Raw genomic sequence first — 43,796 nt, forward strand, 5'->3', positions numbered from 1 at the left:
CGTCCCGCGCGGGCCGCCGGATCGGGCAGCAGGGCCAGCGGTGCGCGCTCCCGGTGGGCGCCGGTGTCGGCGTCCCCCGCCTGGACCCGTGCGCACCACTCGGTGTCGCTGCACGCGAAGGCGCCCTCGGTACCGGCGTTGACGAGGTAGACGTCGTCGCTGCCGCAGAACTTGCAGCGCCCGCCCGGCTCGTGCTCGACCTCGAAGGGCACATCGTCGAAGGTGAGGGGCCGCACCTCGGTGTGCGGGGGCACCGCGTAGAGGCGCTTCTCCCGGCCGGCGCCGAAGAGGTTGAGGTGCTCGGCCTCGTGGAGCCGGGGGACGTCCCAGCGCGGGATGGGGCTGGTCGCCATCACATAGCGGCCGCCGACCAGGACCGGGTAGCCGGTGCTCGCGGTGATCATGCCGTTGCGGACGATGTCCTCGTAGAGGCTGACCCACATCGCGGAGTAGTCGCCCTCGGCGTGCATCCGCGCGCATTCGGCCACCGACTTCTGCACACCACGCAGCGGCTCGGGCACCGGCACCTGGTAGACCAGCACATGCTGGGCGCCCAGGGCCTCCTCGGGGACGCGGTGCCGGGTCTGCACGACCGTGGCCTCCCGGGTGTCGGCGGACTCGCCGCACCCGGTGGTCCCCGCGATCATGCGGCGCAGATTGGTGGCGTTGACCCCGGCGTCATCGCCCTGGTCGATCACCTTCACCGTGTCCTCGGCGCCGATCACCCCCAGGGTGACCTGAAGTCCGCCCGAGCCCCAGCCGCGCGCCACCGGCATCTCCCGGGAACCGAACGGGACTTGGTAGCCGGGCACGCAGACCGCGGCGAGCGCGGCCCGGCGGATCTCCCGCTTGGCGTCCTCGTCGAGGATCCCGGCGGGCGGGCCGCCCGCGTCCGCCTCGGCGACGAGCGCGCCGATCCCGGACACCTGTGGTGTGTCGTACGTCGTGCTCATCGGCAGTCCTTTCCGGCGGGCTCGGCGGCTCGGGCGGGCGGGTCCTCTCCCGCCTCGGCGGCGGCCCGCATGGCTTGCTTGCGCTCGACCATCGAGCGGAAGGTGACGTAGTGGGGGAGCTTCAGGTGTTCCAGGAAGCCGCCCGAGTCGAGGCCGTCGATGGTGAGCAGCAGCAACTGCTCCAGCGGCCCGCTGCGGCCGAACCGGCGGTTGGCGATGTCCAGGTTGGCCATGGCGATCGCCTTGCGCTCGTTGTGCCCGAAGCACAGGCCGTAGCCGATGTCGAAGCGCGTACGGTCCTCGTCCGCGCCGTCCAGGTCCTCGATGGCCTCGGCCTCGGTGACCCGGAACTCGCCGACGGTGACGGGGTTTCCCGTGTGCGGGTGGCGGACCCGCAGCGGCAGCCGCCCGTGCCGCAGCTCGCCCAGGGTGATCTCGTGCACATCGCCGTCCGGCCCGAGGATCGAGCGGTACCACAGTGCCACCAGCGCACCGGACTCGGCGCGGGCCATGGCGGCCAGGACGGCGGACCGGTCGGCGGGCGGCCGGGCGGGCTTGCGGGTGATGTCGTGCGGCTCCGGATCGTCGGCGGCCCGCCCCTCGGCCAGCAGCTCCATCTTCCGCAGCAGGTCCATGAACCGGCGGGGGCTGCGCTGCTCCTCGGTGCGCTCCGCGGTGTCCGTGGCCTCCGCGGTGTCCGTGGCCTCCTCAGTGGCCGAGTCCTTCTGCGACGGCTTCGGCGGGCCGTCGGGCCGCTCCAGCAGGCGGCCGGTGTAGTCGGAGGCACGGCCGAGCAACTGCGGGCCGTCGGGCTCGCGGAACGCGGGCACGATGCGGCGTATCACGGTCATCTCGCCCGGGTCGACGGGTTCGCTGACCGCCAGCCGCGGCAGGGTGGACCGCTGCGCGCGCAGCAGGTGCGATGCCTCCAGGGTGTCCCCCTCGGCCTGCCGGAAGGCGTCGGCCGCGGTGGGCTCGTCGTACAGGCCGGCCTCGCCCATCACCCGGTCGACGGCCAGCCGGAACCGGGCGGTGATCTGCTCGGTGGACGACCATGGCGCGGGCGCGTGGTCCCGCTTGCGGCGGACCAGGTCCTCGGCGGCGAGAATCGCCTCGAGTCCTCCGCGTGCTCCCGAGTACCCCATCAGTCCTCCTCCTCGGCTACGGCATCGGCCACGGCACCGATCGCGGCACTGGTCGGCGCATCGGCCACGATCGTGACCGTCGTGCTGCGCGGCAGGCCCATGACGCGGCCGTCGGGCGTGGCGAGCAGCAGATCGGCGCCCGCGGGGAAACCGCCGACGGCCTCGGCGCGCGCCGTCACGAACCCCTCCGGCACACCCTGCGGGGCGATGTCCCGTTCACCCGGTACACCGGGCCCGGACAGCCGCCAGGTGGACGGTCCGCCCTCCAGCGCGGTCACCGGCAGGCACAGAACGGCGCCGTCCTCCGGCGCGTCGGCGGTGCCGCGGGCCAGCCGCAGGATCTCCTCCGCCGTGACGGGCCGTACGGCGGCGGCGAGCCGGGCCTTCTCCAGTGGCGCCGCGGGGGCGTTGGTGGCCACGCTCACCACGTCCAACCAGCGGTGCGAGCCATCCTCCTCCAGGACGCGGACACCGGTGCCGAGGTCCGCGAGCGCGAGGACCGGCAGCAGCGCGGACGGCACCGCGCCGGGGACGTCCGAGGGGAACCGGGCCACCGTGCCCGGCCGCGCCAGGGCGTCGAGCACGGTGCGGAAGACGCCCTGGGCCTGGGCCGGGCGCAGCTTGGCCGCGGTCACCAGCTCCGCGGTTCCGGAGGCGCCCGCGGCGGGCGTCCCGTCGGCGGGTGCCGGTTCTGTTTCCACGGCGGTCACGTCAGCTCCTCGAATGCGACGACGGTCGGGGCGAGCTCCGCCCACTCCTGGCTCTCCCGCCGCTCGCGGCGTCCCGCGACGCGCTCGCACAGCAGGTCGATCTCGGCGGCCCGGGGGCGGCCGGACTGCGCCTCGGCGTCCAGCACCGCGGCGGCCAGCGTGGCCGCGCGGTCGTCCCCAAGACGCATGGCCCAGCCGCGGTGGCCGGCGAGCTCCACCTCGGCCCGGCAGGCCAGGACGTCACCGAGCAGGAACCGCTGCTCCAGGACCGGCTCGCGGACCTGCGCGGTCACGCATCCGACCTCGGGCCCCACCAGCACCCGTACCTGTGCGCCGTCGGCGATGCAGGCATCGGCCAGTTCGATCAGTTCGGCCCTCTCGGCCTCGGCCAGCAGGGCACAGCGATGCTCCCTGCTCATGACGTATGTCACTGCTTCTCCTGGTTCTCCTGGTTCATTGGGGTGTGGCAACTCTCCGCGGTGTGGCAACTCTCTGCGGGCTGGCGACCTCGTCACCGGTGGCCGCCCGCTCGTCGAGTTCGACCACGACCCGGACGGCGTCGGCACGGGTCCAGGTACGGCTGCACATCAGGACGTTGCCGATCGCCTCGTCCCGGCTGACGCTCTCCACCAGCCAGGCGGGCTGGCTGCTCTCCATGCGCAGGACGCGCAGGACCTCCGCCGGGGGGACGTCGATACTGACCCGGCACCAGGCCCGCATCGGCCGCACCCGCACCGTCTGGCGGAGCACGAGATCGACGGAGTCGACCGCGTGCAGTGCCAGATCCAGATACGGCACCTCGTCCACCGGGATCCACTCATGGGCCCAGGAGGCGAGGAGGTCGTCGATGTAGAACTCGCGCACCACCTCGTGCACCGGCGACCCGACGGGCCGCTCGAACCTGTCCGCCAGTCCGGCGGGCAGGGGGATCGTGCGCACCGACTTGACCAGTGCACGAGGCGTGGCGCCCGCCGCCGCGATCGTGGTGGACCACGACGGCGGGACGCTGCGCGAGATGACGTAGTCGATGCGTCGGTTGACGAACGTGCCCGACCCCTGGATCCGGCGGACGACGAACCGTCGCTCCAATTCCTGAACGGCCGCCCGTGCGGCGGCCCGGCCCACGCCGAACCGCAGGGCGATCTCGGCCTCGCTGGCGACCCGTGTGCCACGGGCGCACTCGGCCAGCTCGGCGGACAACTGCTCCGCGATCTCCAGATACCTGGTCGCACTCACACCGGGAACTGTGATCGGCCCACTCGTCCGGACAACCTGCCGGATGGCCAACGAGTCAGGCCGGGAACGTGAACAAACGGTACAGTTGTTTCAGGATTCGAACCGGCCTTCTTCCTTGGAATCCAAGGTGTTCGGCGGGCTTGATGCTCGCCCAGATGTCCGGCGTGCTACCAGACGAGATTGATCACGAAACTCTCGAGCGCGCCATGCGCAGACCTTGGGGCAACAACCTCGTGCTCAAGCTGGACCAAGGCGGGTATGCGGGCTTCGGGGCACCTCAGGCGCGGATCCTTCCGTGTGGCCGCGGGCGCCCGGGTCACGGTCGGCCCTCCTCTCCGTCCCGGTGAGAGTTCGGAGTGGGGCGTTCTCCGGTTACCCCGCCGTCCAGGCGATACCGTCCCGGTGTCGTACCGAACTCCCTCTCGAAGGCGTGTGAGAGTGCGTACGGGCTGCCGTAGCCGACTCGGCCGGCGATGGTGGCCAGGGTGTCCGGGGTGTCTCGGAGCAGGGTGGCGGCAAGGATCACGCGCCACCACGTGAGGTACGTCATCGGAGGGCGGCCGACCAGGGTGGTGAACCGGCGCGCCAGGGTGGGACGGGAGACGCCCGCCTCGGCCGCCAGACGGTCATTGCTCCACGGCGCGGCCGGGTTGGAGTGCATCGCCCGCAGGGCGGCGGCCGTCACCGGGTCGCCCAGTGCGCCGGGCCAGGCTCCGCAGGTGGTCTCGGCCATCCAGGAGCGGATCATATAGACCAGGAGGAGGTCGAGCAGATTCGGCAGCGCGACGCAGGAGCCGGGCCGGCTCTCGTCCAGCTCACCGGCGAGCAGGTCTATCGCGGCACGGAGTTCGAGGTGGCCGCCCACTCGGCTGGGAAGGTGGACGACCTCGGGCAGCTCCGCCATGAGCGGGTGCATGCGGCTACAGTCGAGCCAGTACTTGCCACAGAGCATCTCCGTCTCGTCGTGATCAGCCCGGGCTCGCGACCCTTCCGCCACCAGCCATTGCTCGAACGGCACCCCCTTCTCCTCCGCGACCGCCGCATCGACGGGGGAGTCGGCGATCACATGGCCGGTGCCATGGGGCAGCAGCACCGCGTCACCCACACCGAGCGGTACCAGGGTGCCGCCGTCGGTCAGCAGCCAGCAGTTGCCCTTCAGAACGACGTAGAAGCCCGCACCGTCGTACGGGTCCAGCCGTGCGCACCAGCTCCCACTCGCCCGCACCCGATGGGACCAGGGGTGGCCGAGGTGCACGGCAGAGATCGCGTCGCTCACCACATCCATGCGCCGAGGATATCTCCCGTATGAGGCGTGAGATGGATGCGTATTTCCTTGAGTCGAATGCGCATTGAGAGGATCGCTCGGCCCTTTTAGGTTCGAGCACATGATGAACGAGAACGAGCGTGTGCAGAGCATCGTGCTGGGGGATGTCGAGGTCATCCGGGTCATTGAGTGGCACCGGCCGTTCCTGCCCACCTCCGGCATGTTCCCGGGAGCTGTCGCCGAGGTATGGAAGGACAACGAGGACTGGCTGGCACCGGATCACTGGGAGCCGGACAGCGACCGGACGGTGCTCGCGCTACAGACCTGGGTGCTGCGCAGCGGTGGGCGGACCGTCCTGGTGGACACGGGAGCGGGCAACGGGCGCGAGCGGCCGGGCATGGCGCCGTTTTTCCACCAGTCTCAAAGTGATTTTCCCGGCCTCCTGGCGAAGGCCGGTGTTCGCCCGCAGGATGTCGACGTCGTCGTCAACACCCACCTCCACGTCGATCACGTCGGCTGGAACACCGTTGACGCGGACGGGGAGTGGGTGCCGACGTTCCCCAACGCCCAGTACCTGATTCCGGCCGCCGACGACTCCCACTACGGTCCGGACCATGCGAAGGGGAACGGTCTGCGCGAGGTCGACCGGCTGACCTACGAAGACAGCATCGCGCCCATCCACCGGGCCGGACAGGCCGTGCTCTGGGATGGCCTCCACCGCATCGACGAACACCTCACCCTGGAGTCCGCGCCCGGCCACACTCCCGGTTCGTCCGTGCTGCGACTCGCCTCCGGGAGCGACCGGGCGGTTTTCGTCGGAGATCTGCTGCACAGCCCGGTGCAGATCCTCCAGCCCTGCTGCAACAGCGACGCCTGCCTGGCCCCGGAACAAGCGGTGGCCAGTCGCCGTCGGATTCTCGGGCGGGCGGCCGATGAACGAGAGTTGCTCGTCCCGGCACACTTCGGTGGTGCGGGCGCCCTGGAAGTCCGACGGAAGAGCGGCGGGTTCGCCCTCGGCCCATGGGCCACATTCAGCCCGAAGAAGTAGCGCGGGTCAGCTCTGTCAGCTCTGTCAGTTCTGTCAGTTCTGCGGGACGTCCTTGACGAACACGATGCCGTGCGTGCCGGCCAGATGGGCCGGGTCAAGTGGGGAGTAGCCGAACCAGGGGGACACGCGGGGCGCGGGCAGCGTGTCGCCGAGGGCGGTGGCCAGCCGCGGGGCGTCGATGACGCAGCGGTCCTCCGGGAGCGCGTACAGGAGCCCTTCGACGGTGTCCGGCGGCGGCGTGTCCACTCCCTGGTGCCGGATCGTGCCCAGGGCCGTGGCCACGAAGGCGTACTCATCGCCGAGTTGGGCACTCACCAGCGCACCGGCGCTCCACCACTCCAGCGGCATCCCGGCCATCCGCGTCGTGCTCTTCTCCCGCTGGAGATGGCCGTTGTGGGCGTGGACCAATGCCGGGCCCCGTTCCGCGAGGGTGCGGAGGTTGTGGGCCATCATCTGGTCCCGCAGCGCCACCAGCCAGGTCATACGGGCCGGTGAGGTGTCGGCCATCCAGTAGTGGTAGCGCAGCAGGCCGGTGGCGGTGCGCCCGTACAGCCGCGCCCGGTCCCAGCCGTCCCGAGGTGTCGCCGCGAGCAGGTGTGGTGTCTGCATGTCGAGCAGCGCCACCAGATCGTCGGCGAGCAGCCGCAACTCCCCGGCCCCGGCCGACTGCCCCACCGACTGGGTCGGGTCCATCATCGCGGCGGAGTTGGTCCACCGCTCGTCGGCGCCGAGCAGGCGGTCGAGGGTTTCCCCGGTACAGGGGAGCAGATCCGCGGTCACCCGGTCCGCGAGGTAGCCGTGGAGTGCGGTGAGGGCCTGCCGGGGGCTCGCGGCGCCGGTGATCTCCAGCGGACCGTCGAAACCGGCGAAGCGGAGCCGATCGGACGCGGGCCTGCCGTCGTTGTAGGCGCGCATCCAGCGCACGAGTTCGCGATTGGCCGCGGAGGTGCCCCAGCCGTGGCTGAATCCGTGCTCCATGACCTCGTCGAGCGTGCCGGTGCCCGAGGTGACGTAGTCGTCCACGACCAGGCCCATCAGGCAGTCGCTCTCGATCGCGATCGTCCGGTAGCCCTCCTGCTCGACGAGCTGCCGGAAGAGCTCGTTGCGCAGGTCGAGCAGAGTGTCCTCGCCGTGGGTGGGCTCGCCCAGGGCGAGCAGCCGCGGCCGAGCCGGAAGCAGCCTCATGACGGCGGCGGCCTCGACGACATGGGCGGTGTCCTTGATTTCGGTAGCCATGCCCTCAACGGTATCGTTGAACCTTCGCTTGAAACTTCTCCGCGATATTGGCAGAACCATGGGAAGAAACCTTCAAAACGGTAAACGGCTCAGGCCGGTTGATCTGGCGCGCGGGCACGGTCTGTCCACGCAGGCGATCAGGAACTACGAGGAGACCGGTATCCTCCCGGCCGCCGGTCGCACACCCCACGGCTACCGCACCTACACCTCGCTGCACGCGGCGGCCCTTCGCGCGTTCCTCGCCCTGGTGCCCGGCCACGGCCACCAGACGGCGACATCGATCATGCGGGCCGTGAACCAGGGCTCGGCCGATGAGGCGTTCCGGCTCATCGACGAGAGCCATGCCCAGCTTCTCGAGGATCGCCGGACCCTCCAGGCCGTGGAGAGCGCCCTGCGCGACCTGGAGCGCACCCCGGCGCCCGAACCCGGCGCGGAGTCCGAACCCGGCGCGGGGCCCGGGCCGGTCGCGGTGGCCGCACCCGGCGGCACATTCATCGGGCCGCTGGCGGAGCAGCTCGGCATCGGGCCCGCGACGCTGCGCAAATGGGAGCGCGCCGGGCTGGTGCGCCCGCGCCGCGACCCGCTGACCGGGTACCGCGTCTACGACGAGGCCGCTGTACGGGACGCCCGGCTGGCCCACCAGCTCAGGCGGGGCGGCTACCTGCTGGAGCGGATCGCCCCGCTGATCGCCCAGGTGCGGGCCGCCGGAGGGCTGGAGCCGCTTCAGGCCACCCTGCGCGACTGGCACGGTCGGCTGTCCGCCCGCGGGCGGGCGCTGCTGACCGGGGCCGCGGAGCTGGAGGCGTACCTGCGCGAGCGCGGAAGCGGACTCCTCAGCGCCATCCCCGACGACTGAAAGGTCACTGGTGAAGAACCATCAGCTTCGATCGTCTACGGCCGAGTGGTTGACGTCTCCTCGTCGTCCACGAGCGCGAGCAGCGGCCCCTGTTCGTTCTCGGGGACGTAGCCGGCGTAGTAGTCGAAGAGTGTGCGTCGCGAGATGCGTGCCGCCGCCTGGCCGTCCCGTAGCCGGATCGCCTCGAGCACTTCCTGGTGATGGTGGAGCGACTTCCGCATGAGCGCCGTGCTGTTGCCTGCGTGGGCGACCTTGTCCGAGATCAGCGAGAGGACAGCGCCCCGGACCACCTGATTGCAGACCTCGATGAGGGAGTTGCGGCTGGCCACGGCCACCGCCTCGTGGAACGCCATGTCCGCCTTGCTGAACTCCGCGTACCCCGCCTCGATCGCCTCCGACATGACGGCGATCGTCCGCTCCATGGCGGACAGCTCCTCCTCGGACCGCAGCCGAGCCGCCAGCAGGCTCGCCGACCCGTCGAGAATCATGCGGAACGAGATCAACTCCGCCATCGAGACGTTGTCGAACTGGACGAGCCGGGTCATCTCCTTGGTCAGACCGGCCGGTGAGAACGGCAGGATCTCCGGGCCGTTCGGATCACCCGGGCGGGAGCGGACCAGGCCACTGCTCTCCAGCACCCGCAGGGCCTCGCGCACGGTGGGCCGGCTCGCCCCGAACTGGGTCACCAACTCCCGCTCGCTGGGCAGCCGTTGACCGGGCTTCAGATCACCACGCACGATCGCCTGCTCGATCTGCTCGACGATGCGCTGGTAGAGCCGTACCGGTGAGACCTGCCGGAACTGTGCACCGTCACTCATGGCTGCTTCCCTTCGAGCGTGGTACATGTCGACTTCTCCCCGGGCTCACCGGGGACGCTGTCCGGCCAGTGCGGAACCGCCTCGGCGGGCCGGTTCTGTTCGTACCACGCCGCCGCCCTCAAGACGCCGAGATCGTCGAAGCGGCGGCCCGCGATCTGTACCCCGATGGGCCGACGGTCTACCGTAAAGCCGCAGTTGACGGTCGCCGCGGGCTGCCCCGACATGTTGTACGGCGCGGTGAAACCGATGTGGGCCATGGTTTTCGCGTCCCCCGTGAACGGCATCGGCTGCTCGGCCGGAAACGCCGCCACCGGAGCCACCGGCGAGAGCACCAGATCGTACGGGTCCGTCGCCGCCACGGTCCGCGCCTGAATGCTCATGATCTGCTGGTAGCACTGGAGCACCCTCGTGCCCGGTACGTCCGCGCCTTCCTGACACCACCGGATGATGTGGGGGTGCACGCGCAGCCCGGCCTCGGGCGTCAGCGCGCGGAAGTCGTTCCAGGACCGCACCCGCCAGAACAGATCCAGGTCGTCCAGGAGGTCCTGGCCCATAAACGGCTCCACGGGCTCCACGACGGCGCCCGCCGCCTGAAAGACCGCGGCGGCGCGGTTCACCGCGGCGAGGATCTCGGCGTCGCACGGCTCCCCGCAGCCGGCGTCCAGGTGCACCCCCACCCGCAGGCCGCGCACCTCGCCGGCCGGTGCCGACCAGTCGATGTCCTGCGGTGGCAGGCTGGTCCAGTCCCGGGGATCCGGCCGGCTCAGGACACGCATGAACAGGGCCGCGTCCGCCACGGTGCGCGTCAGCGGACCGGCGGCGCGCCCCAGGTACGGGGCGTCCAGCGGGATCCTCCCGTAGCTGGGCTTGAGCGTGGCGAGGCCCAGCCAGGTGCCCGGCAGCCGGATCGATCCCCCGATGTCGGTGCCCACGTGGAGTGGACCGTAGCCCGCGGCGGCCGCGGCCCCCGCACCGGAGCTGGAACCGCCCGTGGTCCAGGCGGCGTTCCAGGGGCTGCGCGAAATGCCGTGCCGGCTGGAGACCCCGGAGGAGAGCATGCCCCAGTCCGGCATCACGGTCGACCCGAGGACCACCCCGCCGGATTCGAGGACCCGCGCGGTGATGGGCGCGTCCGCCTCGGGGACGACCGGCTCGGTCCCCGCGTTGCCCGAGGGCATGGGGACACCCCTGCGGGCGACGTTCTCCTTCAGCGTCACGGGCACGCCGTCGATGGGCCCGAGCGGTTCCCCCGAGGCCCATCGGGCCTCACTGGCCTGGGCCGCCTTGCGGGACTGGTCCGGATCCCGCACCCAGAACGCGTTGAGCACACTCTCGCGCGCCTCGATGACCGACTGGACGGCGTCGTGGACCTGGACCGGCGACAACGTGCCGTCGGCGAATCGGGCCACCATCTCGACGGCCGGCATGGTGGCCGGGCCCTGTTCCGTGAGCACCCGCAGTCTCCTTCTCTCCCGGCTACCGCTGGGAGGTGCCTCCTGGCGGTAGCCGGGAAATTCGAACCCTTGACAAGAGCAATTTAAGTCGCCACGGTACCTGGCAAATGAGCTTACTGGTCAGGCCAGTCACAACGAAAGGCGGCGTTCATGACGCGGGACCCTGAGGTCGTGCGGCTTGTCGTCATACCGGGTGACGGGATCGGCCCTGAGGTCGTCGCGGCGACCGTGCCCACGCTCCGGACCGCGCTGGAGGCCGAAGGCCACCGGCCCGATGTGACCTCGTACGACTGGGGAGGCGAGCGGTACCTCCGGCAGGGCGCGGCGATGCCGGCCGATGCGGCCGACCTCGTCAGGAAGACGGACGCCGTGCTGTTCGGTGCCGTCGGACGTCCCGATGTGCCGGAGCACGAACACCTGGTGATCGTGCGCGAGAACACCGAGGGCGAGTACGTTGCGCGACGTCCGGCACCATACGGCCGACCTCGGCGGCAACGCCACCACGGCGGAGGTGACATCCGCCGTCCTGCACACGATGGAAAGCCAGGGATGGTGCGTATGAGATATACCAGGCGGCTGGTGCGGGGGACCGGGACCCTCGCGGCCACGTTCGCATGCCTGCTGCTGGCAGCCTGCTCGGCCGGGTCCACGGCATCCGGCGGCACCGGAAAGAACGCCCTGAACATCGGCCTCACCGCCGAGCCGGCCAACTTCGACTTCACCAAGACCGAAGGTGCCGCCATTTCGCAGGCACTGCTCTACAACGTCTACGAGAACCTGGTGAAGCTGGACCAGTCCGGGAAGATACGGCCGCAACTGGCCACCTCGTGGACCCTGTCCAAGGACCGCAAGACGTACACCTTCCACCTGGTGAAGAACGCCAGGTTCAGCAATGGCGCACCCTTCACGGCAAAGGACGCCGCGTTCTCCATCGAACGTGTCAGCTCCGACTGGACGATCGCGCAGAAGGCCCAGATGGACGTCGTCGACACGGCGCGGGCGGTGTCGCCCACCGAGCTGAAGGTCACCCTGAAACGGCCGAGCAACGACTGGCTGTACCGGATGACCACCCGCGTCGGCGCGATGTTCAGCCGGACCGGCGTGGACAAGCTGGCCACCGAACCGGTGGGCACCGGTCCGTATGCGGTGAGGAAGTGGAACCGCGGCGACTCGATCACGCTCGCCCGCCGTCATGACTACTGGGGGCGCGAGCCGCACTTCGCGTCGGTCACCCTCAAGTACTTCAAGGACCCGACGGCCATGAACAACGCGCTGCTCACGGGCACCATCAACGTGATCGGCACGATGCAGTCCCCGGATTCTCTGTACCGCTTCGCCAACAACCCGAAGTACAAGGTCATCGAGGGCACGACCAACGGCGAGGTGATCCTCTCCCTCAACAATGGCTCGGGCCCGCTGAAGCATCCGAAGGTCCGCCAGGCAGTCCGCTACGCCATCGACCACAAAGCCCTGATGGACACCTGCTGGGCGGGCCGCGGCAAGCTCATCGGCAGCATGGTCCCGCCGACCGACCCGTGGTACCAGAACCTCACGAACGAGTATCCGTACAACCGCGACAAGGCCAGGAAGCTCCTCGAGGAGTCCGGCCAGGCCGGTCGTACGCTGCGGCTGCGGCTTCCGACGCTGCCCTATGCCACCGCATGCGGCACCGTGGTCAAGAGCCAGCTCGAACAGGCCGGGTTCAAGGTCAAGCTCGACCAACTGGAGTTCCCCGCCGCCTGGTTGACCACCGTGTTCAAGAACGCCGACTACGACATGTCCATCATCAGCCATGTGGAACCCCGCGACATGCAGGCGGTGTTCGGGAGCAAGACCTCCTACACCCGCTACGACAGCCCTGAATTCCGCGCGCTGCTGAAGAAGGCGGACCAGGGCACCCAGCAGGAGCAGATCACCGCCATGCGGGCGGCTGCCCGGCTGCTGTCCAAGGACGCCGCGGCCGACTGGCTGTTCCTGCTCCCGAACCTGATGGTGGCGAACAAGGACATCACCGGTCTGCCGGTGAACACCGTCTCCGAGTCACTGGATCTCACCGGCCTGGGCCGGTCATGAAAGGCGGCCTCAACCCATGATCGTCCGTCTGGCGCAGCGGATCGCGATCCTCCTGGCCAGCCTTGCCGTGAGCTCCGTCCTGGTGTTCGCGTTCATGGCGGTCCTGCCGGGGGATCCGGCGCGCGTCGCACTCGGCACCAGCGCCTCGGACACCGCGGTGGCGCAACTGCGCGAGCAGTTCGGGCTCGACCGGCCGCTCGTGGAGCAGTATCTGAGCTGGATCCACGGACTGGTGACCTTCGACCCGGGCAACTCCTACATCTCACACACGCCGATCGGCCCGCAGATCTCCGACCGCCTCCAGGTCACCCTGTGGCTCGTCGGCACCGGGATGGTGATCGCCTGCATCGTGGCCATCCCCATGGGCATGGTCATGGCCGTGCGGCACCGCAAGCCGTCCGGGCTCATCCTCTCGGCCCTGTCCCAGATCGGCGTGGCCGTCCCGGCCTTCCTCGCGGGCATCCTCCTGATCACCGTGTTCGCGGTGGGGCTCGGGTGGCTGCCGGCGAACGGCTGGACACCCCCGGTGGAGGATCCGGTCCTGTTCCTCAAGCAGTTGGTGCTGCCCGCGCTGTCCCTCGGCGTGGTGCAGGGGGCAGTGCTCACCCGCTATGTCCGCAGCGCCGTGCTCGATGTCCTCAGGGAGGACTATCTGCGCACCGCTCGCGCCAAGGGACTCCGTCCGACGCAGGCGCTGCTGCGGCACGGCCTGCGGAACGCGGCGGTGCCCGTGGTCACCGTCCTGGCGCTGCAACTCGCCACGCTGCTGGTGGGCGCCGTCGTCATCGAACGGGTCTTCGTCATCCCCGGGCTCGGGAGCCTGCTGCTGGACAGCGTCTCCAACCGCGACCTCATCCTGGTGCAGGACGTGGTCATGATCATCGCAACGGCGGTGCTGCTCGTGAACTTCCTGGTGGACATCGTCTATCTGCTGATCGACCCGCGGCTGAGGGTGGGTGCGTCATGAGTGCTCCGAACACCGAAGCCGCCGTCGCGTCCGCGGCGCCCGAGGGCCGTCGGCGGCGCCGCCCGGTGCCGGGCAGCCTCCTGGTGGGCGGTCTCATCGTCGTGGCCGTACTCGGCATGGCGCTGCTGTCCTTCGTGTGGACCCCGCACGACCCGACCCTGGTGAACCCCGCGGCGCGGCTGGAGACACCGTCGTCGGAGTACTGGTTCGGCACGGACAAATTCGGCCGCGACGTGTTCAGCCAGATCATGATGGGCTCGCGCACCACACTCTTCGTCGGCTTCGTGGCGGTGGGCGTCGCCGCCCTGGTCGGAGTGGTACTGGGCATCGTCGCCGGAATGGCGCCCGGCTGGTTCGGCGAGCTGCTCATGCGCGGCAACGACCTGATTCTCGCCTTCCCGGCGCTCCTGCTGACCATCATGTTCTCCGCCGTGTACGGCGCCGGCACGCTGGTCGCGATGATCGCCATCGGCATCGCGTCCATCCCCCATTTCGCCCGGCTGATCCGCGGCGGCACGTTGCAGGTCATGCGGACCGAATACGTCATCGCCGCGCGCGCGGCGGGCCGCGGACCGTTCGCGATCGCCCTGCGGCATGTCCTGCCCAACGTCAGCGGTCTCGTCATCGTGCAGGCGTCGGTCGGATTCGCCATCGCCGTACTCGCCGAAGCCGCGCTGTCCTTCCTGGGCTTCGGAACCCCGCCCCCCACACCGTCCTGGGGCCGGATGCTTCAGGAGAGCCAGGAGATGCTGTCGATCGCCCCCCGGCTCGCCGTGTTCCCGGGCATCGCGATCGCGGTGGCGGTGCTCGGATTCAATCTGCTCGGTGACGGCCTGCGCGACCGCTTCGACCCCAAGATGGAGGACCGCCGATGACCCCGGCACCCGACACCGCACCGGCCTCCGCAGCGGGCTCCCCCGACTCTCCCGGCTCGCCCGATGACGTATTGACCGTGCGGAACCTGGACGTCGCGGTGGGCGGCCGCAAGCTGGTCGAAGACGTCGACTTCACCATCCGGGCGGGCGAACGGGTCGGGCTGATCGGTGAGTCGGGCTCGGGCAAGTCGCTGACCGCGCTGAGCGTCATGGGCCTGCTTCCCGAGGAGCTCCGGGCCACGGGTTCGGTGCGGCTCGCCGGAGTCGGCCACGACCTGGTGGGGGCCGACGAGGCGCGGATGTCCCGGGTGCGGGGCAAGGAGATCGCCATGGTCTTCCAGGAGCCCATGACCGCTCTGAACCCCACGATGAAGGTCGGGCGGCAGATCGCCGAGGTACTGCTGATCCACCGGACCAGGCCCGACCGCGCGTCCGCTCGCGCCGCCGCCGTGGAACTCCTCGCCCAAGTGGGACTTCCCGATCCCGCGGTCGCCGCCGACGCCTACCCGCACCAGTTCTCCGGCGGCCAGCGGCAGCGCGTGGTGCTGGCCATCGCCCTCGCGAACGACCCCGCGCTGCTGGTCTGCGACGAACCCACCACCGCACTCGACGTCACGGTGCAGGCGCGGGTGCTCGACCTGATCGTGCGGGGCGTCCAGGACCGCAGGTCGGCCATGCTCTTCATCACCCACGACCTGGCCGTGGTGGCCACCGCCTGCGAGCGGGTCATGGTCATGTACGGCGGGCGGGTGGTCGAGTCCGGCCCGGTCCGGGAGGTGTTCACCCGCCCCCGGCACCGCTACACCCAGGGCCTGATCGGCGCCTCCGACCTGACCGTGGTCGACGACCGCGGCCGGCTGGTCACCATCGGCGGGTCGGTGCCGCCCGCGGGAGAGTTCCCCGCGGGATGCGTCTTCAGGAACAGATGTGCCCAGGCGACCGAGGTGTGCGCCACCCGGCCGGAATGGGTCGCGACCGGGCCGGACTCCGGCTATGCCTGCTTCCACCCGGTGTCCGGGAGCGGCACACCCGGGACCGGCACCCCCACCAACCAGGAGGCCGGCCGTGGCTGAGCAGCCGACCAGCGCCCCCCTCGCCCCCGGGCCGCGGACCGGACCGGCGGATGCCATCAGCGTCCGCGACGTCACCCGCGACTACCGGCGGCCTCGTACCTCGCTGCGCCACCCCAGCCCGCCGGTGCACGCGCTGCGCGGTGTCAGCTTCGCCGTCCCCGCGGGGCAACGGTTCGGCATCGTGGGCGAGTCGGGGTGCGGCAAGTCGACCCTGCTGCGGATTCTGGCCGGGCTCGACCGCCCCACCAGCGGCAGCGTCGCGATCGACGGCCGGGACATCACCGGGCTCCGGGAGAGACAGCTCCGGTTCGTCCGCGAGCGGCTCCAGCTCGTGTTCCAGGACCCGATGAGTTCGCTGGACCCGCGCATGCGCGTCGGCGACATCGTGGCCGAACCACTCGTCGCGCAGGGGCACGGGAACCGCCGGGAGCGGGTGGCCGAGCTGCTCGAGGCCGTCGGCCTGCGAGCCGACGCGGCCGACCGGTATCCGCACCAGTTCTCCGGCGGCCAGCGGCAGCGCATCTCGATCGCACGGGCTCTGGCCCCCCGTCCGAAGATCATCGTGGCCGATGAGCCGGTGAGCGCACTGGATGTGTCCGTACGGGCCCAGGTCCTCAACCTCATCGCCGACCTCGTCGACGAGTTGAACCTCACGCTGGTCTTCGTCTCCCACGACCTGTCCGTGGTCCGCCATGTGTGCGACCGGGTCGCGGTCATGCACAACGGGCAGATCGTGGAGACCGGGGCCACCGAGCAGGTGTACGAGGACCCGCGGCATTCCTACACACGCAGGCTGATCTCCGCCGTTCCCACTCTGGGCAAGGCACTGTCCGGAGTGTCGGCGGCCGACCTCAACCGGGAGTACCAACCGTGACGACCCATGCCGAACCCGCCGGCGAAAGCCCCGTGGCGAAGGAGTTTCCCGAGGGTCTTCCCATCGGCGACACCTGGGTGGAGGCACCCGCCACCGAGGACGTCCGTTTCCCCTATGACGGGACGCTCGTCGCACGGGCGCCGGTCGGGGACACCGCTCTGGCCCGCCGCGCCCTCGACGCGGCCCTCGCGGTCCGCGAGCGCGTCGGCCGGCTCCCCTCGCATGTACGCCGGACGGCGCTGCTCGCGACGCACGAGGCGGTCGCCTCCCGGCGCGCGGACTTCGAGCGGCTCCTCGTCCTGGAGACCGGCAAGCCGCTGGTCGACTGCCGGGTCGAGGTGGACCGCACCCTGCTGACCCTGGTGACGGCGGCCGAGGAAGTGGCCCGGCTGCACGGGGAGACGGTGCCGCTGGACCTGCTGCCGTCGGGGGAGGGGCTGCTCGGCTTCTGGACCCGCAAGCCGATCGGCGTGGTGGTGGGCATCGCGGGCTTCAACTACCCGCTGCTGCTCGCCGCGCACAAGATCGCGCCGGCGCTGGCCGCCGGCTGCCCGATCATCGCCAAGCCCGCCCCGCAGACCCCGCTGGCCACTCTGTGGCTGGTGCACCTCCTCCGTGCGGCCCTGCACGCCGACGGCGCACCACAGGCCGCGGTGCAACTGGTGACCGGCGGCCCCGAGGTGGGCATCGCGCTGACCACCGACCGCCGGATCGGAGCGGTGTCCTTCACCGGTTCCGCCACCGTCGGCCACCAGATCGCCCGGGACGCGGCACCCACCAAGGTGCTCCTCGAACTCGGCTCCAACGCCGCCCTGGTGGTGGCCGCCGACGCCGACCTCGACGCCGCCGCCGACGCGGTGGTGCGCGGCGGGTACTACGCCTCGGGCCAGGCGTGCATCAGCGTGCAGCGGGTCATCGTGGTGGACTCCGTGCGGAAGGAGTTCGTGGCCCGCCTGACGGAGCGAGTGGCCCAGGTGACCGTCGGCGACCCCCGCGATCCGCGGACGCGCGTCTCGGCACTCATCGACAAGCGGTCGACCGAGCGGGTGCGCGCGTGGCTGGACGAGGCGGTGGAGGCGGGGGCGTCGCTGGTGGCCGGAGGATCGGTCACCGATGGTGTGATCGAGCCCGCCCTGCTGCTCGATGTGGACCGGGCCCTCGCGGTCTGGGACGAGGAAGTGTTCGGCCCCGTGGTCGCCGTACGGTCCGTCCCCGATCTGGAGACCGCCTTCGACCTGGTCAACGACTCGCGCTACGGATTGCACGCGAGCGTCTACACCAGCGCCCTGGACACCGCGTTCGCCGCTCTGGACCGCCTGGAGGTGGGCGGAGTGGTCGTCAATGAGGTTCCCGGTTTCCGTTCCGATGTCATGCCGTACGGCGGTGTGAAGGACTCCGGGGCCGGACGGGAGGGCCCGAGGTTCGCCATCGAAGAGCTCACCGTGACCCGTATGGCAGTGATCCGTCCGACGACGAAGAAGCCGTGAGGACCATGCAGGACAACGACCGCACCAATGGGGTGAACAGCTACTCCCGTCTGTTCCGGCTCGACGGCCGCAAGACGGTCGTGGTGGGTGCCGGCAGCGGTATCGGCCGCGAGAGCGCCCTGGCGCTCGCCGCGCACGGCGCCACCGTGGTGTGCGCCGACCGTGACCTGAAGGCGGCCGAGGAGACGGCGTCGCTGGGCCAGGAGATGTCGGCGTACGCCCTCGACGTGCTCGACGGCGAGGCGGTCGCGCGTGCCGCCGAGGAGCTCGGCGCCGTCGACGTCCTCGTCTTCACCGCCGCGACGAACGTGCGCAAGCACCTGCTCGACTACACGGCGGACGAGTTCGACCGGGTCGTGGGGCTCAATCTGCGCGCCTCCTTCGACCTGGTGCGGGCCTTCGGCCGCGGCATGGCCGAACGCGGCCGCGGGAGCATCATCGGCTTCAGCTCGATCCGTTCGGTGGCCGTCGAGCCGGGCCAGGGCGTGTACGCGGCCACGAAGGCCGGCCTCGTCCAGATGCTGCGCACCGCGGCGGCCGAGCTGGGCCCGTCGGGCGTGCGGGTCAACGCCGTCGCTCCGGGAGTCGTCGACACACCGCTGACCGCGCAGATCCGGTCCGTGCCGGAGTGGTCGGATGCCTACGCGTCCAAGAGCGCCCTGGGCCGCTGGTCCCGGCCCGACGAACTGGCGGGCGCCGTGGTCTATCTGGCGTCGGACGCGTCGTCCTTCGTGACGGGCAGCCAGCTCTTCGTGGACGGAGGCTGGACGGCGATCGATGGACGCTATACGCCGCCTAGCTGACCCGGCAAGGACACGAGGGCTCACCACCGTTCCTTCCGGCGGCGGGCCCTCGCGCGTGAGCGGGTCAGTCGACGCGCTCGAAGGGCTCCGTGCCCTCTTCGTCCGGCGCGACGTCGAAGACGACCCTCCCGAGCTTGCCGGTGAACGCGAACTCACCCTCGTGGCCGGGCGAGGAGGGCGACAGGATGTCCCGGCCGACGTCGAGGCCCTGCCATCCGAAGAAGTGCGGCAGGACCCGCGGCATGTCCGTCACACCGGCCGGCATTCCGGACATGTACAGACGGCCGACGCCCCGCACGTCACCGGTCTTGATGAAGTGGTAGACCTCGGGCGCCCGCAGATCGAGCAGTTCGAAGAGGGTCGGCATGATGTCGCTGACATGGTGGAACTGCTGCCGGTTCTCGTCGGTGCGCGACAGCCCGCGGGGCCAGTTCACGATGAGCGGACAGCGGACGCCACCCTCGTGGGTGTTCTGCTTGTAGCGCTTGAACGGTGTGTTGCCCGCCTGCGCCCAGCCCCAGGGGTAGTTGGCGTGCGCGCGCGTGGTGCCGATCTCGTCGATCCGCGCGAGCAGCTCGTCGAAGCCCTCGGAGAGGCCGTTCTGGAACGCGGTGGGGTTGAGGGACCCCTGCTGCCCGCCTTCCTGGCCGGCCCCGTTGTCCGCGAGCAGGATGGTGATGGTGTTCTCCATCTGCCCTATCCGCATCAGGAACTCCATGAACCGGCCGATGTGGTGGTCGGATTGGTCGAGCATCGCCGCGTAGGTCTCCTGCGAATTCGATCGCCCGGTCCACCAGGTCCTCACTGAGGTGATAGCCCTCTTCCGGGGTCTTCGGCGGAGCCACGGCGTGGTTGTCGTAGAACAGCGACGGGTGCGCCGTGCCGGCGCTCCGTCAGCGTGGCGGGGGCAGGTCCGCCGCGCAGCGGAACCCCATGTGCCCGGTGCTGCTGTCGGGTGTGTTGGAGGTGCGCGCGGCGACGCGGTAGCGGTTGCAGTACGAGGCATGGCACAGGTAGGACCCGCCGCGGATCACCTTCGCCTCACCGGTGGGAGGTCCGGCCGGGTCCCAGCGGGTCTCCGGGCGGTCGGCCGCGTGCCAGGTGGTGCTCCACCAGTCGGAGCACCATTCCCACACATTGCCCGATGTGTTGTACACGCCGAGGTTGTTGGGCCGGTAGGACTTGACCGGCGCGGTTCCCAGATACCCGTCCTCACCCGTGTTGACTTGCGGGAACTTCCCCTGCCAGATATTGCAGCGGTGCTGCCCCCGGGGCAGGAGCTCATCCCCCCACGGGAAGCGGGCGCGCTCCAGGCCGCCACGCGCCGCCACCTCCCACTCCGCCTCCGTGGGCAGGCGCTTGCCCGCCCATGCCGCGTAGGCGGAAGCGTCACGCCAGGAAACGTGGACGACGGGGTGGTTCGACAGATCGGTCCATGACGACCCCGGCCCGTAGGGCGCCCGCCAGCACGCCCCGCCCACCGCGAGCCACCAGGGCGCCTGTGCCACCGTGCCGTCGCGCACCAGGTGCCGGGCGTCGGGGTGGACGAGTGCGTAGAACACGAAGGACCAGCCGTAGCGCTCGGCATCGGTCCGGTAGCCGCTGCTGCGCACGAACGTCGCGAACTGTCTGTTGGTGACAGCGGTCGCGTCGATGAGGAACGGCGACAGCCGCACCGCCCGGACCGGGCCCTCACCGTCCTCGGGAAACGCGTCGGCGTCGTCGCCTCCCATCAGATACGTCCCCGCGGGGACGCGCAGCATGGCGCGCAGTCCCTGCGCCCGGTCCCGATCCGGGGCCTGAAGCCGCACGGCGGACGGCTCGGGGATCTCCCGGTCACCCTCTGATGCGGGGGCGCAACAGGCTCCTGACATCGCTCCTCCAACCGTGGCCGCTGCTACTCGCCCGACGCAAGGTCTCCTGAGATGACTGGTCTGGCCAGCTTCATATTCAGGCTAGTTGAAAGAGTCTGTTTCGGTCCGAATCCCGCTGTCAAGGGAGTCATGGAGCCGCGGGGACGGCACGTGGAGCGGTACGTTCGGCTACCCGTAGCGGAACGAACCCGCCAGAAAGGTGGATCGTCCGCGCCGCGTGTTCGCGGCCTGCTCCGCGCTCACCGCAGGGCCGTTGTCCGCGGGATGTGGTCGGTTTCGCGCTGGGCGGCGTACCAGCCCAGTGCGCGCACCATGGCCTTGTGCGGCGTGGGCGGGAGCAAGGGGGCGAGGGTGTCCCAGGTCTTGTCGACGAGTTCGCGGGCCTCGGCCATGCACGCGTCGAGGGCTCCGCTGCGCGTCAGCAGGTCGGACGCCCGGAGCGCACCGCTGTCGGAGCACTGCCGGAGGGCGTCGCGCAGGCGTTTGCGGTCGGCGGTGTCGAGGAGGCCGGTGGCGTGGGCCACGGGGTAGGTGACCTCGCCGTTGTGGAGGTCTTCGGCGGGGGAGCGGGTGGAGATGCCCTGCCGGTGTTCGTCGGGGGTGCACTGCCCGTACAGGTCGAAGACGTCGTCGGTGATCTGGTAGGCGATTCCGACGGCCTCGAAGTACTCGCAGATCGCTGCGAGTTGCCGCTCGTCGGCGCCGCCGAGGATCGCCGAGACCTCGGCGGTGCTGCGGACGAGCATGCCCGTCTTGAGCCGGTGGGCGGTGCGGATCTGGTCGAGGAGGGGGCGGGCGTCACCGGTTGCCACGGCTTGGTCGAACGCGGTGTGGTGCCCGGCGAGGTCGAGGGCCTGACCGGCGTGGGCGGCACGCAGATCCCGCAGATAGAGCCGGTAGATGCGCAGCATGGTGGCGGGGTCGGCCTGCGGGACGCGCTGAATGAGGGCGTCGAAGGTGTAGTAGCCGAGCGTGCCGGCGGTGATCGCGGGAGCGGTGCCGAAGATCTCGTGGACGCTCGGACGGCCGCGCCGGGTGGGCGAGTTGTCCTGGATGTCATCGATGACCAGCGCCGAGACATGGAGCAGCTCGGTGACCGCGGTCAGCGGCCGGTAGGGCTCGGGGTCGGCGCCGAGAAGGCAGAGGACGGCCGCGGCCACGTAGGGGCGCCAGGAGCGTCCGGGGTTGTCCAGCAGGTGCAGAAGGGGCGCGGCGACCGCCTGGTGGAGGCGGATCCGGGCGGCGCTGTCCAGGTCCGTTCCGCCGCTGGTGCCGGTGAGCAGACCCAGCGCGGTCTCGTCGGTGGCATCGGTGGAATACAGCGCGGCGGCTTCCGTGCGGGCGATGTCATGGGTGCGGCGCATGTAGTGCTCGATATCGCCGATGGTGTTGGTCGGGAGGGTCTGAAGAAATGCCGTCCCGGCCACCGACGTGTTTCCCATGACGCCGCGCACGGTGGCGGGGCTCTCCCAGAAGGCGCGTCCCACGATCAGGGTGCGGACCTCGCCCTCCGCCGCCGGAGCGATCACCTCGACATCCAGGCCGAGGTCGGGGACGCGCACGCGCACCGCGGTGGGGTAGGTGTTGAGGGTGGCCAGGGAGGTCCAGTGGCGGACGGGCTGCCAGTCCACGTCGTGGTAGCTGACGCCGCCGTCCGGGGCAACCGCCGTGGCGCGGGTGAATTCCAGCGTGGTGGCGCCCGTGGCGGGATCGGTGTTGCGCGCGTGGATGGAGCTGATCTCCCAGCCGTTGCCGAGCTGGATACCGGCCCACTCCCAGGTGTGGTCCGGTGTTCCCGGGGTCCGCTCGACGTCGTAGTAGGTGCTGCCCCAGTCCTGCTCGAACCAGGCGTGCCCCTCCACTTGTCCATGGGTGCCGTCCGCCCGACGCAGGGTCCCATGGGCGTGCAGCCGGGGCACGAAGTACGACGTCATCGCGTCCGCGTAGGTCGGAAGCCGCCCCGGATAGCGCCCCCGGGCGTCGAACTGCGGGACCGCCGCCTTGACGGGGGTGAGGAGAAGCTCGAAGCGTTCCCTGTCCTGGTAGGCCAGGCGGTATCCGCCCTCTTCCGTACGGCGCAGCGCGGCCACCTCCCCGAAGGACATGTCCAGCGTTTCGGCCGACCCCACCACCGGCTCGGGCAGCAGCCGGTCGGGCAGCAGCGGGCCCTCGGCAAGGGCCTCCGCCAGGGCCTCGCGGACCCGGTGATCCTGCGCGGTGTCGCCACGGAGCGCCTCGCGGACCGCACGGTGCATGGTGGGCGTGAGCCAGGCTCCGTGGGAGACCCCTGCCGGTCCCGAGCACGTGGACACCATGCCGTACCCGGGACCGGCCGCGCGGTCCCGCATATCGTGGTGTTTCAGGACGCTGACCATCCACGTGTACTCGTCGCCGCTCTCATCCCGCAGATGCCCGTTGAGATACCACCCTTCGGCACCGGCCGAAGGGTGCGGCAGGCCCATGGGCGCTGAACCGGCGGTGTGCTGCGGTACGGCCTGCGAAGGGCCCTGCGCCGGGGGATGGGACGCGGAGATGGTCATGCCGGAAACCTAGACGTCCGCAACCCCCTCACCGGGTGACGCCGTACCGGCCCCACCTCATCGGATGACAGCGCGGTCCGGATTTCGGGTCGTCACCGTGCCCTCGGCGCCGCCCGCTCGTTATAGCGGGACGCCAAGGGGAGGAGGCCCTCGATGGAGGTGACCGGCGTGTACCACGCCTACGGCCGGCGTGCGGTGCTGGGCGGGGACGGCCGATCGGTCCCGTGGTCTCCCACCTGGCCTCCGCCGCCGTGGCCGCCTACGCGACCATCCTCACCCGTACCTTCTGGGCACCCGAGCAGCCCACCCTGCTCGCCGCCGCCCTCTTTTGCGCCGGTATCACCTATGCCCGCCGCACTCAGCGCCCTCCTCGCCGTCCACTGCCATACCCGGAACACCCTCGGCAAGACCGGACGGCCGCGCTCGTGGCGGCCCGTCGAACTCGTCCAGTCCGCTGGGCCGCGCCCTCCCCGGGCGGGACTCGCTCGGATTCCACCCGGGGGAGGGGCTGCGTTCAGGCCCGAGGAACTGGGCTCAGGCCGTGCCCGAGGGACTGGGCTCAGGCCGTGGAGATGGCGGCGTTCATCTCCCACATGAGCACCTCGGCGCCGTCGGGGCCGCCGGTGACGCGCTGGCCCTCCGCGCCGGTGACACGGACCGCGTCGCCGGTGGCCAGTGCTCCCGCGCCCTCCAGCTCGGCGCTGCCGCGCGCGATGAAGAGGTGGACGAAGGGAGCGGTGACGATCTCCAGGGTCTCGGCGGGGCGGATGCGGGCCACGTGCAGGGCGGCATGCTTCTGCCGGATGCCGATCGCCCGCTGGTTGCCGTGCTCGGGCATACCGGAGGCGAGAGTGGCCCAGCCGCCGAGGGCGAGTTCGTCGTTGATGTCGAGCTGCTCGTAGCCGGGGCGGATACCGGACTCGTCGGGGATGGTCCACATCTGGATGAAGTGGACGGGGTCATCGTGTTCGGGCCGGCCGGTAAGGGTCCAGGAGTCGTTCTTCTCGCTGTGCAGGATGCCGGTACCGGCGCTCATCCGCTGGGCGAGGCCGGGGTAGATCACCCCGTTGTGACCCTCGGAGTCCTGGTGGACGAGGCCGCCGTCGAGGACCCAGGTGATGATCTCCATGTCCCGGTGGGGGTGGGTCTCGAAGCCGGTGCCGGGGGCGACGACATCGTCATTGGAGACCAGCAGCAGCCCGAAATGGGTGTTCTTGGGGTCCCAGTGGCGCGAGAAGGAGAAGGAGTGATGGGAGTCGAGCCAGCCGGCGCGGGTGTGGAAACGCTCGTTGGCGCGCCGGATGTCGAGCAGGGAGGCCATGGTGGTGGTGTCCTTTCTGTCCGTGCGGCCGGGGGTGTCGACCCGGTGATGTAGTTGAACGTTATACAACATCGCGAGCCGAATCATTCCCGTCACTCCCGGTCGGCCGCATCCACGGCATCCCGCATTGAGTCGTCCGCGTGCGTCCGGGGCGTCGTTGCGTCCGTTGCCCCGGGGTGGCGCCCGGTCTGCCACAGGATGGCGCCCGTATGCCCATGACGCGCTCCCCGGCCTGATGGGCCCCGGCGGACTGTCGCTCTGCTGGCCAGCCCGCCCGGACACGTAAGCTAGCGCTATTGTCTAGAAGTGGAATTTTAGTTGATGATGTGAGCGCGGGACGCGGGCCATGCCCCAGGGCGACGGTGTGCATGCGATCCGGGCGACGGGAACAACCTTCGAGAAAACGGACCTCACCCCCATGACCACCACCCCCTCCACCACTACCGGGACGCTCGCCGACCCCGACACCCCCTTCGCGGTCGTCGACGTGCACAAGGCGCTGCGCAACATCGACCGCCTCGCGGCCAGGGCCGACCACCTCGGCGTCGCCTTGCGGCCGCACGTCAAGACGGCCAAGAGCCTTGACGTTTCCGCCCTGATGCACGGCGGTGCGCCGCACCCCGTCACCGTCTCCACGCTCGCCGAAGCCGAGGCGTTCGCCGACGGCGGCTACACCGACATCACCTACGCCGTCGGCATCGCCCCCCATAAACTCCCCCGTGTGATCGCCCTGTTGCGCCGCGGTGTCACCCTCCGCGTCCTGCTGGACAGCACCGAGCAGGCCGACTTCGTCGCGGAAGCCTCCCGCCGGGAGGGCATCGGCATTCCCACCCAGATAGAGATCGACTGCGACGGCCATCGCGGCGGTCTCAAGGCCGACGCCCCCGCCCTCGTCGACATCGGTCGCACCCTGCACGACGCCGGATGCCTGGACGGTGTGCTGGCCCATGCGGGCGAGTCCTACTTCGCCTACTCCGCGGAGGAGCGGCGACTGGCGGCGAAGAACGAACGCGACACCGCCGTGGCCGCCGCCGAGAAGCTGCGCGCCGCCGGGCTGCCCGTGGCCACCGTCAGCGTCGGCTCGACGCCCACCGCACACGCCGCCGAGGATCTCACCGGCGTCACCGAGCTGCGCGCGGGCAACTACGTCTTCTTCGATCTGGTCATGGCCGGTCTCGGAGTGTGCCGGATCGACGACCTCGCGCTGTCGGTCGTCGTCACCGTCATCGGACATCGCCCCGAGTACGGCTGGATCGTCACCGACGGCGGCTGGATGGCGATGTCCCGCGACCGCGGCACCGCGACCCAGCCGCAGGACCAGGGGTACGGCCTGGTCACCGACCTGGACGGGCATCCGATCCCCGGTCTGGTGATGAGCGCCGCGAGCCAGGAACACGGCACCATCACCGCCCGCGACGGCGCCGCCCTGCCCGATCTGCCCGTCGGCACCCGCCTGCGTATCCTGCCCAACCACGCCTGCGCCACAGCCGCCCAACACCGCGGCTACCACGTCATCGACAGTGGCCGCACGGCGACGGACGCACCCGTCGTCCAGGCCGTCTGGGACCGCATCAGCGGCTGGTGACGAGTCGGCGACGGGTCGGCCGGGCGCGGCCGACACCCGCGCGCGGACGAAGGGATCAGCGACCGGCGAGGTCGGGGGAGCGGTGGCGGACGGGACTGACCGACTCCAGTGCCGCGCCCAGCCGCAGGACGGTCGCCTCGTCGAACCAGCGGGAGACGAGCTGGACACCGATCGGCAGTTGGTCGCCGGAGGCCCCGAACGGCAACGACAGCGCGGGCAGGCCGGTGAGATTGAACGGCACGGTGGCGCGCATGATGCCGCTCGCCGGTACCGTCCGGTCCCCGGCACGGAACGTCCGCTGCGCATGGGGCGGGGCCGGTACGGGGCACACGGGGCACAGCAGCGCGTCGTAGCGCTCGAAGTATCCGGCGAACAGCGAACTGAGCGCCTCAACTCGCTGTTGCGCGGCGATGTAGTCGTCCAGCGACACCTCCGGAGTGTCGATCGTGTGTTGCATGGAGATGTGCAGTTCCGACTCGCGGCCGGCGGCCACTCGCCGAAAGTACGGCCCCGTCTCCGCGGCGAACAGGATGGCGCTCAGCTCGGTCCCGTCCACCGTCTCCAGGGTTTCCAGGGGAGCGGGTTCGACGGTGCAGCCGGCTTCGCGCAGCGCATCGGCCGCGGCCGAGACCGTGGCCACCACCTCACCGTCCACGGGACCGAATCCGGGCTCGGCCATCCAGCCGACGCGCAGCCCTGCCAACTCCTTCGGAGGGTCGGTGGGGGGCGGTGAATGCCGCACCTCACCATCCGCGCCGTCGGGTCCGGACAGCAGGCGCAGCGAGGTCGCGATGTCCCGCACGCTGCGCGCCATCGGACCGACGTGCCAGTAGCGACGGGGAACATCCGGCCAGTGTCCGGTGATCGGAATTCTGCCCCGGGTTGCCTTCAGTGCGACGATCCCCGTGTCATGCGCCGGGCCACGCACCGAGATGGCGATATCGCTGCCCAGCCCGAGCGGTGACATCCCGGCGGCGATCGCGGCCGACTCACCGCCACTGGAACCGCCCGGTGTTCGTTCCACATCCCAGGGGTTGCGGCACCGGCCGATGAGCAGGTTGTCGGTTTCGGTCCAGTAGGAGAACTCGGGCAGGTTCGTCTTGGCCAGCGGAATGGCACCGGCCGCCCGAAGCCGCGCCACCGCGGTCGCGTCCGCCGCCGCGACATGGTCGCGGAAGAGCACGGAGCCACGCGTGGTCACGACGCCCTCGACGTCCAGCGCGTCCTTGACCGTGAACGGCACACCGTGGAAGGGCCCGAGCGGGGCACCGGCCGCGACCGAGTCATCAGCGGCGCGTGCCGCGGCGAGCGCCTGCTCGGTGAGCACCGTCATCATCGCGTTGAGCCGTGGGTTGACCTCGTCGATCCGGTCCAGATGCGCCCGCATCACCTCGACCGCCGACACCTGCCGTGTTCTGATCAGTTCGGCCAGCTCGGTCGCGTCCCGGTAAATGGACCTGTCGATACTCATCCAACCTCCATGTGCTGCTGGGGAAATCAATACTGCGTCTGGTCAGCTCATGCGCTTCTCGAACCGAGGGGTGGGCACGGCCGGATTCGACGCGGGTGTGACCGGCGGCTGACGGAACACCCTTGTGAGGACGCCGAGTTGGGCGTCGATCGCGGCGAGAGTCCGCATGGCCACGGCCGATGGCGCGGCGTATGGCGAGTGCGTGCGCCGCCACCTCCTCGCGCCGCCGGCCCAGGTTCGGGTCGTCGGCGAGCGCGTCCGGCGCGGAGGTGATGGCGGCGGTGAGATCACCAACAGGTCCGGCGCAGCGCCGCAGGGCCGTCATGGCACGCAGCGCCCCGAGCGCCCCGATGTGCCGCCGTCGCCGTGCGGACAGCGCGTGAGGGAGGGGCAGCGCGGCGAGGACCCGCAGCGGTGCGGTGGTGACCTCCAGTTGCTCGACGCGGTGGCGCAAGCGCGCCCGGGCCAGATGGACGGCCCGCCCGTCGCGCCAGTCGGCTTCCAGCAGCTCGATCAGGGCGGCCAGCGTGGTGGCGGTGCGGGCCCGCACCGCCGAGGAGGTGCGGATCGGCAGCACCAGCCAGGACGCCGTAACACCGATGGCCGCGCCGACCGCGATCGCCGCCAGCCGGGTGTGCAGCAAGTCCCCCGGGCTCCGCCCGAACCAGTCGTAGAGGAGCGACAGCACAGCCGTGACACAGCCCGCCCAGTACGCGTAGCTCAACTCCCGCAGCCAGGTGCCCACCGTCAGCACTGCGAAGATCAGCACCACCACGGTGTCCGACCGGGGCCCGAACGATCCGGCGACCGCCCCCGCCACCACCGTGCCGACCGATGCGCCGACCGTTCGCCACACCCCCTTCACCAGCACATCCGCGCGGCTTCGCGCACCGCTGGAGACCAGGAACGCCGTGAGGACCACCCAGGCCCAGTGGGCCGGCCACAGCATCCGGCCCGCGATGAACGCCGCGGCCAGCGCGGCCGCCATCTGCAATGCCATCCGGGTGCCGGCCGGTATCCCGCGGCGCGCCGGACCGGCTGCCGTGACCACCTCGGCCGCCGGTGGCCTGCCGACGAGGCCGATACGTTGCGCCACCCACATCAGCAGCGTCCCCAGGCGACCGCGACCAGTGCCATCACCGCCGCCCACCCGGTCCGCTCGTGCCCGCCCACGGCCCCCGTGCCACCGGGCACGACCAGGACGGCGACCAGCGGCAATGTGACGAGAGTGCCCACCCGTGCGGCGCGGAGCCCGAACCGCCGCAACCAGATCGACCCAGCCACGGCCAGGACGAACACCACGTCACCCACCTGAGGATGGTGCCGGATCAGCGTGGTCAGCTCCGTTCCGCCGGCCGCCGCGCATGGCAGCACGGCGCATGACAGAAGCCGGTCCGTCCGGTCCAGGACCCGCTGTATCCGGCCGAGAGCGGAGGCGATCACGACGCACTGCACGATGCTGTCCACGTGCGGTCCGGCCTTCTGCTCGATGAGCAGCGCACAGCCGTACGCACCGAGCACGGTGGCCATGGTCACGGCGGTTGCCCGCAGGTGCATCCACTTCGGGTCGAAGTGCGGTGTCCGGCGCAGCGGCATCGAAAACGTAAGCATCACGTAGCATCACCGCCGATGGAATATGGGCGATCGGGCCTTCAGGTGAACCCTCCTCGACGGCCCCATGTCGGCCGGTGCCCTCGCCGCCGCCGACCGTCAGCAGCCGCAATCCCTGACCCGGGTCTTCGCCGAGCTCCAACGCGACGGCCTGATCAGCCGTACGCGTGACACCCGCGACGGCCGACAGCAGGTGCTGGCGATCACGCAGGCGGGCGACGAGGCCCTCGACCGCGACATGGCACAGCGCGACGCATGGCTCGACATCGCCCTGGCCGACCTCAATGAGACCGAGCGCCAGGTCCTGTTGCTCGCCGCCCGCCTGATGGACCGCCTGGCCGACTCCCCGGCCGTTCTGCCCGGTAGCTGACACCGTTCGGCCGGCGAGGCGGCGACGATTCGCGGGCACGGCGGGGAGCGGGCATCGCTGGGGTGCTCACGTTCCCCCTCTGTCTTCGCCCAAGTGCCGTGTTTCCGGCGGAAGTTCTGCCAGCAAGATCGAATAGCTGCTTTAATTGGCGTAGCTGATCGTGAGTCCCGGCCCTCGGAAGGCAGCCATGGTGTCCCCCGTCCTCTACCAGTCCCGCTCCCGTGCCGACGTCCCGTTCGAGGCTGCCGCCGACGCCGGCGTTCTCCGCGTCATGTCCGACTCCCGTACTCCGGTGTTTCTCACCGTGCACGCACGTGGCCGCCGCAGGTACGGCTACTGGCAGCCGTACGACCATGCCGCCGACAGGGGAGGCTGCTACGTCGCTCTGCCCACCCCCGTATGCGACAGGCTGTACTCCCAGGGGCGGATCACCCTCGGTGACCCCCTCGTGGATCCGGGCAAGACCACGTACCGCGTCCGGCCCGCCAATGACCCGGTCGCGCCGGTGCGCATCCCGGTGGCGCCCCTGCCCGCGGTGGCGGCGGCACAGACACTTGCTGCGTGACGCTCCGGCGCGTCTTCCCCGTCGGCCCACCCGGCCGGAAACGTTGGCTGCCAGGCTTGCACGGTGGGCCGGACGACGACCTCGCTGATGTCGACGCCGGCGGGCTGCTCGATGGCGTATCCGATCGCCGACGCGATGGCGGCCGGCTGGATGGCAATCTCGTCGCGCTGTCGGGCTGCCGTCGCCGCTGCCTGTCGCGACCATCGCGTCGAAGCCCTGCGCGCTTGGAAACGCCTCTTCCTGGACTACGTCACCGCGAAATTCGGCATGGCCGACGCGTTGCGTGCCATCGCCGCCGAGGGAAGCAACCCCTACGGCCACAGCCGGGAGATGGTCCAGGCTGCCATCCCCGCCCTGATGGACGCGTGTGCAGCCGCCGGGACGATCCGCACCGACATCAGCCCCACCGATATGGGCGCCGCCCTCGAAGGCATCGCCCTCACCTCGGGCATGCCCGAACACCGGGAGCGGGCCGAGCGCCTACTCGACCTCACGCTGGACGGACTGAGGGCCCGTCCGTGATGGCGCGGGCTCGGAGTCTCGATGCGACAGCGGATCGGGAGGCACCGGGCCGTCGCCGCCGAGCCGTCGGCCCACTGGCCCGGTTCGTGGTCAGGGGGCCAGTGGGCGGCGGCGGCGGCGACGGCGGCGGCGACGGCAGAATTGTCCAGGGCGCGCCAGGGCAAGCGGCAAGCTCGATATCGGCCGGCTATGGCCGGCCGCCGCCCGGTGTGCGGCCGTGATGGACAGGCTCAGGCGGGCAGCTTCGTGTCGACGATGAAGCTGATCTCGATGACCTGGCCGGGGAAGGTCAGTTCGGTGACGCCGAGGACCGTGCTGACCGGGCGGTGGTCGCCGAAGTACGCCAGGTTGCCCTCGGCGGTCGCCGCGGCGCGCTGTAGCAGGTTCACCACATACAGGGTCTGCGAGATGACCTGGTTCCGGGTGACGCCGTAGTGGTCCAGGACCTTGTCCAGGTTGATGTAGGTCTGCTCGAGCTGGGCCGCGAAGTCGCCCGCGTAGCGGAACTCACCCGTCTCGTCGAGCGAGAGCTGTCCCGAGACGTGGATGAGATCGCCGGACCTGATCGCCTGCGAGTAGCCGAAGTCGCTCTCGGCCGGCACGTGGTGATTGAAGACATCGTGGGTGGCCAATGGTGCTCGCCCTTTCTTTCATGCTCTCTTATAGTTACTGGGGAACTGTAGGAGAGTGGAAGCCGACCTGGAAGAACGCACTTTTCGGTGACTGGGGAACCTGATGGTGACCAAGCAACTGCTCAAGGGCCTGCCCGAGGACGCGGACCTGAGGCGCGCGGACTCTCTGGCACGGGAGATCTTCTCGGACGTCGCCAATAAGTGGGCGTTCCTGATCATCGAGGCGCTCGGTGAGCGAACTCTGCGCTTCAGTGAGTTGCGGAAGGACGTCGAGGGCGTCAGCCATAAGATGCTCACCCAGAATCTGCGCATGCTGGAGCGCAACGGCCTGGTCGAGCGGAAGGTCCACCCCACCGTGCCGCCCCGGGTCGAGTACACCCTCACCGAGCCGGGCCAGGCCCTGCGCGCGACGGTCGACGGCATGTGCGGCTGGACCCACCAGTACCTAGGTCACATCGAGGACGCGCGCCGTCGCTTCGGCGCCTGACGGGCGCCCAGCATGTCGGTGGCGCATCGGGGGCTTGTCGGTCCGACGTCGGTGGGGTCCGGCACCTTTCGGGAGGTCCTGGCGGGTGCTCATACCGCCGGGATATCACCGTTCTCATTCGGTTTCCTCTCCCCACCCGAGTTTCAGGAGCGCGCATGACGATCACTGTCCGACCGGGAAGCACCGTGATGTTCACCGGCGATTCGATCACCGACTGCCAACGGCTGGAGAGCGAAGACGGCCTGGGATTCGGCTACCCGCTGCGCGTCGCGGGCGAATGGGGACTCCGGCATCCGGACCGGCCCGTGACCTGGCTGAACACCGGAATCGGGGGCAACAAGGTGATGGACCTCGAGGCCCGCTGGCAGACAGACGTGCTCGACGCGCGCCCGGATGTCGTGTCGATCCTCGTCGGAGTCAACGACATGGGCTGGCACACCCTGGACCCGAAGGGGTACGTGATCCCGGCGGAGGAGTTCGAAGCGGGTTATGACCGCCTGCTCGCGCCCCTCGCCGAGGCGGGCACGAAGCTGATCCTCATCGAGCCGTTCCTCCTGCCGATCCACGGCATGGTCGAGGCCGGTGCCGGTGTCGTGCGCATCGGAGAGAAAGAGCGCAAGGAGTGGCGCATCGATCTGGACCCGAAGATCCAGGTCGTGCGCGAACTCGCCCGCAAGTACGGCGCGCGGCTGCTCGCCGCCGACGGCATGTTCGCCGAGCTCGCCGCGACGACCGGGCCGGAGTACTGGGCCGCGGACGGCGTACATCCGACGCCGGCCGGTCATGCCGCACTCGCGGCGGCCTGGCTTCGCCTCGTCGAGTGAACCCGGTGCGGCACGCGTCGTACACCTTCGATGTGCGGACCGGCATGGCGAGACCGTCCGACGGCGGCGTTACGGCCGGGGCTTGTTCGCGAACACCCACCGGTTGCCCGCCAGTGCGTCGTTCTGCTCGGGCAGCGGGCCGCGCCCGTGGCGGCGGGTGAAGTCGAAGGGGGTGTGGACCGATGTGGACCAGCCCTTGTCCGCCAGATCACCCGCGGAGTCGGGGCGCGGCTCGCTGTCGAACAGATTGAGCAGGTCGATGCCGATCTGGTCTTTCGTAGAGGTGTAGAGCGGGCTGTCGCGGTAGGCCAGCAAGTCCTTCTCGAGCTTGACCTCGAACGCCAGGGCGCTGCCGCCGGTGCTCAACAGGTCCACCGTGTCGATGAGGTACCTTTCGGCGGCGCCCGGCAGGTAGAACAGGAGCCCCTCGGCCAGCCAGACGCTCGGTGCGGCCTTGTCGAAGCCGGCGTCGGTCAGCGCTCCGACCCAGTCGGCGCGCAGATCGATCGGGATCGGTACGCGCGCCGCCTTCGGGGTGGCCGGCAGTCCGCCGAGCACCTGGTGCTTGAACGCCAGCACGCCTTCCCTGTCGATCTCGAAGATCACACACCCGGGAGGCCAGTCGAGCCGGAACGCCCGTGTGTCCAACCCCGCCCCGAGCAACACCACTTGGCGGGCGCCTCCCGCCTGTACCGACCGGAGGAGAAAGTCGTCGAGGACCCTCGTCCGCAGTCCGAAGTAGCGCGCGAATCGCCCCCACAGCGGATCCGCGTCTCCGGCCGGAACCTGTTGTATGCGGACCGGCCAGTCCGCGCACGCCGGTGCGGCGAGCACGAAATGCTCCGCGAAGACATCCCGTGCCAGGCTGTCGTGGCGGTGGGTCTCGATCGCCCGTGCCGCGGCGACCAGGAGTGCGGTCAGGCCCACACCCCCTTCCACGCCTTCCACACCGGCGCTCCGATGCGCTGTGCCGACCATGTGTCCTCCCTTGGCGCGAGCAGAGACTACGAACAGTGAGGAATCCGAGGAATCCGAGGAATCCGAGGAATACGAGGAATCCGAAGTACGCATGATGTGGCGGTCGATCGGATGGGCGGTGGCGTCGAGCGCCTCGCTCATCGGCCCGTCCGCTCCGGAATCAGGACGGGTTTGACCACGCGGCCCGCGTCGCAGTCGCGTTCGGCCTCATTGATATCGGCGAGCGGGTAGGTACGGATCAACTGGTCGAAGGGAAACCGCCCGGCCTGCCACAGCGCGGTCAGCCGTGGAATCAGCAGTCCGGGCACCGCGTCCCCCTCACAGATGTGGGAGATCCTCCGGCCCCGGTCCAGCGTGCCCGGTTCGAGCGGCAGCGCGGTGTGGAGCCGGGCCACCAGGCCGAGGTGGCCGGTGGGGCGCAGGGCCCGCAGCGCGTCGTTGATGAGCTGGGCGGAGCCCGTGGTGTCCAGTGCGTACCGCGCGCCACCGTCGGTCAGTTGCCGGATGCGCTCGGGCAGGCCGGCCGACGCGGCGGGCAGCGGGCTCGCGCCGAGCCGCTCGGCGAGGGCCAGCCGTTCGGGGTGCCGGTCGACGGCCACGGTCACCGCCCCGGTGGCGGTGGCCGCCATCACCGCGGCCAGGCCCACCGCTCCCGCGCCGAAGACCGCGATGCTGTCGCCGGGGCCGGCACCGAAGGAGTTGAAGACCGCTCCGGCGCCGGTGAGGAAGCCGCAGCCGAGCGGTCCGAGCAGTTCGATGGGCAGCGAGGAGTCGACCCGGACGGCGTTGCGGGCCGGGACCATCGCGTATTCGGCGAACGAGGACTGGCCGAACCACCGGGGGGCCAAGGGGGCCCCTGCCGCGTCGGTGAACCGTGCCGTGTTCTCCGTGCGCCCTCCGAAGAGGTTGAGCGAGGCGAAGGAGTCGCAGTAGGCGGGGGCCGCGCCCAGACAGCTCCGGCAGTGTCCGCAGGAGTCGAAGCTCAGCACGACATGGTCGCCGACGCTCAGGCCGGTGTCCGGGCCGCCCGTCTCCACCACGACCCCGGCCCCCTCATGGCCGAGCACCGCAGGCAGTGGTGAGCGGCCCGCCGAACGCCGGACCGCCAGATCGGTCCGGCACATCCCGCAGCCCGCGATCCTGACCAGGATCTCGCCGTCGGCCGGCCCCGCGCCCAAGCTCACCTCCTCGACGGCGAAGGGGCTCTCGTACGAGCGCAGTACCGCCGCACCGAACCTCTTCGTCACGCCTCCTCCGGACGGTGCACGACAAACGGCCTGAGGTTTCCGTAGAGCCCCCACGGCCCGCCCGCGACGCCGACACCGCTGTCCTTGATGCCCGCGAAGGGCTGGGCGAGGGACAGTTCGGCGTGGTGGTTGACCCACGCCGTCCCGCACTCCAGCCGGCCGGCCACCGCCTCGGCCCGGTCGAGGTCGGTCCCCCATACCGAGCCGCCCAGCCCGAAGCCGGTGTCGTTGGCCGCCTCGACGGCTTCGTCCAGGCGCCCGTACGGCAGCACCGGCAGGACCGGGCCGAACTGCTCCTCCGTCACCACCGGGCTGCCGGGCGGGACATCGGCCAGGATCGTCGGGGCGAAGAAGTAGCCCGGCCCCTCCAGCCGGTGACCACCGGCCACGGCTCTGGCACCGTCCGCCAGGGCCTGGGCCGTGCAGCGCTCGACCCGCTCCAACTGGGGAGCGTTGCCGACCGGCCCCAGTTGCGAGCCCGGGTCGAGTCCGGGTCCGACGACGACGGTCTTCGCGCGCTCCGCGAGGGCCTCGACCACCTGGGAGTAGAGCCGGGCCGGGGCGTAGACGCGCTTGACCGCCATGCAGACCTGCCCGCAGTTGCGGAACGCCGCCCAGAACAGCCGGTCCGCGATCCGCTCCACCGCCACGTCCTCCAGCAGGATGGCGGCGTCGTTGCCGCCCAGCTCCAGGGTGACCCGGGCGAGCGAGGCCGCCGCGCCCTCGGCGACGGCCCGGCCGGTGGGAATCGAACCGGTGAAGGTCACATGGCGGATTCCCGGATGGGACGCGAGGCGGGCACCGAGGGGTTCGCGACCGGTGACGATCGTCAGTACGTCCTGGGGGAGGGCGGCGGAGAGGACGGCCCCCAGCAGCCGTGTGGCCAGGGGCGTGAACGGGGAGGGCTTGAGCACCATCGTGTTGCCCGCGGCGAGCGCGGGCGCGAACTTCGCCGACGCGAGCTGGAGGGGAAGGTTCCACGGGACGATCGCGGCGACGGGCCCGAGCGGTCGCCAGCGGAGTTCGGTGCGCACCGGCCGGCCGTCTGTGATCGGCTCGGGCACCGGGCCCAGTTCGGCGAAGTAGCGCAGGCGGGCCGCCGTGCGGGCGATCTCCGCGTACGACTCGGCCAGGGGCTTGCCCTGCTCACGGGTGAGCAGCGGAGCGAGGTCGGCCCCGGCCGCCTCCACGGCGTCGGCCGCCGCGAACAGCGCGGTGGTGCGGGCGACGGGGTCGGCCCGCCAGCCGCGCCAGGCATCGTGGGCCCGGCCGACGATGGCGTCCAACTCCTCCGGCCGCTGGTCGGGAGCCTCGTCGAAGGCCGTGCCCGTCGCCGGATCGAGAACGGCGAAGCGCTCGCCGAGGGGCCCCGGCGTGCGACGGGGCTGCTGTGTCGGCATGTTCGCGGTCAGCTCGCGGTGGCGACGGTGGCCGCGTAGTCCCGGGCGTGCCGGTCCATCTCCGCCCGGAAGGCCGCCACCAGTCGCGGCTGAATCCTTCCGGCATCGCGGTCGCCACCCTCGCAGACCGCCCCGCGCACCCCCACGATGTCCGTGCCGATGCGGGTGAGTTCGCCGAGGTCGCCGGCCTTGACGCTGCCCGCGAGGGCGGCGAGCAGCTCGGCCTCGTGGGTCAGCCGGACGAACTCCGCGCAGACATCGGGCGGAACGTGGTCGAACAGCCGTGTTCCGTCCTTGACGGCGGTGTCGAGCATGGCCGCGTCGGAACCGGAGCGGCGGGCGATGTCGGGCAGTGCGAGCGGGTTGACACAGCCGATCCGGTGGGCGTCGGCATAGCCCGAGGCGACGACGAACGCGTCCGGCCGGTAGTCCTTCACCGCCCGGACGACCCCGCGCATGACATCGATGGCCTGGTCGGGCGTCGCGCATCCGTAGAGGCCGACCTTGATGTAGGTGGCTCCGGAGACGGCCGCACCGAGCGCCGCCTGGGCCACCGTGCCGGGCTTGTACGGCACGTCTCCCACGGTGGCGGATACCGGCTTGTCCGCCGGGACCGCGTCGCGGATCTCCCTGATGACCCACGGGAAGTTCGCACCGAGCGAGCCCTCGTCGGGCTTTTTGACATCGACGATGTCGAGGTGCTCGGCCGCCTTGGCGCAGTCGAGGGCCTCGTCGACGCTGTCCGGGGAGATGAGAAGCAACAACGTACATTCCTTCCACCGCGTATCCACCCGCCACAGGGCAGGTGTGCGGAGTCGTGGATTACGTGCGGTTCGCTCATCATTGCCGCGGCCCGTGGCCACCGGCAGGGCGCGCGGAGTCCGAACGGGTCACTGCATGACGCACCCGCGCCCCCAACGCACGGTCTGCGCCGTTTCGAAGCAGCCGCGTGCGTTGTGAGCCTCGTGACGCCTCGGCCGGCTGTGAGATGACGCACTGGCGGTTGCCTCGCCTGAGAAGATCGCCAGAATTTACGCGATGTTCCCCGAGTGGATAAAGCCGGTGGGCCACCGGAACGACAGATGTCCGACCGTCATGTCCACGGGCGCGATCGGGCGTTGGCGGCGGCAAGCGGTGCGGCGGTATGAGGGTAAATCGGATATGGCCCCGGGGTCTCGCTCCCTCATCACTTGCCGTTGATCAATAAATTACCGACCGGTATTGGGTCATGGTCCGGACGGGCCTTGCCAGGTGTGTGTGCCGACTGCTTAAGTGACGCTGCCGTCCGCCAAGGAATTCTCTGGTGACGGCCTATCGCTTTAATGAACGGGGGCCACGTACTTTTTAATTGCTGTTGGCGTACGCCACTCGTCGCCGCCATGCGCCCATTGCGTATGGGCGGGCGATGCAATGCAATGTATGTTCCAAGTGCGTGAGGTGTGAATTCGTGGATATAGCCATAGAGGCCGAGGGGATCCGTAAGAGATACGGGGACCACGAGGCGCTGCGCGGCGTGGACCTGTCCGTTCCGGCGGGAACACTCCTCGGCCTGCTCGGCCCCAACGGAGCGGGCAAGACGACGACGGTGCGGGTGCTGGCCACGCTGCTGGAGGCCGACGAGGGCCGCGCGAGTGTCGCCGGATACGACGTACGCACTCAGCCCCGCGAGGTGCGCCGCAGGATCGGCCTCACCGGTCAGTACGCGGCCCTCGACGAAAGGCTCACCGGTCGGGAGAACCTCCAGCTCGTCGGGGTGCTCCACCGCCTGGGCCGCCGCGGGGCGAAGGCTCGCGCCGAGGTGCTGCTCGACCGGCTCGGCCTGGGCCAGTTCGCCGACCGCACGGTCAAGACGTACTCCGGTGGCACCCGGAGACGGCTGGACCTGGCCGCCAGCCTCATCGCCGACCCCAAGGTGCTCTTCCTCGACGAGCCGACCACCGGCCTCGACCCGACCAGCAGACTCATCCTCTGGGACATGATCCGCGAGCAACTGGCCGGCGGTGTCACGGTCCTGATGACCACCCAGTACCTCGAAGAGGCCGATCAGCTCGCCGACCGGATCGCGGTGATCGACGGCGGACGCGTGATCGCCGACGGCACTTCGGACGAACTCAAGGCCAAGGTGGGTGGCGAACGCCTCGAGGTGACCGTGCAGGACGACGCCGCGATCCCCGCGGCCGTCACCGCCCTGCGGGAGGTCACCGCCATGGAGCCGGTCGTCGAACAACCCGGACGGATGGTTTCCGTGGCCCTCTGCGACCAGCTCAAAACAGTCGCCGAGGCCGCCTCCGCCCTGGACGCCGCCCAGGTGCGACCCATCGGATTCGCCGTACGCCGGCCCTCGCTCGACGATGTGTTCCTCGCCCTTACCGGCGGCACCACCAGCAAGGAAGGGTAGGGCGTGGGCACCATGGAACTCGTCAGCGACGTCTCCGCACTGTTCGGCCGCCATATGCGGCATCTGGCCCGCATTCCGGAGAAGCTCCTCAGCGTGACGCTGATGCCGGTCGCGTACGTGATCGTCTTCGGCGTGCTGTTCGGCAGCGCGATCTCCGTTCCGGGCAGCGACTACCGCTCGTATCTGATGGCCGGCATCTTCACTCAGATGATGCTCACCAATGTGGGCAACACCGCGCTGGGTGTCGCCGGAGACCTCGGTAACGGAGTGGTCGACCGCTTCCGCTCCCTCCCCATGTCCCGGTCGGCCGTGCTGATCGGGCGCACCCTCTCCGATGTGGCGCTCGCCGTCATCGCCTGCGTCACGATGGCCATCGTCGGATACCTCATCGGCTGGCGGGTGCACCAGGGCATCCCCAAGGCCATCGCCGGATTCGGCATCCTGCTGCTGCTCGGCTACGCCATGTCCTGGCTGGGCGCCCTCATCGGACTGCTGGCGCGCAGCGCCGAAGCGGTCAACTCCATCGCGTTCATGCTGGTCATGCCGCTCACCTTCCTCTCCAACGCGTTCATTCCGCTGAACGGTCTGCCGGGCTGGCTGCGGCTGCTGTGCGAGTGGAACCCGGTGAGTGCCGTGGTGGCCGCCTGCCGCGAACTCTTCGGCAACACCTCGACCGGCACCGGTAAGAGCGCCCTCCCCGTCCAGTACCCCATCCCGCTGTCCCTCGCGCTGATCGCGCTGCTGCTCGCCATCGTCGTCCCCGCCGCTGTCGGCGCCTATCGCAAGGCCGCCGCCCGCTGAGGCACCGCGGGCCCGTCCGGGCCCGCCCGGAATGTGCGTGGAGCCCTCGCGCCGGGTTCTCCGTCCCCACCGCCATTCCCTGTGCCGGCGCTGAGAATTCAGGCGTTCTCCGCTTGGTATATCGCTTGCGGATCGACATCTCGCAGTGGAAGTCATTTCACTTCCATGAACTTGCCGAGATGTGGTTGACTTCCGAATTTGTCGCGTCGGATGAATCATGCGTCCCAGTGATTCATCATCGATGCGCCATCGCCCGATCAGGACGGATGAACCATGACCGGTTATCAGATTGCCAGCCTGCCGCTCACGGCCGCGCAGTCCGGTATCTGGCTCGCCCAACGGCTTCAGCCCACGAATTCCCTCTTCAACATCGCCGAATACATCGATATTCACGGCGAAATCGACCCAGAGATTTTCGAAAGCGCGCTGCGCCGCACCGTGGCCGAGGCCGAGACCCTGCGGATCCGGCTCCTGGAGGAGGACGGCCAGGCGGCGCAGGTGGTCGAGGAGCACGTCGACTGGACCCTGCCCTTCATCGACGTCAGCCACGAGGACGATCCCCGCGCGAGCGCCGAGAGCCATATGCGCGCCGAGATGCGCCGGCCGGTGGATCCCACTGCCGGTCCGCTGTTCGCCTTCGCGCTGTTCAAGGCGGCGGACGACCGGTACTTCTGGTACCAGCGCTACCACCACATCGTCATGGACGGCCTCGGCCTCTCCCTGGTCGGCCGCCGTGTCGCCGAGCTGTACACGGCCCTCGCGGCCGGACTGCCCTGCCCCGGGACGCCGTTCGGATCACTGGCCGAACTCCTCGGCGACGAGGCCGCGTACCGGGACTCCGACCGGTTCACCCGCGACCGCGCGTACTGGATGGCACGCTTCGCCGAGCTGCCCGCCGCCACCAGCCTGGCCGACCACACCCCGGCGCTCCCCGAACGGTTGGCGCGCCGCACCGCCTTTCTCGACGAGCCGACGCTGGCCGGGTTGCGCGCCACCGCACGCGAGGCGGAGGTCGCCTGGCCCGCCGTCCTCGTCGCCGCACTCGGCGTCTATCTGCACCGGATGACCGGCAACCGTCAGGTCGTCCTCGGCCTGCCCGTGATGGCCCGGTCCGCCGGACGCGCCCGCACCATCCCCGGGATGATGTCCAACGTCCTGCCGTTCCGGCTGGACCTGCACCCCGGCACCACCGTGGCGCAGGCCGCCCGACTGGCCTCCAAGGAACTGCGCGGCGCGCTGAAACACCAGCGGTACCGCGCCGAGGACCTGCGACGCGACCTCGAACTCTCCGGTGACGAGCACCGCCTCATCGGCCCGCACATCAATATCGTCATGGTCGACTACGACCTGACCTTCGCCGGTCACCGCGGCAGCGTGCACAATCTCGGCGGCGGGCCCGTCGACGATCTGTCGCTCGTGGTGGACGGCCGGGTCGCCACGGAGCCGGGCCCGCCCGGAAGCTGCGAGAGCGCGGCCGGCGGGCTGCGCATCGACCTGGACGGCAATCCGGAGCTGTACGGCCTCGAGCGACTCGCCGACCACCAGCGGCGCTTCCTCGACCTCCTCGGCCACTTCGCCCACGCCGCACCCGACACCCCCATCGGCCGGATCGATCTGCTGGCCCCCGAGGAACGCGGGCGCGTCCTGGACGAGTGGAACGCCACCGCGCGGAAGGTGCCGGACACCTCGCTCCCCGAGCTGTTCGAGGCCCAGGTGGCCCGCACCCCGCAGGCCCCCGCGGTGGTCTTCGAGGGCCGTACGCTGACCTACGCCGAGCTCAACGGGCGCGCCAACCGGCTCGCCCATCTGCTGATCGGACACGGCGCCGGTCCGGAGAGCCTCGTGGCGCTCTCCATGCCCCGCTCCGACGAGATGATGGTGGCGCTGCTCGCCGTCCTCAAGGCTGGAGCCTCCTACCTTCCGGTGGACCCCGGCTACCCGGCCGAGCGGATCGCCTACATACTCGACGACGCCGGACCGGCGATCGTGCTCACGGCCGACGGTGACACCACGGGCGGCGACGGCCACGTCACACTGCGCCTGGACGTCCCCGAGACGGCCGAACTGCTCGCCGGGCAGCCGGACCGCAACCCCGTCGACGCCGACCGCACCACCCCGCTCAGGCCACAGCACCCCGCCTATGTGATCTACACCTCGGGTTCCACCGGCCGCCCCAAGGGCGTCATGGTGTCCCAGGCCGCCGCCGTCGACCTCGCCACCTGGGCGGCCACCGACATCGGACCCCGGGAGCTGAGACGGGTCCTCGCGTCCACCTCGCTCAACTTCGACGTCTCCGTCTTCGAGATGTTCGGGCCGCTGTGCGGCGGCGGGAGCATCGAAGTGGTGCGCGACCTGCTCGCGCTCACCGAGCGCACGGCGGACGGCTGGTCGGGCAGCCTGATCAGCGCCGTCCCCTCGGCGTTCGCCCAGGTGCTGGCACACGGCGAGGTGAGCACCTCCGCAAAGACCGTCGTCCTGGCCGGGGAGGCCCTCTCGGCACACGCCGTCGTCGCCATCCGGCACGCCATCCCGGGCTGCCGCATCGCCAACATCTACGGCCCGACCGAGGCCACCGTCTATGCGACCGCCTGGTACAGCGATCGTGAGGCGGACCCCGGCGACCAGGCACCACCCATCGGCCGGCCCATCTCCAACACCCGGGTGTATGTGCTGGATTCGGCGCTCCAGCCGGTGCCCGTCGGCGTCACCGGAGAGCTCTACATCGCGGGCGAGGGCCTTGCCCGGGGGTATGTGCGGCGTGCGGGGTTGACGGCGGAGCGGTTTGTGGCGGATCCGTATGGCGGGGCGGGTGCGCGGATGTATCGCACGGGTGATGTGGTGCGGTGGCGGGCGGATGGGAATGTGGAGTTTGTCGGGCGCGCCGATGAGCAGGTGAAGGTGCGTGGTTTCCGGATCGAGCTGGGGGAGATCGAGGCGGTTCTCGCCCGGCATCCGCAGGTCCGGCAGACGGCGGTGATCGCTCGCGAGGACCGCGCGGGTGTGAAGCAGCTCGTGGCGTATGTGGTGGCCGAGGGCGACCCCGCTGTGGCCGAGTGGCGCGAGCATGTGGCCGCGGAACTGCCCGAGTACATGGTTCCGGCCGCCTTCGTCACGCTGGATCGGCTGCCGCTGACGCCCAACGGCAAACTGGACCGCCGGGCTCTCCCGGCGCCCGACTTCGGGCCGACCGTCACCGGGCGGGCTCCCGCGACCCCGCGCGAGGAGGCGTTGTGCGCGGTGTTCGCGGATGTGCTGGGGCTGTCGGGTGTCGGGGCGGACGACAACTTCTTCGATCTGGGCGGGGACAGTATCGTCTCCATTCAGCTCGTCAGCCGGGCCCGTGCCGCCGGGCTGGTCTTCACCCCGCGCGATGTCTTCCAACGCCCCACCGTGGCCGCGCTCGCCGCGGCCGCCACGGACGCGGACACCATCTCGACAGCGACCCCCGACCAGGGCATCGGTGTGGTGCCGCCGACTCCGATCGTGCACTGGCTGCGGGAGCGCGGCGGGCCGGTGGACGGTTTCCATCAGTCGGTGTTGGTGCGTACGCCCGCCGGGCTGACCCTTGAGCGGTTGACGGCCGGGTTGCAGGCGGTGCTCGACCACCATGACGCGCTGCGGATGCGGCTCGGACGCGAGGGCGATGGTGTCTGGGGGCTGGAGACCGGACCGCGGGGCACGGTCGACGCGGCCGATGTGATCACACGGGTGACCGACCCGGAGGAGCTGCACCGGGATCCGCTGGAAGACAGGCCGCTGAGACCTGAGGCCGGTGAGATGGTCCGGGCCGTATGGCTCGACAACGGCGCGCACGCCCCCGGCCGGTTGCTGCTGGTGGCGCATCATCTGGTGGTCGACGGGGTCTCCTGGCGGATTCTGCTGCCGGACTTGGCCGCGGCGGTGGAGGGGCGTGAGCTGGAGCCGGTCGGCACCTCGCTGCGGGGCTGGGCCGAACACCTCACCACCCTCGCCGGGCATCCCTCCCGACTGGCCGAACTTCCCCTGTGGACGGGCATGTTCGCGGGCCCGGACCCATTGCTGGGCCGACGGGCGCTTGATCCGGCGCGGGACACGGCCGCCACGGTCCGCCACCTTCGGCTGACGTTGCCGCCGGAGCGGACGGAGCCTCTGCTGACGCGAGTGCCCGCCGCCTTCCACGGTGGCGTGAACGACGTCCTGCTGACGGCCCTGGCGCTGGCGGTGGCCGACTGGCGGCGGCGCAGGGGCCACGCGGAGGCCACCGGTGTGCTGGTGGACCTGGAGGGCCATGGCCGGGAGGACGTCGTCGAGGGCGCCGA

The 43,796-nt window shown here is 70.3% G+C and carries 38 protein-coding genes and 1 pseudogene; 18 read left to right on the forward strand and 21 right to left on the reverse strand.

Annotated elements, in window-relative coordinates; genetic code table 11:
- The 6 genes from KN815_RS00500 to KN815_RS00525 form a co-directional block, all read right to left on the reverse strand.
- Nucleotides 1-953, reverse strand: a 953-nt coding sequence (locus KN815_RS00500; protein WP_216339046.1) for an alpha-D-ribose 1-methylphosphonate 5-phosphate C-P-lyase PhnJ, incomplete at its 3' end; no start/stop codon positions are given.
- Entirely contained in the window at nucleotides 950-2,098 is a 1,149-nt protein-coding gene (locus KN815_RS00505; protein ID WP_216339048.1) for a carbon-phosphorus lyase complex subunit PhnI, read from the reverse strand. The genes KN815_RS00500 and KN815_RS00505, both read right to left, overlap by 4 nt.
- On the reverse strand, nucleotides 2,098-2,808 hold the full coding sequence (gene phnH, locus KN815_RS00510) for a phosphonate C-P lyase system protein PhnH (protein WP_216339050.1): 711 nt from the start codon (nucleotides 2,806-2,808) through the stop codon (nucleotides 2,098-2,100). Before phnH ends, KN815_RS00505 begins: the two co-directional genes overlap by 1 nt.
- Nucleotides 2,805-3,227 carry a phosphonate C-P lyase system protein PhnG gene (locus KN815_RS00515; RefSeq protein ID WP_216339052.1) on the reverse strand — a complete coding sequence of 141 codons (423 nt, stop codon included), beginning with the start codon at nucleotides 3,225-3,227 and terminating at the stop codon, nucleotides 2,805-2,807. The genes phnH and KN815_RS00515 overlap by 4 nt, the downstream gene beginning before the upstream one ends.
- A gap of 34 nt (nucleotides 3,228-3,261) precedes the next feature.
- Nucleotides 3,262-4,044 (reverse strand): GntR family transcriptional regulator, encoded by a 783-nt coding sequence (locus KN815_RS00520; RefSeq protein ID WP_216339054.1) that lies wholly within the window; start codon nucleotides 4,042-4,044, stop codon nucleotides 3,262-3,264.
- Between the two features lie 316 nt (nucleotides 4,045-4,360).
- Entirely contained in the window at nucleotides 4,361-5,329 is a 969-nt protein-coding gene (locus KN815_RS00525) for an AraC family transcriptional regulator (RefSeq protein WP_216339056.1), read from the reverse strand.
- Nucleotides 5,330-5,429: 100 nt separating this feature from the next.
- Between KN815_RS00525 and KN815_RS00530 the strand changes: the two genes are divergently transcribed.
- Nucleotides 5,430-6,356, forward strand: a complete 927-nt coding sequence (locus KN815_RS00530; protein WP_216339058.1) for an MBL fold metallo-hydrolase — start codon at nucleotides 5,430-5,432, stop codon at nucleotides 6,354-6,356.
- Between the two features lie 33 nt (nucleotides 6,357-6,389).
- On the opposite strand, the gene KN815_RS00535 is transcribed toward KN815_RS00530, so the two are convergent.
- Complete coding sequence (locus tag KN815_RS00535; RefSeq protein WP_216339060.1) at nucleotides 6,390-7,592, reverse strand: erythromycin esterase family protein; 1,203 nt, start codon at nucleotides 7,590-7,592, stop codon at nucleotides 6,390-6,392.
- A gap of 58 nt (nucleotides 7,593-7,650) precedes the next feature.
- Here KN815_RS00535 and KN815_RS00540 point away from each other — a divergent pair, with 58 nt between their 5' ends.
- Entirely contained in the window at nucleotides 7,651-8,448 is a 798-nt protein-coding gene (locus tag KN815_RS00540) for a TioE family transcriptional regulator (RefSeq protein ID WP_216339062.1), read from the forward strand.
- Between the two features lie 35 nt (nucleotides 8,449-8,483).
- Here KN815_RS00540 and KN815_RS00545 read toward each other — a convergent pair whose 3' ends face one another.
- Together KN815_RS00545 and KN815_RS00550 are read right to left on the reverse strand one after the other, a co-directional pair.
- Nucleotides 8,484-9,266 (reverse strand): FadR/GntR family transcriptional regulator, encoded by a 783-nt coding sequence (locus KN815_RS00545; RefSeq protein ID WP_216339064.1) that lies wholly within the window; start codon nucleotides 9,264-9,266, stop codon nucleotides 8,484-8,486.
- A complete protein-coding gene (locus tag KN815_RS00550; RefSeq protein WP_216339066.1) occupies nucleotides 9,263-10,720 on the reverse strand; it encodes an amidase in 1,458 nt (485 codons plus the stop codon). The genes KN815_RS00545 and KN815_RS00550 overlap by 4 nt, the downstream gene beginning before the upstream one ends.
- 150 nt (nucleotides 10,721-10,870) lie before the next feature.
- On the opposite strand from KN815_RS00550, the gene KN815_RS00560 reads away from it, so the two are divergent.
- Genes KN815_RS00560 through KN815_RS00590 form a run of 7 tightly spaced genes read left to right on the forward strand, consistent with a single transcriptional unit; the run spans nucleotide 10,871 to nucleotide 18,872 of the window.
- On the forward strand, nucleotides 10,871-12,793 hold the full coding sequence (locus KN815_RS00560) for an isocitrate/isopropylmalate family dehydrogenase (RefSeq protein ID WP_253208651.1): 1,923 nt from the start codon (nucleotides 10,871-10,873) through the stop codon (nucleotides 12,791-12,793).
- Nucleotides 12,794-12,809: 16 nt separating this feature from the next.
- Nucleotides 12,810-13,760 (forward strand): ABC transporter permease, encoded by a 951-nt coding sequence (locus tag KN815_RS00565; RefSeq protein WP_216339068.1) that lies wholly within the window; start codon nucleotides 12,810-12,812, stop codon nucleotides 13,758-13,760.
- Nucleotides 13,757-14,635, forward strand: coding sequence for an ABC transporter permease (locus KN815_RS00570; protein ID WP_216339070.1), 879 nt, complete (start codon nucleotides 13,757-13,759; stop codon nucleotides 14,633-14,635). The genes KN815_RS00565 and KN815_RS00570 overlap by 4 nt, the downstream gene beginning before the upstream one ends.
- Complete coding sequence (locus tag KN815_RS00575; protein WP_216339071.1) at nucleotides 14,632-15,708, forward strand: ABC transporter ATP-binding protein; 1,077 nt, start codon at nucleotides 14,632-14,634, stop codon at nucleotides 15,706-15,708. Before KN815_RS00570 ends, KN815_RS00575 begins: the two co-directional genes overlap by 4 nt.
- Entirely contained in the window at nucleotides 15,701-16,582 is an 882-nt protein-coding gene (locus KN815_RS00580) for an ATP-binding cassette domain-containing protein (RefSeq protein WP_216339073.1), read from the forward strand. The genes KN815_RS00575 and KN815_RS00580 overlap by 8 nt, the downstream gene beginning before the upstream one ends.
- Nucleotides 16,579-18,069 (forward strand): aldehyde dehydrogenase family protein, encoded by a 1,491-nt coding sequence (locus KN815_RS00585; protein WP_216339075.1) that lies wholly within the window; start codon nucleotides 16,579-16,581, stop codon nucleotides 18,067-18,069. Before KN815_RS00580 ends, KN815_RS00585 begins: the two co-directional genes overlap by 4 nt.
- 5 nt (nucleotides 18,070-18,074) lie before the next feature.
- Nucleotides 18,075-18,872, forward strand: a complete 798-nt coding sequence (locus tag KN815_RS00590) for an SDR family NAD(P)-dependent oxidoreductase (protein WP_216339077.1) — start codon at nucleotides 18,075-18,077, stop codon at nucleotides 18,870-18,872.
- Nucleotides 18,873-18,936: 64 nt separating this feature from the next.
- Here KN815_RS00590 and KN815_RS00595 read toward each other — a convergent pair whose 3' ends face one another.
- The 4 genes from KN815_RS00595 to KN815_RS00610 all read right to left on the reverse strand — a co-directional run bounded on the left by KN815_RS00595 (nucleotide 18,937) and on the right by KN815_RS00610 (nucleotide 24,607).
- Nucleotides 18,937-19,878: a sulfatase-like hydrolase/transferase gene (locus KN815_RS00595; protein ID WP_253208652.1), complete on the reverse strand. Its 942-nt coding sequence runs from the start codon at nucleotides 19,876-19,878 to the stop codon at nucleotides 18,937-18,939.
- Nucleotides 19,766-20,746, reverse strand: a complete 981-nt coding sequence (locus KN815_RS00600) for a formylglycine-generating enzyme family protein (protein WP_216339079.1) — start codon at nucleotides 20,744-20,746, stop codon at nucleotides 19,766-19,768. The genes KN815_RS00595 and KN815_RS00600 overlap by 113 nt, the downstream gene beginning before the upstream one ends.
- Before the next feature lie 239 nt (nucleotides 20,747-20,985).
- Complete coding sequence (locus KN815_RS00605) at nucleotides 20,986-23,286, reverse strand: polyprenyl synthetase family protein (RefSeq protein ID WP_216339081.1); 2,301 nt, start codon at nucleotides 23,284-23,286, stop codon at nucleotides 20,986-20,988.
- Nucleotides 23,287-23,845: 559 nt separating this feature from the next.
- Nucleotides 23,846-24,607: a pirin family protein gene (locus KN815_RS00610; protein ID WP_216339083.1), complete on the reverse strand. Its 762-nt coding sequence runs from the start codon at nucleotides 24,605-24,607 to the stop codon at nucleotides 23,846-23,848.
- Between the two features lie 418 nt (nucleotides 24,608-25,025).
- Between KN815_RS00610 and KN815_RS00615 the strand changes: the two genes are divergently transcribed.
- Nucleotides 25,026-26,192, forward strand: a complete 1,167-nt coding sequence (locus KN815_RS00615) for a DSD1 family PLP-dependent enzyme (RefSeq protein ID WP_216339085.1) — start codon at nucleotides 25,026-25,028, stop codon at nucleotides 26,190-26,192.
- A gap of 55 nt (nucleotides 26,193-26,247) precedes the next feature.
- Here KN815_RS00615 and KN815_RS00620 read toward each other — a convergent pair whose 3' ends face one another.
- From KN815_RS00620 to KN815_RS00625, 3 genes and pseudogenes are all read right to left on the reverse strand, one after another.
- Nucleotides 26,248-27,663 (reverse strand): amidase, encoded by a 1,416-nt coding sequence (locus KN815_RS00620; protein WP_216339087.1) that lies wholly within the window; start codon nucleotides 27,661-27,663, stop codon nucleotides 26,248-26,250.
- Nucleotides 27,664-28,264: 601 nt separating this feature from the next.
- A pseudogene (locus KN815_RS49850) lies at nucleotides 28,265-28,765 on the reverse strand (FUSC family protein); the annotation flags it as partial.
- Nucleotides 28,765-29,277 carry a hypothetical protein gene (locus tag KN815_RS00625; RefSeq protein WP_216339089.1) on the reverse strand — a complete coding sequence of 171 codons (513 nt, stop codon included), beginning with the start codon at nucleotides 29,275-29,277 and terminating at the stop codon, nucleotides 28,765-28,767. The gene KN815_RS00625 and the pseudogene KN815_RS49850, both read right to left, overlap by 1 nt.
- A gap of 64 nt (nucleotides 29,278-29,341) precedes the next feature.
- Between KN815_RS00625 and KN815_RS00630 the strand changes: the two genes are divergently transcribed.
- The 3 genes from KN815_RS00630 to KN815_RS00640 all read left to right on the forward strand — a co-directional run bounded on the left by KN815_RS00630 (nucleotide 29,342) and on the right by KN815_RS00640 (nucleotide 30,731).
- A complete protein-coding gene (locus KN815_RS00630; protein ID WP_216339091.1) occupies nucleotides 29,342-29,644 on the forward strand; it encodes a MarR family winged helix-turn-helix transcriptional regulator in 303 nt (100 codons plus the stop codon).
- 187 nt (nucleotides 29,645-29,831) lie between these two features.
- Entirely contained in the window at nucleotides 29,832-30,209 is a 378-nt protein-coding gene (locus tag KN815_RS00635; RefSeq protein ID WP_216339093.1) for a hypothetical protein, read from the forward strand.
- A 63-nt stretch (nucleotides 30,210-30,272) separates the two neighbouring features.
- Nucleotides 30,273-30,731 (forward strand): SbtR family transcriptional regulator, encoded by a 459-nt coding sequence (locus KN815_RS00640; protein ID WP_253208653.1) that lies wholly within the window; start codon nucleotides 30,273-30,275, stop codon nucleotides 30,729-30,731.
- 230 nt (nucleotides 30,732-30,961) lie between these two features.
- Here the strand turns inward: KN815_RS00640 and KN815_RS00645 are convergent, their stop codons facing one another.
- Complete coding sequence (locus tag KN815_RS00645) at nucleotides 30,962-31,363, reverse strand: RidA family protein (protein ID WP_216339095.1); 402 nt, start codon at nucleotides 31,361-31,363, stop codon at nucleotides 30,962-30,964.
- 103 nt (nucleotides 31,364-31,466) lie between these two features.
- On the opposite strand from KN815_RS00645, the gene KN815_RS00650 reads away from it, so the two are divergent.
- Both KN815_RS00650 and KN815_RS00655 read left to right on the forward strand, forming a co-directional pair.
- A complete protein-coding gene (locus KN815_RS00650) occupies nucleotides 31,467-31,850 on the forward strand; it encodes a winged helix-turn-helix transcriptional regulator (protein ID WP_216339097.1) in 384 nt (127 codons plus the stop codon).
- 188 nt (nucleotides 31,851-32,038) lie between these two features.
- A complete protein-coding gene (locus KN815_RS00655) occupies nucleotides 32,039-32,674 on the forward strand; it encodes a GDSL-type esterase/lipase family protein (RefSeq protein ID WP_253208654.1) in 636 nt (211 codons plus the stop codon).
- 69 nt (nucleotides 32,675-32,743) lie between these two features.
- Here the strand turns inward: KN815_RS00655 and KN815_RS00660 are convergent, their stop codons facing one another.
- From KN815_RS00660 to KN815_RS00675, 4 genes are all read right to left on the reverse strand, one after another.
- Nucleotides 32,744-33,652, reverse strand: coding sequence for a class I SAM-dependent methyltransferase (locus KN815_RS00660; RefSeq protein WP_216339101.1), 909 nt, complete (start codon nucleotides 33,650-33,652; stop codon nucleotides 32,744-32,746).
- A 137-nt stretch (nucleotides 33,653-33,789) separates the two neighbouring features.
- Nucleotides 33,790-34,899, reverse strand: a complete 1,110-nt coding sequence (locus tag KN815_RS00665) for an NAD(P)-dependent alcohol dehydrogenase (protein WP_216339103.1) — start codon at nucleotides 34,897-34,899, stop codon at nucleotides 33,790-33,792.
- On the reverse strand, nucleotides 34,896-36,299 hold the full coding sequence (locus KN815_RS00670) for an aldehyde dehydrogenase family protein (RefSeq protein ID WP_216339105.1): 1,404 nt from the start codon (nucleotides 36,297-36,299) through the stop codon (nucleotides 34,896-34,898). The genes KN815_RS00665 and KN815_RS00670 overlap by 4 nt, the downstream gene beginning before the upstream one ends.
- Nucleotides 36,300-36,307: 8 nt before the next feature.
- Entirely contained in the window at nucleotides 36,308-37,063 is a 756-nt protein-coding gene (locus KN815_RS00675; RefSeq protein WP_216339107.1) for a (5-formylfuran-3-yl)methyl phosphate synthase, read from the reverse strand.
- A gap of 683 nt (nucleotides 37,064-37,746) precedes the next feature.
- Here KN815_RS00675 and KN815_RS00680 point away from each other — a divergent pair.
- The 3 genes from KN815_RS00680 to KN815_RS00690 form a co-directional block, all read left to right on the forward strand.
- A complete protein-coding gene (locus tag KN815_RS00680; protein ID WP_216339108.1) occupies nucleotides 37,747-38,697 on the forward strand; it encodes an ATP-binding cassette domain-containing protein in 951 nt (316 codons plus the stop codon).
- 12 nt (nucleotides 38,698-38,709) lie between these two features.
- Entirely contained in the window at nucleotides 38,710-39,498 is a 789-nt protein-coding gene (locus tag KN815_RS00685; protein WP_216339114.1) for an ABC transporter permease, read from the forward strand.
- Nucleotides 39,499-39,771: 273 nt separating this feature from the next.
- The coding region (locus KN815_RS00690) for a non-ribosomal peptide synthetase (RefSeq protein ID WP_216339109.1) at nucleotides 39,772-43,796 on the forward strand (4,025 nt) is incomplete at its 3' end.

This window comes from Streptomyces niphimycinicus (assembly GCF_018883605.1).
Classification (GTDB): Bacteria; Actinomycetota; Actinomycetes; order Streptomycetales; family Streptomycetaceae; genus Streptomyces; species Streptomyces niphimycinicus.

What these genes read in the sequence shown, in the direction of transcription:
- KN815_RS00505 (WP_216339048.1), bottom strand. Translation starts at nt 2,098, where the DNA reads ATGGGGTACTCGGGAGCACGCGGAGGACTCGAGGCGATTCTCGCCGCC.
- KN815_RS00565 (WP_216339068.1), top strand. Translation starts at nt 12,810, where the DNA reads ATGATCGTCCGTCTGGCGCAGCGGATCGCGATCCTCCTGGCCAGCCTT.
- KN815_RS00540 (WP_216339062.1), top strand. Translation starts at nt 7,651, where the DNA reads ATGGGAAGAAACCTTCAAAACGGTAAACGGCTCAGGCCGGTTGATCTG.
- KN815_RS00685 (WP_216339114.1), top strand. Translation starts at nt 38,710, where the DNA reads ATGGAACTCGTCAGCGACGTCTCCGCACTGTTCGGCCGCCATATGCGG.
- KN815_RS00670 (WP_216339105.1), bottom strand. Translation starts at nt 36,299, where the DNA reads ATGCCGACACAGCAGCCCCGTCGCACGCCGGGGCCCCTCGGCGAGCGC.
- KN815_RS00660 (WP_216339101.1), bottom strand. Translation starts at nt 33,652, where the DNA reads ATGGTCGGCACAGCGCATCGGAGCGCCGGTGTGGAAGGCGTGGAAGGG.
- KN815_RS00610 (WP_216339083.1), bottom strand. Translation starts at nt 24,607, where the DNA reads ATGGCCTCCCTGCTCGACATCCGGCGCGCCAACGAGCGTTTCCACACC.
- KN815_RS00570 (WP_216339070.1), top strand. Translation starts at nt 13,757, where the DNA reads ATGAGTGCTCCGAACACCGAAGCCGCCGTCGCGTCCGCGGCGCCCGAG.
- KN815_RS00545 (WP_216339064.1), bottom strand. Translation starts at nt 9,266, where the DNA reads ATGAGTGACGGTGCACAGTTCCGGCAGGTCTCACCGGTACGGCTCTAC.
- KN815_RS00615 (WP_216339085.1), top strand. Translation starts at nt 25,026, where the DNA reads ATGACCACCACCCCCTCCACCACTACCGGGACGCTCGCCGACCCCGAC.
- KN815_RS00525 (WP_216339056.1), bottom strand. Translation starts at nt 5,329, where the DNA reads ATGGATGTGGTGAGCGACGCGATCTCTGCCGTGCACCTCGGCCACCCC.
- KN815_RS00595 (WP_253208652.1), bottom strand. Translation starts at nt 19,878, where the DNA reads ATGCCTCGTACTGCAACCGCTACCGCGTCGCCGCGCGCACCTCCAACA.
- KN815_RS00560 (WP_253208651.1), top strand. Translation starts at nt 10,871, where the DNA reads ATGACGCGGGACCCTGAGGTCGTGCGGCTTGTCGTCATACCGGGTGAC.
- KN815_RS00630 (WP_216339091.1), top strand. Translation starts at nt 29,342, where the DNA reads ATGTCGGCCGGTGCCCTCGCCGCCGCCGACCGTCAGCAGCCGCAATCC.
- KN815_RS00655 (WP_253208654.1), top strand. Translation starts at nt 32,039, where the DNA reads ATGTTCACCGGCGATTCGATCACCGACTGCCAACGGCTGGAGAGCGAA.
- KN815_RS00600 (WP_216339079.1), bottom strand. Translation starts at nt 20,746, where the DNA reads ATGTCAGGAGCCTGTTGCGCCCCCGCATCAGAGGGTGACCGGGAGATC.
- KN815_RS00620 (WP_216339087.1), bottom strand. Translation starts at nt 27,663, where the DNA reads ATGAGTATCGACAGGTCCATTTACCGGGACGCGACCGAGCTGGCCGAA.
- KN815_RS00515 (WP_216339052.1), bottom strand. Translation starts at nt 3,227, where the DNA reads ATGAGCAGGGAGCATCGCTGTGCCCTGCTGGCCGAGGCCGAGAGGGCC.
- KN815_RS00650 (WP_216339097.1), top strand. Translation starts at nt 31,467, where the DNA reads ATGGTGACCAAGCAACTGCTCAAGGGCCTGCCCGAGGACGCGGACCTG.
- KN815_RS00530 (WP_216339058.1), top strand. Translation starts at nt 5,430, where the DNA reads ATGATGAACGAGAACGAGCGTGTGCAGAGCATCGTGCTGGGGGATGTC.
- KN815_RS00590 (WP_216339077.1), top strand. Translation starts at nt 18,075, where the DNA reads ATGCAGGACAACGACCGCACCAATGGGGTGAACAGCTACTCCCGTCTG.
- KN815_RS00535 (WP_216339060.1), bottom strand. Translation starts at nt 7,592, where the DNA reads ATGGCTACCGAAATCAAGGACACCGCCCATGTCGTCGAGGCCGCCGCC.
- KN815_RS00575 (WP_216339071.1), top strand. Translation starts at nt 14,632, where the DNA reads ATGACCCCGGCACCCGACACCGCACCGGCCTCCGCAGCGGGCTCCCCC.
- KN815_RS00635 (WP_216339093.1), top strand. Translation starts at nt 29,832, where the DNA reads ATGGTGTCCCCCGTCCTCTACCAGTCCCGCTCCCGTGCCGACGTCCCG.
- KN815_RS00605 (WP_216339081.1), bottom strand. Translation starts at nt 23,286, where the DNA reads ATGACCATCTCCGCGTCCCATCCCCCGGCGCAGGGCCCTTCGCAGGCC.